This is a genomic window from Holospora curviuscula (assembly GCF_002930195.1).
Taxonomy (GTDB): Bacteria; Pseudomonadota; Alphaproteobacteria; order Holosporales; family Holosporaceae; genus Holospora; species Holospora curviuscula.
Map to the genome: position 1 here is coordinate 43,292 of NZ_PHHC01000082.1, position 49,994 is coordinate 93,285.

Annotated in this window: 39 protein-coding genes and 3 pseudogenes; 22 read left to right on the top strand and 20 right to left on the bottom strand. The window is 37.7% G+C overall.

Annotation, left to right across the window (positions count from 1 at the left end; all coding sequences use genetic code 11):
* Positions 1–206 (top strand): annotated as a pseudogene (locus HCUR_RS08540) (hypothetical protein); the annotation flags it as partial.
* Between the two features lie 1,870 nt (positions 207–2,076).
* Here HCUR_RS08540 and HCUR_RS03625 read toward each other — a convergent pair.
* The 6 genes from HCUR_RS03625 to fabG all read right to left on the bottom strand — a co-directional run bounded on the left by HCUR_RS03625 (position 2,077) and on the right by fabG (position 7,168).
* Positions 2,077–2,646 carry a DUF3501 family protein gene (locus tag HCUR_RS03625; protein WP_165780724.1) on the bottom strand — a complete coding sequence of 190 codons (570 nt, stop codon included), beginning with the start codon at positions 2,644–2,646 and terminating at the stop codon, positions 2,077–2,079.
* A gap of 81 nt (positions 2,647–2,727) precedes the next feature.
* Positions 2,728–3,495 carry a response regulator transcription factor gene (locus HCUR_RS03630; RefSeq protein WP_104206840.1) on the bottom strand — a complete coding sequence of 256 codons (768 nt, stop codon included), beginning with the start codon at positions 3,493–3,495 and terminating at the stop codon, positions 2,728–2,730.
* Between the two features lie 538 nt (positions 3,496–4,033).
* On the bottom strand, positions 4,034–5,110 hold the full coding sequence (gene ychF, locus HCUR_RS03635) for a redox-regulated ATPase YchF (RefSeq protein ID WP_104206789.1): 1,077 nt from the start codon (positions 5,108–5,110) through the stop codon (positions 4,034–4,036).
* A gap of 50 nt (positions 5,111–5,160) precedes the next feature.
* A complete protein-coding gene (rplS, locus tag HCUR_RS03640) occupies positions 5,161–5,556 on the bottom strand; it encodes a 50S ribosomal protein L19 (protein ID WP_104206790.1) in 396 nt (131 codons plus the stop codon).
* Positions 5,557–5,678: 122 nt separating this feature from the next.
* Positions 5,679–6,416 (bottom strand): MBL fold metallo-hydrolase, encoded by a 738-nt coding sequence (locus HCUR_RS03645; protein ID WP_104206791.1) that lies wholly within the window; start codon positions 6,414–6,416, stop codon positions 5,679–5,681.
* Positions 6,417–6,421: 5 nt separating this feature from the next.
* A complete protein-coding gene (gene fabG / locus HCUR_RS03650) occupies positions 6,422–7,168 on the bottom strand; it encodes a 3-oxoacyl-ACP reductase FabG (protein ID WP_104206792.1) in 747 nt (248 codons plus the stop codon).
* A 530-nt stretch (positions 7,169–7,698) separates the two neighbouring features.
* Between fabG and HCUR_RS10185 the strand changes: the two are divergent.
* The 3 genes and pseudogenes from HCUR_RS10185 to HCUR_RS03660 form a co-directional block, all read left to right on the top strand.
* Positions 7,699–7,938, top strand: a pseudogene (locus HCUR_RS10185) (IS630 family transposase); the annotation flags it as partial.
* Positions 7,939–8,575: 637 nt separating this feature from the next.
* Complete coding sequence (locus HCUR_RS03655; RefSeq protein WP_207760906.1) at positions 8,576–8,794, top strand: hypothetical protein; 219 nt, start codon at positions 8,576–8,578, stop codon at positions 8,792–8,794.
* 1,507 nt (positions 8,795–10,301) lie between these two features.
* Complete coding sequence (locus tag HCUR_RS03660) at positions 10,302–11,156, top strand: ABC transporter ATP-binding protein (RefSeq protein WP_165780725.1); 855 nt, start codon at positions 10,302–10,304, stop codon at positions 11,154–11,156.
* Positions 11,157–11,172: 16 nt separating this feature from the next.
* Here HCUR_RS03660 and HCUR_RS03665 read toward each other — a convergent pair whose 3' ends face one another.
* Entirely contained in the window at positions 11,173–11,931 is a 759-nt protein-coding gene (locus tag HCUR_RS03665) for a hypothetical protein (protein ID WP_129591894.1), read from the bottom strand.
* 910 nt (positions 11,932–12,841) lie between these two features.
* On the opposite strand from HCUR_RS03665, the gene HCUR_RS08545 reads away from it, so the two are divergent.
* Both HCUR_RS08545 and HCUR_RS03675 read left to right on the top strand, forming a co-directional pair.
* Entirely contained in the window at positions 12,842–13,003 is a 162-nt protein-coding gene (locus HCUR_RS08545) for a hypothetical protein (RefSeq protein ID WP_165780726.1), read from the top strand.
* Between the two features lie 17 nt (positions 13,004–13,020).
* Positions 13,021–13,221, top strand: a complete 201-nt coding sequence (locus tag HCUR_RS03675; protein WP_104206797.1) for a hypothetical protein — start codon at positions 13,021–13,023, stop codon at positions 13,219–13,221.
* A gap of 2,462 nt (positions 13,222–15,683) precedes the next feature.
* Here HCUR_RS03675 and HCUR_RS03690 read toward each other — a convergent pair.
* Genes HCUR_RS03690 through grxD form a run of 3 tightly spaced genes read right to left on the bottom strand, consistent with a single transcriptional unit; the run spans position 15,684 to position 17,491 of the window.
* On the bottom strand, positions 15,684–16,217 hold the full coding sequence (locus HCUR_RS03690) for a flavodoxin family protein (RefSeq protein WP_104206800.1): 534 nt from the start codon (positions 16,215–16,217) through the stop codon (positions 15,684–15,686).
* Complete coding sequence (locus HCUR_RS03695; protein ID WP_104206801.1) at positions 16,217–17,143, bottom strand: tyrosine-type recombinase/integrase; 927 nt, start codon at positions 17,141–17,143, stop codon at positions 16,217–16,219. Before HCUR_RS03695 ends, HCUR_RS03690 begins: the two co-directional genes overlap by 1 nt.
* Positions 17,144–17,149: 6 nt before the next feature.
* Entirely contained in the window at positions 17,150–17,491 is a 342-nt protein-coding gene (grxD, locus tag HCUR_RS03700) for a Grx4 family monothiol glutaredoxin (protein ID WP_104206841.1), read from the bottom strand.
* 174 nt (positions 17,492–17,665) lie between these two features.
* Between grxD and HCUR_RS03705 the strand changes: the two genes are divergently transcribed.
* The 4 genes from HCUR_RS03705 to HCUR_RS03715 all read left to right on the top strand — a co-directional run bounded on the left by HCUR_RS03705 (position 17,666) and on the right by HCUR_RS03715 (position 26,636).
* On the top strand, positions 17,666–20,086 hold the full coding sequence (locus tag HCUR_RS03705) for a phenylalanine--tRNA ligase subunit beta (RefSeq protein ID WP_104206802.1): 2,421 nt from the start codon (positions 17,666–17,668) through the stop codon (positions 20,084–20,086).
* 1,100 nt (positions 20,087–21,186) lie between these two features.
* Entirely contained in the window at positions 21,187–21,309 is a 123-nt protein-coding gene (locus HCUR_RS09820) for a hypothetical protein (protein ID WP_279337585.1), read from the top strand.
* A 395-nt stretch (positions 21,310–21,704) separates the two neighbouring features.
* Complete coding sequence (locus HCUR_RS03710) at positions 21,705–22,937, top strand: hypothetical protein (protein ID WP_104206803.1); 1,233 nt, start codon at positions 21,705–21,707, stop codon at positions 22,935–22,937.
* Positions 22,938–26,435: 3,498 nt separating this feature from the next.
* Positions 26,436–26,636 carry a hypothetical protein gene (locus HCUR_RS03715; protein WP_104206804.1) on the top strand — a complete coding sequence of 67 codons (201 nt, stop codon included), beginning with the start codon at positions 26,436–26,438 and terminating at the stop codon, positions 26,634–26,636.
* A gap of 245 nt (positions 26,637–26,881) precedes the next feature.
* Here the strand turns inward: HCUR_RS03715 and HCUR_RS03720 are convergent, their stop codons facing one another.
* Both HCUR_RS03720 and HCUR_RS03725 read right to left on the bottom strand, forming a co-directional pair.
* A complete protein-coding gene (locus HCUR_RS03720; protein WP_104206805.1) occupies positions 26,882–30,007 on the bottom strand; it encodes an efflux RND transporter permease subunit in 3,126 nt (1,041 codons plus the stop codon).
* A gap of 11 nt (positions 30,008–30,018) precedes the next feature.
* The gene (locus tag HCUR_RS03725) at positions 30,019–30,975 is read right to left on the bottom strand and encodes an efflux RND transporter periplasmic adaptor subunit (protein ID WP_207760907.1); all 957 of its coding nucleotides are present in this window, start codon (positions 30,973–30,975) and stop codon (positions 30,019–30,021) included.
* On the opposite strand from HCUR_RS03725, the gene HCUR_RS09130 reads away from it, so the two are divergent.
* Together HCUR_RS09130 and HCUR_RS03730 are read left to right on the top strand one after the other, a co-directional pair.
* Positions 30,974–31,141, top strand: coding sequence for a hypothetical protein (locus HCUR_RS09130; RefSeq protein ID WP_207760908.1), 168 nt, complete (start codon positions 30,974–30,976; stop codon positions 31,139–31,141). The two genes, HCUR_RS03725 and HCUR_RS09130, sit on opposite strands and share 2 nt — an antisense overlap.
* A gap of 882 nt (positions 31,142–32,023) precedes the next feature.
* Entirely contained in the window at positions 32,024–32,770 is a 747-nt protein-coding gene (locus HCUR_RS03730) for a pseudouridine synthase (protein ID WP_165780728.1), read from the top strand.
* A gap of 560 nt (positions 32,771–33,330) precedes the next feature.
* Here the strand turns inward: HCUR_RS03730 and HCUR_RS03735 are convergent.
* On the bottom strand, positions 33,331–33,540 hold the full coding sequence (locus tag HCUR_RS03735) for a hypothetical protein (RefSeq protein ID WP_104206808.1): 210 nt from the start codon (positions 33,538–33,540) through the stop codon (positions 33,331–33,333).
* A gap of 1,549 nt (positions 33,541–35,089) precedes the next feature.
* On the opposite strand from HCUR_RS03735, the gene HCUR_RS03740 reads away from it, so the two are divergent.
* From HCUR_RS03740 to HCUR_RS03760, 5 genes are read left to right on the top strand one after another with little or no spacing between them, the layout of a single operon-like run.
* Positions 35,090–35,836, top strand: coding sequence for a hypothetical protein (locus HCUR_RS03740; RefSeq protein WP_129591895.1), 747 nt, complete (start codon positions 35,090–35,092; stop codon positions 35,834–35,836).
* 14 nt (positions 35,837–35,850) lie between these two features.
* On the top strand, positions 35,851–37,203 hold the full coding sequence (locus HCUR_RS03745; protein WP_104206810.1) for a PQQ-binding-like beta-propeller repeat protein: 1,353 nt from the start codon (positions 35,851–35,853) through the stop codon (positions 37,201–37,203).
* Positions 37,185–37,451, top strand: coding sequence for a hypothetical protein (locus HCUR_RS03750; protein ID WP_104206811.1), 267 nt, complete (start codon positions 37,185–37,187; stop codon positions 37,449–37,451). Before HCUR_RS03745 ends, HCUR_RS03750 begins: the two co-directional genes overlap by 19 nt.
* Positions 37,448–38,857 carry a ribosome biogenesis GTPase Der gene (gene der, locus HCUR_RS03755; protein ID WP_104206812.1) on the top strand — a complete coding sequence of 470 codons (1,410 nt, stop codon included), beginning with the start codon at positions 37,448–37,450 and terminating at the stop codon, positions 38,855–38,857. Before HCUR_RS03750 ends, der begins: the two co-directional genes overlap by 4 nt.
* An 8-nt stretch (positions 38,858–38,865) precedes the next feature.
* Positions 38,866–39,486: an RlmE family RNA methyltransferase gene (locus HCUR_RS03760; RefSeq protein ID WP_104206813.1), complete on the top strand. Its 621-nt coding sequence runs from the start codon at positions 38,866–38,868 to the stop codon at positions 39,484–39,486.
* A gap of 1,281 nt (positions 39,487–40,767) precedes the next feature.
* Here the strand turns inward: HCUR_RS03760 and groL are convergent.
* The 3 genes from groL to HCUR_RS03775 all read right to left on the bottom strand — a co-directional run bounded on the left by groL (position 40,768) and on the right by HCUR_RS03775 (position 43,681).
* A complete protein-coding gene (groL, locus tag HCUR_RS03765) occupies positions 40,768–42,432 on the bottom strand; it encodes a chaperonin GroEL (protein ID WP_104206814.1) in 1,665 nt (554 codons plus the stop codon).
* A gap of 13 nt (positions 42,433–42,445) precedes the next feature.
* Positions 42,446–42,736, bottom strand: coding sequence for a co-chaperone GroES (locus tag HCUR_RS03770; protein ID WP_104206842.1), 291 nt, complete (start codon positions 42,734–42,736; stop codon positions 42,446–42,448).
* Positions 42,737–43,090: 354 nt separating this feature from the next.
* Positions 43,091–43,681, bottom strand: a complete 591-nt coding sequence (locus HCUR_RS03775; RefSeq protein WP_104206815.1) for an OmpA family protein — start codon at positions 43,679–43,681, stop codon at positions 43,091–43,093.
* 382 nt (positions 43,682–44,063) lie between these two features.
* Between HCUR_RS03775 and rpsM the strand changes: the two genes are divergently transcribed.
* From rpsM to dnaJ, 5 genes are read left to right on the top strand one after another with little or no spacing between them, the layout of a single operon-like run.
* Complete coding sequence (gene rpsM, locus HCUR_RS03780; RefSeq protein WP_104206816.1) at positions 44,064–44,432, top strand: 30S ribosomal protein S13; 369 nt, start codon at positions 44,064–44,066, stop codon at positions 44,430–44,432.
* A 20-nt stretch (positions 44,433–44,452) separates the two neighbouring features.
* Complete coding sequence (gene rpsK, locus HCUR_RS03785; RefSeq protein ID WP_104206817.1) at positions 44,453–44,830, top strand: 30S ribosomal protein S11; 378 nt, start codon at positions 44,453–44,455, stop codon at positions 44,828–44,830.
* A gap of 23 nt (positions 44,831–44,853) precedes the next feature.
* A complete protein-coding gene (locus HCUR_RS03790) occupies positions 44,854–45,903 on the top strand; it encodes a DNA-directed RNA polymerase subunit alpha (RefSeq protein ID WP_104206818.1) in 1,050 nt (349 codons plus the stop codon).
* A complete protein-coding gene (rplQ, locus tag HCUR_RS03795; RefSeq protein WP_104206819.1) occupies positions 45,881–46,240 on the top strand; it encodes a 50S ribosomal protein L17 in 360 nt (119 codons plus the stop codon). Before HCUR_RS03790 ends, rplQ begins: the two co-directional genes overlap by 23 nt.
* A gap of 42 nt (positions 46,241–46,282) precedes the next feature.
* Positions 46,283–47,404: a molecular chaperone DnaJ gene (gene dnaJ / locus HCUR_RS03800; RefSeq protein WP_104206820.1), complete on the top strand. Its 1,122-nt coding sequence runs from the start codon at positions 46,283–46,285 to the stop codon at positions 47,402–47,404.
* A 4-nt stretch (positions 47,405–47,408) separates the two neighbouring features.
* On the opposite strand, the gene HCUR_RS03805 is transcribed toward dnaJ, so the two are convergent.
* From HCUR_RS03805 to HCUR_RS03820, 4 genes and pseudogenes are all read right to left on the bottom strand, one after another.
* Positions 47,409–48,602 (bottom strand): hypothetical protein, encoded by a 1,194-nt coding sequence (locus HCUR_RS03805; protein ID WP_104206821.1) that lies wholly within the window; start codon positions 48,600–48,602, stop codon positions 47,409–47,411.
* A gap of 18 nt (positions 48,603–48,620) precedes the next feature.
* Complete coding sequence (locus HCUR_RS03810) at positions 48,621–48,926, bottom strand: DUF3035 domain-containing protein (protein ID WP_165780729.1); 306 nt, start codon at positions 48,924–48,926, stop codon at positions 48,621–48,623.
* Positions 48,923–49,399 carry a signal peptidase II gene (gene lspA, locus HCUR_RS03815; RefSeq protein ID WP_104206823.1) on the bottom strand — a complete coding sequence of 159 codons (477 nt, stop codon included), beginning with the start codon at positions 49,397–49,399 and terminating at the stop codon, positions 48,923–48,925. The genes HCUR_RS03810 and lspA overlap by 4 nt, the downstream gene beginning before the upstream one ends.
* Before the next feature lie 202 nt (positions 49,400–49,601).
* Positions 49,602–49,994 (bottom strand): annotated as a pseudogene (locus HCUR_RS03820) (transposase family protein); the annotation flags it as partial.

Consider the following 49,994-nt stretch of genomic DNA (forward strand, 5'->3'; position numbering starts at 1 on the left):
AACACTATCCGACACTCAAAGGCGTTTGCGCCAATTCCGGATATGGAAAAACCATGCTAAAGTTTGTGGAAAATGTTCTTAACAAGACAATTGAAATTTCAGAACCCCAGGATAGACGGTGTTCGCCAAAAGATGGGTTCTTGAACGAACCTTGGCTTGGCTCAATCATTATCCAAGATTGTCTACAGAGTACGAAATGGCTTTAGCAGCTGTCGAAAATAGGGTGATGATTACTCATTCTATGCGCTTATTAATGCGGATCGCCAATCCATAAATACAGGCTATTACAAAAAAACCATTATAGCTAGCTTAGTAAATAATCAATCCATAGTACCTGGGGGATTTAATAATTCTTGCAATACGAATTTTTTAATTATACTAGAGAATAGTGTTGAATTAAATCGCTCAAACTCAGACAATCAGTGATTTTTTTGGATCATGCCTCATTCTATAACTCTTATAAGACAAAAAATTGATTGAATTGCTTGGCTGCGAGCTTGTTTGCTTACCCCCATATTAGCCCACCTTAACCCCCGTTGAAAAATTTTTGGCTACTATAAAACGATGGATTGACCGTAATATTACTCAAGCTACGGAGTGATATCAGGCCTTGCTTTAATTCTTTTAAATCCTATTTTTAAGCTCAATGACTATAATTGGGAGAGGGTATAAGAGATGATTCGCATATACAAAGTTTTTTCCTGAAAACCCGCCGTATATAAGTCTACCAAACAAAGATAATCGATTGTTTTTTTGGGTTTGATATCAGTGTCGTTCAAAGATTCCTTGGAGCGAGTTTGCTGAGTGGTTTAGGCTATCAGAATGCTTCTCACAGGCCATACGCGCTAGAGTACACCAAGTGATTTTGTAAAGCGTTTTTAAAATATTGGATCAGGAGGTGGATAACAAGAGATCGGAACGATATGTCGTCGGATTAAGCATCAAAATCCAGCCCCCCCTGGGCTGCTTTTTAACAGCTTAAAAAAAGCTAAAAAAGTTTTGACGGATAAAGTGATGATAATGCGCTCATGCGACATAGGAGATGAAAAGCGCTTATTCTCTCGAAACAAAACCGAACAGATCCATGAGAATAGAATAAAGACTTGTACCCAGCGGGACTTCTTATAGAAAACTTTTGTACTAAACTCCTGCTATTGTAGCAGGGTATGACTACTCCTCAAGAAAGGTTCTGGGCCTTGTTTTTTAGGCTGGCTTCGTACTCTAACTTAATTAATAACACTCTCTAAACTTTCTGCGCAAGCTGAAATTTTAGAAAAATTTGTATAAAAGTATAGAGATCACCAATAAAAAAAGCCTCTATTCCCCTAACACATGCTAAGATTTGGAAAAATCCTAAAACCTTTCAGTATTTTTCTGGAATTTCTCTGTCACCCACATTTTCATGATACACCAGGTCTATCAGCCGTTAAATTGAACTTTCCAGAAAGAACAATTTCCCTGTATACCGCATTATCCGTTGTCTCGAGTGAATTTTAACGAATATTAATTGTTTTTTAAACGTGCAACAAATGTCTGGAATGCTTCATGATCAAGGCCTCTGAGCACTCTATAGAACGTATTAAAGTCACGAAAATCCTTATGGTTTTGGAAAAAAAATACCACACATTAAATCCTGAAATTTCTGTGAAAAAATAAAAACGTATGGTGCATATTTAAAAATCTTACTCTCGATCACGCTCCTATTGCACAGTTTTTAAGTAGGCGCTTACTCCAAAAAAGATAACCAATGCTTTATTGATTGAGTCAGACACGCATTAAAACGTCGAGTTCCCTTACAAAGCAAATCAAAATAGGCAGCTAAAAAAAGTGCACTATAGCGTTTTTCGGATTGTGGTAAAATATATTTTTGGCCAAATCATTAGAACATTAATAGCTCATTGTTCGCTTAACAAACGTAACTGGTACGGCTTGAGTATCATCTCAGTCATTGTGAAGCTCAACTATGGTTTTTCATAGATCACAAGGAATAAGCAGAAACTCTATCGGAAAAATATACAATTATTTATACAACCGATTTATTGATATTTGCTTTCTTATTGTTGTGGTATGTGAGGATTACGAGAATTCAAAAGAGCTCCAGACTGTTTCAGGAATGTGCGCATCCGCACTATAATGAGGGTGATGAATGTGGATACTGTGAGGGAGTACTTTTTTCGGCAGTACAAAGCGTAAAAAATTCACACTGGACGCTCGATCCTCTTCCGGAATCCAGCTATCTTCCGAAAGGAGTTCAGAAAAATATTTTTTATCTTCCACCTTAACGTACAAATAAGATATAAAATTCCAAAGATTTTTTAGTTTATACTTTCGTTCTTCCGGTTCTATATATTCCCACATTGCTGTAATAGTTAAAATATCTGGCTTGGGAATCAGCGGATTATAGATCTTAATTTCTTCCTCTAGTCCCTGAGTACGCCGCTCCGCCCAAAGCATTTCATGAATTTGAAACCACACCAATACCTTGTGTTCAAAGGTAATACTCAAATCTGGACCTAGCTGCACCCGACGTTTCTGCTTTAGACGCAAAATTTTTGGAATAATTACACCGCGTTCCTGAGAATATTTCTTAAAAGAAAAATCTTGAAGTGTTAACGGTGTATACAGAGACGAAAAATAAGGAATCACAAAAAACTCCTTTTCAAGAGAGTAAAACATGATTACAGAATATCATTCTTTTTTCCTAATTGCGAGATAGTAGAAATAATATTATGGAGTTTTCAAGTTTAACACCGAAGCAGATTCAGCAGAAATAAAAGTCGCTTTCCCGCCTTCTCTAAGGGGTACTTCTTGCGAGCGCTCTTCAGGTTCTCGTAATACATACCCTCTCCCCCAAATAGTCTCTACATAATTTCCACCAATGGGATGAATGTCGCTGAGTTTTTTACGAATCTTACACACAAAAACATCAATAATTTTTAGCTCTGGTTCATCCATTCCATTGTAAATAGCGTTTAAAAAGCTAGTTTTTGCCAAAGTAATCCCTTTACGTTTCATCAATAGCTCTAGAATTTTATACTCAGTACCCGTTAAGCGTACGGGATGCCCATCAAAAGTAACAGCACAATGATCAAGATTAATTTCTAATTTGCCCACCTGAATAATAGAGCATGCGTGGCCCTCTGCTCGCCGCGCTAAAGCTTTGATTCGTGCCACCAATTCTTCTGCCATAAACGGTTTAGTGACATAATCATCAGCGCCAAACCCTAGTGTTCTAACTTTCGCATCAATACCTTGCTCTCCGGATAAAATTAGGACTGGGGCATGAGAACATTCTCTCAACTTCTTCAAGAGTTCATAACCATCGATATCAGGAAGCACCAAATCTACAAGAATTACGTCGTAATGGTAAAATCGTGCAATCTGAAGCGCAGGTTCTCCCTCTTCACAAATATCCGCAAGTATAGACTGCGCATCCAAAATGTTTTTAATAAGCTCTGAAGTTTCTTCGTGATCTTCAATAACTAAAACTTTCATCTTCATCTCTCCGGTCTCTATGATGCTATCCTATAAGAAATCTTATTGAAAAAACGTTAAGAAATATATAGCTCTTTTTTTTAAATTTATCTCCTGTAATCAACATATGGCGCCCTACAATTTTATAAACTGAAGTGAAATGCTACAAAAAAAAAGTATTTAATGCAATATAAAAATTTGAATAAATTGAGAGAATATTATTAGATACATTAAATCTACTGGATAGAACAATTTTTAAAAAAATTCTTAATAAAGTAATACAGACTTAATCAAAAATTTTTTAAACATACGCACCAAAAAAGATTTTTTTGTGCTTTAATAACTTGTATTCATCAAAAATTTTTACTTTTTTTTAATCTTTTTGTGCAAGACTAAAAAAACATTGATGCATTAAATTAATATATTTAAAACACAGTCTAAAGAATAAAAATAAATCTCTCAAATAAATAAATGTGAAGAATTAGATGTTTTTTATAATTCTTGATAACCTCTGAATCTTAACATCTGTAATATGCCTGCGTTGTATAGCGTAGCATCTTTAAACATTAAAGCGAAATAATATAACATCTCCGTCTCGCACTATATAGTCTTTTCCCTCTGTAGACATACGTCCTGCACTTTTAGCACCTAACTCTCCCTTATAAGTCACATAATCTTCCCAAAAAATTACTTCGGCGCGAATAAATCCCCGCTCAAAATCACTGTGAATACAGCCCGCCGCCTCTGGTGCTTTTGCATGTTTTTTTACCGTCCAGGCCCTTGTTTCCTTTGGCCCGACGGTGAAAAAGGAGATTAACCCCATAGCATCATACACTTCACGAATAATACGCTCTAGTCCGGTACAGTGTATATTCAGGTCTTTCAAAAACAAAATGCGATCTTCTAAAGAAAGTTGAACAACTTCAGCTTCTATCTTTGTGCTCATCCATACTACGGGTCTTCCATGGGTTCGTTCTAAAATTTTTTTTTGGTAGGGAACAGTATTATTGAGCATGTCTTTTTCAGAAATATTTATCAGATAAATCACAGGTTTTGCGGTCAAAAACCCTAACTTGGAAAGTTGATAATATTCTTCTGAGCTCCAAGAAACAGTGTGTAATGGAATACCATTTTGAAGATATCTTACCCCTCGCTCTAACAGCGCTTTAGTGGTTTCTCTGTTATCACCACCTTTGTGCTTTTTAGATAATTGTCGCTCTGCGCTTTGAAGATCTGATAATAATAACTCTGTTTCGATTACATCTATGTCTAATAAAGGGTCAATAGATCCGTGAACATGCGTAATACCTTCATCAGAAAAAGCGCGTACTACATGGACAATGACATCTACTTGTCGGATGTGCGCTAAGAATTGATTTCCTAATCCTTCCCCTTCGCTAGCGCCTTTAACAAGGCCTGCAATATCAACAAACTGAATCTGAGAAGAAATAATTTCTTTAGATTGTGCAGCATTCGCTAAGGAAGACAAACGTATATCTGGAACACACACACAAGCCACGTTGGGATCAATAGTACAAAAAGGATAATTCTCCGCCTGAGCTAAGGAACTCTCCGTCAGCGCGTTAAACAAAGTAGATTTTCCTACGTTAGGAAGCCCTACAAGGCCGCACTGCATCATCGTGAATATACCTTTCTCATAACAGAATTTTCATTATCTGGATGTTTTTATAGCTTGGTTGAAAGGGAAGCCGGAGTAATAGGTCTACGGCGTTCTTTAATTCTTGAAGCTTTTCCGCTCCGCCCTTCCAGATAGTAAAGCTTCGCGCGACGCACGACACCTCTGCGCAACACTTGAATACTCTCTACCACTGGACTGTATAAAGGGAATCGTCTCTTAACGCTAAATCCCCCCACAACTCGTCGTACTACATAAGAAGAATGAAGCCCTCGATTTCTTCGGGCGATACACACGCCTTCAAATCGCTGAACACGCACGCGTCCCCCTTCATTCAAAATAACATGAACACTTAAGGTATCCCCTGGTGCAAACTCCGGAATAGGTTGCTTTCCGTCCATAAGTTGGGTGATTTTTTTTTGATTAAACTGTTCTAAAAGATTCATCGAAGCCAGCGACGTAATAAGTTATTGGATTGTATTCTATCACAAAAAATTTTATGATACCAGGTCTTTTCACAAAACATTTTTAAAAATTTACTTATTAAGAAAAACGGCTCCCTGCTTCTCTAAAGAGACAGTACCATGCCATCAAACCCAGGCTCAACACCAAAAGGAAGCTGGTCTTTAAGGGTGTTATAATCTAAGTCTGAGTTCATGTGGGTCAAAATAGTTCTCTTAGGCTTTACACGTTCCACCCAAGTCAACACGCGTTCTAAATGCGCATGCTTTTTATTGGGGAGCGTACTTAAGCACGCTAGGATCCACGTGTCAATTCCTTTTAAGAGGTCAAATGCTTCTTCTGAAAGCTCTACAAGATCTGTGGAATACGCCCACGTGGGAAAGCGGTAGCCCAGAGAATAGGAAGTTCCGTGATTTTGTATAAAAGAAACAACGGGTATGTCAAAGAGATAAAAAAGCCCCTGGATAGGATGCAATTGAATAAACTGCGTATTCCCTAAAAAAGCGTAAGGCAACATAGTTTTTAGCGCTTCACAGGTCAGTGAATCAGCGTAAAACAAAACTGGGCCTGATACGGCAAAAGCTACCAAATCCCCCACCCCACCTATATGATCCATATGAGCATGGGTACATAAAACACCATTAATTTTTTTAACACCCTGAGCTAGACACTGATATCGAAGATCCGGAGAAGCATCAATTAACCAAGAACCTTGTAAAGTTCTAAAAAAAAAGCTACTCCGTGTTCGTTGATTCTTTGGATTTTTAGGATCACACGCTCCCCATCCCCAGCGTAGGGAAGGGACCCCCACTGAGGGACCACACCCCAATACAATTCCCTGCATGAATTTTATCCCCCCATATACATTCCACCATTGACGTGCACAGTTTGACCCGTAATAAATCGTGCTTCTGGATTGGCTAGAAACTGCACCACATAAGCTACATCTTCAGGACTCCCCATAAATTTACAGGGTGTATGCTCTAAAATAGAAGCCCGAATTTTATCTGAAATTCCTGCTGTCATGGCGGTTTCAATAAAGCCGGGCGCTACTGCATTTACGGTTACACCTTTTGTCGCTACCTCAAGAGAAAGCGCTTTTGTCATACCCCATAGCCCCGCTTTAGCGGCGCTATAATTACACTGTCCAGCATTTCCTTTATGCCCCACAACAGAGGTAATATTGATAATACGACCCCATCTTTTTTTAAGCATTCCTGAAAGCACGCCTTGACTGAGTATAAAAGGGACGGCAAGATTTAAGTGGACTACACTATCCCAGTCTTGATCTGTCATACGAAGAGCTAAGTTATCTTTTGCTATTCCTCCATTATTTACCAGTATGTCAATTTCTTGCGCTCTAGTTAATACATCCTTAAGCAACGCTCGTGGAGCACCTTCAAGGCTTAGATCATAACAATAACTGTGCACTCGATCATGCAAAAGAGCGGTTAATGCTTCGAGACGTCCAGCATTACGTCCTGTAAGGTGTAAAGTCGCTCCTAGATTCCATAAACGATGGGCGATAGCTGTTCCGATACCTCCCGTAGCTCCGGTAATAAGGCAGTGTTTTTGTGCTAAAAATGCTATGTCCATAAAATTCGTCCTGTGATGAGCAGCTTAATAATGAAGGATTAGTATACAATACTAAATCAAAAATACAACTTATAGTAAATTAACTTGAAGTTTGCATATCCCATTGTAGGTTAAAAGAGATATTTCTAAATCCTAGAGCCCATACAGGAAACGTTAAAAGTAATACCCTATATAGAAAGAGACAATAATTGTGAAAAAGCCTCAATACAGTTTGAAATATTATCAAACACAGTAAGGGATGGGCATATAAGATATCAATTAGAAAGGAATGGTTGAGTAAGGAAGGTAGGCGATAAAAAAGGAAGCGTGAAGACATAGCGCAGTATGTAAAAAGTAACGCTTGTACGTTATACGGATGGAGAAGACAATGAAGAAAAACGAAAAGCTTACCAAAAAAATATAAAAGATATAGCGCCACACTTTTTTGTATATGTTGATAAAATTTACATTGAGATCAATATTTACAAATACAGAAAAAAAGAGTAAGCACTTTTATTGCTAAAAAGTAAAAACGTGGAAAGGATTGCGAGCAAACAACGATTATCGCTGGGTATTGTAATCATAAGCCAATAGCGCCAAGGGTTTTTAATGGCCTTTGTAATATGCAACTCTGTGAAATTTGGGTTGAAGCGTTTTTCATACAAGAACTCCACCCTGGACAAGGTGTAATTATGGATCATGCTTCATTTCCTAAGTCTCAAAAGATGAAGAAATGGATTGAATCTGTTGGATGTAGCGTTTTTTTTCCCACTATTATTTTCCTGATTTGAACCCAATAGAATAATTTTGGGCTAATATAAAACGTTGGATTAAGAGTAGAAATTACTCAATGTGATAGAGTATACAACTCCTTGTTTCATTTCTTTAATAAGCAAACCTCAAATTACTCTACTATAACTCTTATAGACGTTTTTAATTCTCTCATGGGGGGAGCTTAATTTAGGGTGTGTAGCAAATACCTTCCCTTAACTACATAATGTATCGTCATTAAGTAAGCGTTTTTTATTTTATTCCTTTTCTTTATGATATATAGAAAATTAACTATAGAATATTTATAATAAAAAAAATATTATTTAAAGATATCGTATTCATTAAATTTTCGTCGGAAGGGTTGAGGAATTAAGAAGAAAGAAGGATTAAGCTATGAGGACTCTGGTAAACGTTTTGGAATGGGGAAGGAAATTATAGAGGGAGTAGGCGTTTAAAACCGAACTTAGTTCGCTCTAAGCCAGACAGCACAACTGACATGGACTGTTTAGAACACGCTATCACGATATATCCTGATTCCGATCATCCAGAGCGAGCGGAGTGCGTTGGGGTTAGCACTGTTAGCATTTTGAAAGTTCTGATACATCTTGAGGTTGGCTATAAAAAAATCCAAAGGTGGATACAGAAAAAAGATCTGTATTGTGCCAAAAGTGTGATGAATTAAACAGAAAAGTTGATGAACGTGGAGTTGCGCATCATATGCCAAGAACTCACGGGTATTCTGTAAAAGGGCAGCATTGTTACGCAAAACAGGATTGGGGTTCCAAAAGTAGAACACATGGCATAGGCGCTTTAATGGGCTCTACTTTAGGGGCCATTGGATTGCTTACGGGTTCTGTAGAGGTGTTGACTTATTGAGTAGAGGAAATAGTACTCACCAACATCCTAGAAAACCGTGATAGTGTTCTGGATAATTCTGCTTTTCATAAAGATAAAGTTAGGCAGAAAATGATTAAGGATGCTGGTCATACTTTACTTTACCTGCCGCTTTATTCGCTTGGCATTAATCTCATTGAGGAATAATGGGCTCACGCTAAACAGATGCGATGTTTTCTATACATTGTTCAATTGACGCGCTATTCTATATGACCATTCTATAAGTAGTTAGCTATATTTCTATGAACAAGCTTATAGGCTAAGTGTTATTTATTGAAAACGTAAAGATTAAGCCGGGAATCATAATTTATTGTGGAAACGTGTGCTGCTTCTTTGAGCGTTACATGCAGCCCCTCCCTAGGAATCTAGGAACAAAGTACTCTTAGTCATGCTATGGTTGATAGAATGTTTATGACCTAGGCTATCGAATTGGGTGCCCTCCATTCTTCCCAGTTTTTTTAGAAGCTTTTTTCGAGCTTTTCTAAAAAGTAAGAGTAAAAATCTTTGCTTAGATTTCCTTTTATGACCAGAATTATAGCAAGTAACTTTGAATTAGGTGCACAGCCATGGTAGGATAAAAGAAAAAAATGTTCACAAGTCTATAAAGTCGTGACGTAAGAAACAAAGCAATACATTCCCTAAGCAACAAAATCTACAAAAAAAGAATTACCATCCTAGAGAACGTTTAGCGTATAACAACGTATAGATTAGACTATTCAAAAGCAGAATGATTTGTCAAAAATACTAGATTGAAAGATATTTTGGCCGAGTTTTCTATAAGAAAAAGATGTGCCGTAGCAGTATTTAAGAAGCTAGAATTTAGCAATACCCCCCTTTTTCCTCTGGGGAAGCAGAACAAGAAAAGCACAATCAGTACGCATAAGGAATAAAAGATATCCCCCCTGAAACCCTTGTATAGATTGATAAAAGTAGTGTGGATATAGCGATTTGCACAAATAGAAGATGGGTTAAAAAAAGCGAAAAACTTGTAGGTCAAAAGTGTGCTACAAAAGCACCTCTAGTATCGCTAGCCTTGAGAATAATAAATCGATAGCTCTCATGGGGTTTAATAGCTTTTGCAATACAAATTTTTTTAATCATTGAGTAGAACAGATTGTGAATCAAAGCGCTAAAGCACGGCCTAATTACAGATCATACCTCATTCCATAACACTTATAAGACAAAAGCATTAATTAAATCGGTTGGTTTCGAGCCATATTCTCTCGACCTAAACCCTATTGAAGAGATGCTGGGTCACTATGAAATGATGGATTAACCCTACTATTACTCAATGTAATGAATGATATAAGGTCTTACTTGAATTTTTTTAAATCCTATCTTCAAGATAAATCACTACATCATAAGTGTTCTTTTTCTATTGATTTATTTATGAAGCCCTATACTATTTAAGCCTTGAAAGCGTTGAGTGTATTTCTTTTTATTATGGTACTTTTGTTGTATAATTTCATCAAAAGCGTGGAGAAAATTTGTGTTTCATACTGCTTCAAAACAATATACTACAGAAAAAAGTGCTTCAGAAAGAGAAATTGTTTTTTCTGTAAAACACCTCTACAAGTCTTTTAATGCTGTTCAGGTGTTACGAGATATTTCTTTTGATATTACCGCTGGGCAGACCATCGCTTTGGTAGGACCGTCTGGAGTAGGAAAATCTGTTTTATTTCGCTGTATTTTAGGATTAAGTTCTGTGGATAGCGGAGATATAGTCTTTAAAGGAAATCCTGTGCTTTATTCAAAATACAATACTCCAGGGAGTTTTTTTAAAGAAATGGGGGTAGTATTCCAGCATTCCGCTCTTTTTGATGGAATGAGTGTTCGGGAGAATGTTGCTTTTGGGTTTCCTCCGCACCTCATGTCTTTGGTGGATCAATCCTTAGATCAAGTAGAATTTCCGTCTTGCCACAGAAACGCCTACCCCAGTACACTATCTGGAGGTATGCGACGACGGGTGAGTATTGCCCGAGCAATCGTACGAAGACCAAAAATCTTATTTTTAGACGAGCCTACCGCAGGCTTAGATCCTGTGGCTTCGCACCATATCAGTTTTTTAATTCACCAAATACAAACAGCCTTTAAGGTTACTTGTGTCACCATTACCCATGATATTCTGAGATTACCTTTATTGGCAGAGCATATTTTGTTTTTATCGGATCAACAATTGGTTTGGCAAGGAAATATCCAAAAATTTTTGTCTTCGTGTCTTGGGGAAATCCACAGCTTTGTACAGTTCGGTACTCAACAATCGCTTTCGTCTTACCCTGTGGGGACGGTGGACAATTTGAGTACAAGGCATGAAGATATGAATGTAGAAACCGCACGTGCCTAATAGAAGAGAACAATTATCATTTTTTAACTTGCTCCTTAGCAACACTACTGGCAACTTGCGAATTTGCTTGAGTTTGAATTTGGCTTTGCGCAGTTTGTTCATCCGAAAAATTAGAGTGAGGGTTAACATTCCCACTCCCTGAAATCAATTGTGGGTTTTGAACAGGATTATAGTGTTGACTCTGTTGGTTTTGGTAGTTTTGTTGGTGTTCTTGTGTTTTCACCTTCTTACTCTGAGGATATTCCTCCATAGAATAATGGGAGGCTTTTTCTGCTGCTCCAGTTGAGCGTACCTTAGAGTGTTGACTCTGTTGGTTTTGTTGGTTTTGTTGGTTTTGTTGGTTTTTTTTGTTTTGTTTGTCTTGTAGCTTTTCTTGTTTTTTCTGCTGCTTACTCTTAGAAGCTTCCTGTATATTTTTGTTTTGATTTTTGTTTTGATGTTTATTCACTATAAAGTTTCCATTTCGATCTCGCTGATCGTTTACTACCCCCATAAGCTGTCCCGCACCGACGAATCCGTGGGCTGCTGTTACTAAGTCTCGATTTCCTCTGCTGGCTCCAATGTTTCCCAGCATGTTTCCTGCAATTTGAGAAAGTCCCCCAAAAAAAGCCATTTTACCTTGCCTTTTCCCTTGCGAAACATATAGTTCAGAAGGGGTGTAGGAAACGCTAGAAGAAGGCTGAGAATTTTGATTATAATTCCTAGAGTATGGGTCATTTCTATAATGCTGAGAGTATGTCTTATTTCCAGTACCACCAGGACCGCCTTTGATCATCGAGACCGGCGCCATGGACAGGAAAAGAAAAATATATTTTATAGTTTTATTCATTTTTTAAAATGTTATGAAAATACTATATTAATTATATTTTTTTTTTATTAATATTTTACTAATTTTTTTAGTTTATTTTGGAATATGAAAAAATTTACAATAGGCTTTAATTGAAGATCATTTTAGAACGAGCAATGATGAGACAAGCCGTGAGCATAGCCCAAGACCGTTGATGAATGCCGTATTTATGCAATAAACCCGGGATACCAATACTATTTCTTGCAAAGAATACTCGCCGTGTAAAACAGTCTATAGTGTGTATAAGAACGCCAAAGCTAAAAAAGTCTGGGGGGAAAAAAGATAAGAGATTTTGTAAACCTCAGTCCTATGAAATTGTGTCGCCATACCGGCCCCACTGATAGTATCATCGATTCCTAAAGTGTACAAACAACAGACAAGGCTGAAGAATGAGGCATTGATGGGGGGGGGGGAATAAAAAGTTCTAAACATCATATTGTAACAGAAACATATATAGCTAACTAACGATAGAACGATTATAATAGAAGAAAAGAGAATAATACTTAAAGCTGTTGTATTCATGGAATTTTTGTCGTAAGGGGTTAGGAATTTAAAAAAAAGAAGGGGTGAGCTATAAGGAAGCGGTTAGACGTTTTGGAATGAGTAAGCAGACTATAGACAGAGTACGCGTTTAGAACCGAACTTAGTTCGCTATAAGCCAGCCGGAACAATTGACATGAATTGCTTAGAACACGATATATCCTGATGCTTATCAGCCAGAGCGCGCGAAGCGCTTTTGGGTTAGCACTATTGGCATTTTGAAAGCTCCCAGACGTCTTGGGGCTCGCTATAAAAAAACCTTAAATCCTCCAAAGAGGATCCAGAAAAAAGATTTGTATTGTACAAAAAGCGTGATGAATTACACAGAAAAGAAAAACAGAGTGCTTACAGTGATGAACGTGGATTTGTGCATGATATGCCAAGAACTCACGGGTATTCTGTAAAAGGGCAGCGTTGTTACGGAAAACAGGATTGGGGTGGGGTGCCAAAAATAGAATAAATGCTCTAGGTGCTTAAATGGGCTCTACTTTAGGGGAAATTAGATTACGTACGGGTTCTGTAGAGGTATTGACTTATTGGGTAGAAGAAATGCTATGCACCAATACCCCAGAAAACTGTGGTACTATCCTGGATAATGCTGTTTTTCATAAAGGCAAAGCTATACAAAAAATAATTAAAGATGCTAGTCATACTTTACCTATTACCTTATTCTCCTGACCTTAATCCCATTGAGACACAATGGGATCACACTAAACAGATAAGATGTTCTACAAATCGTTCAATTAATATGCTACTCTCTATAACCATTCTATAGTTAGTTTGCTACAGGTTGTTTTTTACACGGACACGGTAAAGCCTATATTCATGATACAGCTAGAGGCTGTGCCGTGATTTCAAAGAAGCCTTAAGCCAAGCTCCCGTGCTTAAGGGTGTTTACGCTGATGCCGGGTATCGGAAACCAAAAAGAAAGATACGGTAAAAATGTTCTGAAAAACACAAGTGAGATCTCGGTTCGCATGACTTAAGGGAAGTCTATTTTGGTAAAACGATGCGGTGTGGAGCGTACATTCTCTTGACTTAATTACTTTCCAAGACACTCCAAAGAGTATAAACGTTCTATCTTGGTGGAGGAGAATAATATTATGATTGTACACTTTATGCTATTGATTAGAAGACTTGCATCATTGTGAAGACAGATTTTTAGACAAGAGACTCTTGATTTTACGGGATGAGGGGTTTCCTGATGTATTGATCTTGAGCCAATACAACAAATATTTATACTGGGTCTCATAAATCTTTATCGCTATCAGTAAAATAGTCTTATGTACCATAGAATCATAGCGGTTCTGTCAAAAAAAGAAGATAAGAAAAGTAAAAAGTTAGTAGGCTATAATGTACTTTTGATATTTGTCTTTCAGAGTAACCTATAAAAAGAGCACGGCTGTTTCTATGTTGAAACACTCTTCGGTGTGTAATGTCAAATATGAAAAAACGCGTGGTACCAATATCCCAAAAGTGTGCTTACCTAAAAAGATTTTCTTAAACGAGCGCAATGTGTGGATATGCGTATGAGCGAAAGGATTTTTTTATGAACAAAACGTATTTATCTATGATGATTCAAGACCTTTGTGACAAAATAAACAAGGATGATTGGTTGAGGTAATGCGAGTGCGATACAGTGCCTGGTATGCGTTGCCCGCCCCAGAAGTTAACAGATGATTTTAGACCAAAGAGGCTAGACTAGTCACTAATGTGTTTAAGATACTGCTCTGAAGAAAACCTATTCAGCTCCATTATTTTTACTCTATAGTTCAATTTTTAGTGCGCTAGAATGCTTAGGGAACGTGATCTGTGCCGAGGCAAGCAATTCTGTTTTTTTTGAGACAAGTGTATCTAATATAATAAAAAACAATTATGGTTTTTATGAGGCAGCTAGTATACGGCGTCACGAGATTTTCCATCGTAAAAAGCGCACAAAAAACATTTCCAAATACCTTCATATAAATCCCAGAACGATCATGCACTAGCCCCCCCACAGAGTATAAATTCACTATTTTATCCCAAATTCGAGAAGCACCAGGAGACTTTCTTGAAATGACATCAATAAACTGTTTCTTACTGTACAATCCGAAGCTTTCATGGTTCTTTGAAAAGTCATACAGTACATTATATTGTATTAGGTTCGGAAAAGAAGCGGGGCATTGCCTCATATCATTGAGCCAATTCTGTAATTTTATCCTTAATCCGTGAGTTTATATTAGCGCAAAGCCCAAAACTTCTTTATAAAATTTAGATCTAGTGAATAAGGGAGTAAAAATATTATTTTTCAACTCACAAATTCGATGAGCGTTCTTGTCTTTTGTGATGTATGGAATGGAGCGTGATCCATAATGACCCCGGGTTTTAGCACTTTGATTCAACACTGTTTTTCCCAATAATTAAAAAGATTTTTATTACAAGAGCCCTGTTAAACATCCTAAATGTAATGCGCTAAGTAGCTAGACTAGGGGTTCGTTTGTATAATATGTACGACGCTTTTAGGAACCAGTTTCTCGTTTTTTATCCCCTTCTCTATCTTTGAAAATCGCCATGCCCATACTACTTTTATCAACCTGTACAAGGGTTGCAGGGGGCATATTTCTACTACGTATGTGTTACTGATTGCACTTTTCTTGCTCTACTTTCCCAGAGTAAAAAGAAGTTTTATCGCTAAATTTTAGCTTCTTTAGTACTACTGTGATATATCTTTTACTTATAGTAAACTCAGCTTTAATATCCTTCAATCTAGGATCTTTGACAAATATATTCTACTTTTTAATAGCTCAGTCTACGCTTACATCTTAAACATTCTTTAGCATCGTAATTCCCTTCTTTTTTATATGTTATTTGCTCAGGGAATGTATTGCTTTTTTTCTTAAATCGTTACTCTATGAGCTAGTGGATACTGTTTCTTTTTATTTTACCACGAGTGTGGCTATATCTTTAGGACAAAGCGCTCACTCTAACTTTTTATCGCTACTCGTTTCTTTTACTTAAATCGCAAGGATTATACTTATTGAATTAGTTTAGGGGAAGTCCTTAGGTGCCTGAAACTCAAGTATGATAAGTTTACATTCAGGATTAACACATAACCCTACATGCTGTATATTGAGGCGCTTATACGTGTAGATGTATCTTTTTTAACTAAACAAAGGCCGAAGTGCTTTTTCATCTACCTGCTCAACACTCATATGAATAAAGTATGATCCTATATACTGCATCTTTAAGTAGTCACAAAGATGGGAAAAAAGATCATTAATATGCCCTTCCACCATTTTTATTACATCTGCATTGCGTCCTGCAAAATTTGCAATAACAGAAATTTTTGTTCCCTCTAGCGCTTTTTTTAAATCTCTTCGTATCGTCATCAAATCGGTAATTCGATCGAGAAAAATTTTTACATAGGCACTTACTGTATACCAATAAATTGGTGTCGCAATTACAATCGTTGAATATTCACCAATACAGCGCTCCATTAAAGGAATAAAGTCGTCTTTTTGATTGCGCCCTTCGTAATCATAAGGCGTAATATTTAAGGTACATAAATCTACAATAGGCATACCGGAAACATAGGGTTCTCCAAGAGTTTTAGAAATTTTATTCAACAATGCCTTTGTGTTTCCATGGGGCCTTGAACTCCCGTTAAGTGCAATACAGTACGATTGAATACTCATCAGTGAAGCTCCTGGTTGATATAATTTAAAGGATGATAATCTTTCAGTACTTGAGATAAACGACGCTGGGTAACATGCGTGTACACTTGAGTACTAGAAATATCCCGATGTCCTAAAAAAGACTTAATACTAAACAAATCTACACCTTGCTCTAACAAATGGGTTGCAAATCCATGACGAATGCCGTGGGGAGAAATGCGTTTCGGGTCAATATGAGAACGCAACGCTAACACTTTAAGTCCACGTCCCACAGATTGTCGAGGCCAATGTCCAGATTTTCCTGGAAATACATAAGGATTCTTGGAAAAAGGCATTTTAGATCGAACGGAAAGATAAAGAATGAGGGCATCCTGAGCGTTTTGTGTTAAAAATACAATACGCTCTTTATCTCCTTTTCCTCTTAAACACAACATTCCTGCCTGTTCTTGGGTTTCCTGAAGCACCGCATTCAGCGTCACCAGGGAAATAGACAGCGCCTCTGAGATGCGTAATCCTGTAGAGTACAAGAGTTCAAGTAATGCATACATTCGAATACCTTTCGCGCTGGTATTCTGTTTTGCTGTATCAATAAGCTGACGCATCTCTTCCATAGTCAAAACCTGAGGAATAGAAGGGGCGTACTGGGGGATGGAAATATCTGCCATAGGATTAATTTTTACGTAGTCTTCCTGATACAAAAATTGATATACCTGACGCAGAGCAGAAATACGTCTTGCAACACTTCGGGGGTGTAAGCTTCCCTCAAAAGAGAGATTATGTACGTAATGAAGCATATCACAAGAGCTAGCTTGCAATATATCCAAAGTTTTTGAAGCTTCAATAATGTCGAAGGCATATGCATCACAAGTATTTTTACTGAGCCCTTTCTCTACTATTAACATTTCCAAAAATGCTTCTAACCAAGATGGATGATCAAGATGCGCCATAAAAGATCAACCGTCCTTTTTCAAAAAAAGCCTTTCTTTAAGAGCACCTTGTTCATGCAGTACTTTTACAATATCACATCCTCCAATTAAAACCCCTTGCACGTACAGTTGAGGAAAAGTGGGCCAATCGGAAAAAATTTTAATTTCTTGCCGTACTGCATCGTCGCTCAGCACATCAAAATAGCCAAAATTCACAGCATAATTTTTCAAAATTTCTACAACAGTTTTAGAAAATCCACACAAAGGATATTCAGGAGATCCCTTAATAAACAGCATAATAGGATGAGAAGCAATTAATGCCTGAATGGTATCACGTCTTGAAGTTTCGTGAGGATTCAAAGTGTTCATACTTTCTAAATTAGAATAAAATATCATTTTTTAAGCATAACAGGTTTGAAATATTATACAAGAGGATTTTTAGACTTTGTAAAATTGATTTTATTGTACTCTGGCGTTACCACTTTGAACTTGTTTTACAAAACGTACACTGATAAGATTTAAAGAAAACAAGCTAGTTTTTCGATGAAATTTACTTGGTCTTGGCTTAACGATTTTATAATACCTAAAGGCACTCCGCAAGATTTAGCTCAACGACTTACCGAAAGCGGCACCGAGACTCAAGTTTCAGACCTGTATGCGGGATTAGCGGAATTCGAGATTGGACAGATAAAAAGCATTACCCCTCACCCCAACGCCCATAGCTTAAACTTATGTACGGTCAATACCTCAAAAGGTTCTGTTACTGTGGTATGTGGGGCATCTAACCTACGCTTAGGAATGTGGGGAGTACTGATGCGCCCAGGTCAATATCTTCCTGGAGATAATATACCCTTAGCGCCCACTACAATTCGGGGTATCGAAAGTCCAGGAATGTTGTGTTCGGAAAAAGAACTGAACCTTGAAGGAATTTTTTATTCCTCTTCCAGCGAGGGAATATTAGAAATTCCTGAAAACAGTCCCATCAAAGATACGTTATATCCCCTTTTACCAAAAGATTGGCTTTTTGATAGTGAAGTAACGACAAACCGTGGAGATTTAATGAGCGTTTTTGGGATAGCAAGAGAGCTCGTTGCTTTAGAAGTGGCCCAGTGGAGAGATCCTATTTGGCCCAACCCTTTATGCCAAGCAGTGTCTCTGGACACGGTTTCAGTTCCAGAAATTCACATCACGACATCACTTTGCCTTCAATTCCATATGGCGCGGGTACAGCAAGATCCCCAACGTCCTTATCGTGCCCCTGCTTGGGTTAATCGACGCCTTAGAGATATCCATAAATCCCTTTCGCAGGATGTAGTCAATGGATTGACCTACTATACCCACAGTTTTGGCACACCGTTCCATGTATTTGATGCTCAAACACTGAGCCCACCGCTAGTCTTAGAATGCCTGAGTACTGAAACTTCTTTTTTGGCACTAACACAAGGAGAAACCCCAGGAGAACCGATCCATCTTTCTCCGGGGATGCTTGTGTTGAAGGATCAGAAGAATGTTCTTACGTTAAGCGGAATTCTTGGAGGAGAGACTTCGAAATATCAACCTTCTAGCACAACACTGTATATCGAAGCGGCAGAATTTGATGCAAAAACCATCAGTCTTGCAGGACAAAAACTTCGTCTTATGACCAGTGCTCGCAGAGTATTTGAACGGGGGATAGACGGCCGTAATTTAAAAGAACACTTAATACAAGCATTAAAGTGGATGGGGTTTTCCCAGATCAACCTTTATACAGCCCGATCTCCCAACCCTAATGTTCAAAGAGAAATCTCTTTATCTGTGAACTATTTTGTAAAATTTACAGGGTGTACTGTATTAACTGCTCGAGAAATGTCCCGAAGATTAACATGTTTAGGATTTGAAGTGCGTACAGCATTGGAACCCACAGAATCTGGGGAGCATAATGAGATTTTAACGGTTACTCCGCCTCCATGGCGTAAAGATATTGAAGGAGCTCCGGACCTCATTGAAGAAATTTTAAGATTTAAGGGATGGTATCAAGAAGTTCCCTTCACTGCCCCTCTTTTATCCTGCATCCCTCCTTTAAGTCTTCTTCAGATGCATATCCAGCAAGGGCGGACTTATTTGATGCATCAAGGACTAGGAGAAGCCGTAACTTGGTCCTTCATAAGCGCCCATAAAGCAAAAGAATTTTCTGACATAGACTCCAGTAGTCTAAAAGAGATGACTCTTATTAATCCAATTTCTCAAGATATGGCGGTAATGCGACCGTCGATTCTTCCCAATTTAGTAGATTTAGCTCTTTGGCATGCGCACAAACATCTTCAGGTGCAGGGAAGGTTTGAAGGGGGACCTGTATTTTTTACAGGCCATCCCAAAGGACAAAAAACTGTAATGAGTGGAGTACTGCCCGAACGTCTTCCCCCAGCTTGGGGACGCCAGGACTATTTTTCTTTTTTTCATCTCAAGCAATTAGTAAACGGTCTTTGTATGCTCTGGGGAGAAGCACCACGATATATAGAGGCACAACTTCCTTGGATGCATCCTGGGCAGTGTGCTCATATTTGGATTAAGGATGTCTGTATTGGATTTATGGGCAAAATTCATCCCCGCCTTACCGAGGAGTATCCTTTAATGGCCTTTGAGGTCGATCCTGCGCAGTATCCACTCCCTTTTGCTCCAAAACTGTCTATTTCACCGCTTCAGCCCATTGAGAAGGATTTATCTTTCTTTTTGGATAAAGGAAGTATTGGAGATTTTCTTTACGCGTTCAAACAACAAGATTCTGAGTTAATCGAGGTGTGCTTAGTCGATTGCTTTAAAAAAGAAGGACGAACGTCCATTTCAATCCGTTGCACCTTTCAGCCCCAACATCGCTCTTGGTCTGGAGAAGAAATTCATCACCGTTTAGAATTACTGGTAGGTTGGGCTTATAAAAACGGAGCTTCTTTACGGGGAAACGCTTTATTTTCACATCTTTTATCATGACATTGAGTTTCCTGTGTACAAATTTTAGCGTCGCCATATGAAAGGATCAACACACCTTAACGCTCCCAAGAAAATAGAAGTGTTCTTATTAAAACTGAAGAATGTTGTTTTAAAGTACTTTATTTATTGAAGAATTAAGCAATAGCAGGGCACACTTTGTGAGAAACGTACTTGCTCTGGTTGATTTGAAACTGTTTTGAGAGGGAAAAAATTGAGCTCGAGTAACTATTACTATATGAACTTTAAAGTGTTTCCAAGCGCATCGATTCAGGTGTAGATGTTTTAGAACTTATTAACGTTATGATCTAAACAGAAGATCACTCAGTATACCCTAGGGCACATCGTTACGAGATTTTAGCCCTCATTAAAAATGCCTTTAAGCATAAGCCGGAACACTATAAGTTTGTGTTTTTGGCTTACCTGGGAACTATAACACGCCATTCTTTGAATTTCTGAAATGTATTTTTAACACTATGTCTGAGCTTATAAAGATTAGTATCACTCTCTTTTTGAATGGTTCTCTTTCTTTTTCCTGGAATCACAGGATTAATGCCCGATACTAGAGCATTATAGTATTCGTATCATAATTTTTATCCGCTATTCATTCATCAGCTTGAGTCCAATAGTTTCTGGAGCCTTCTGTAACTATGATTCTAACCGGTATACCCAGAGCATTCATAGGTACTTTTGTATTGAGCTCCCTCTTGTGCGATCAGTAGAGTGACTCCCGCCTACTGACCCAAGTCCAGACTTAGAGGTCTTGAGAAAAGTAGAATTTATTATTAACCATTGAAAATCAGGATTATCTATGAAGACCCTAAGAAAATGCTTTTATCACGCCCTCTACAAAACCCCCTGTGTACATTCCAATGCCCATAATCCCGCTGGATAACTCTCGTCATGATGCACTCCTTCTAAAGATCCGTATGACTGCATTTATGAACGTTCTGTTATCCGGTGTAATCCCGCCCCAAAGTCATACTCTCATTGCTTATATCATGTCTACAATAACTTGAGCTCCATTATCTTAACTCCATTTTTCGCTGTTCTCATTCATATATAAACGATTACCATATTAACTACTATGCAATCAAAATCTTGTGACGACACACCCTAATCAAACCCTACCTTCCTGTGCAATGCTGGAACGTAAAAAGGGAATTTTTTCTGCATTAATGAGGAAGAAAAAAGTTGTAAACGGTGCGCTGAACGCTGTGTTTTAGAGCGTTTGTTTGAAGCACTAAAAGAAAATTAATTCAAAAATTTTTCTAACATGTTTTGAGTTGAACAGAAAAAGTATCAAAGTCTACCTGTGCGTGGTAGACACTTTAAAAAATACGGCTCCCAATCCATAAAAAAATTTTGTGATGGATAGACGAAAAAATTGATTTCGGTGCTGTGTCAATATTCCCTAAGGAATTTCCCACCGGGGTGCTTTTGTATTAATAAAAAGATATTATATTTAGACTCTCACTTGGTGTAATTAATTTTTAATAAAAATCATTACCTCCACAGTTTTTTCTATTGATACATTCTAAAAAACGCTAAGTCTCATTGAACTATATTTTTTTTTATGGTATAGCTTGTTCGTAATTTATTAAATAAAACAGGTTATTCGATGAAGATACTACAATTAACTTATCTAGTAATTTCTGCAGTGTTGGTACTCAACGCGAATTCTTGGGCAGGTCCAAAAACGCAGCATCAACAGGAACAGGAGCAACAGCTAACTTCAGAACAACGACGAGTATTGAAGGAGGCCCAAAACGCTTTTGAGGATGCGGTCCGTATTGATTTTTTGCTTGAACATGACTATTGTAGTGAGGATCTTATTTTTAATAAAGTACATGGTGTTAGGATTAATGAACCTTTAAGGTTGTTAGCCCACACTATGATGCTTGCGCAAGCCCTATGCCGATACAACACGTTGATTACACCACGTAAGCAAGCAGAAATAGCTCAAAATATAATAAATGCGGCCTTTGAAAAGCGTAAAAATATTTCGGCCAGTGACCCTAGAGACTATTTTTCTTCTTTTAGATTATTGACTCAAAAACGGGAAGAAGCTAAGCGCGCAGCAAGAGCGCTTATTGGTGGATTTGGTAACATCTTAGAGGAGATTGATACAAACCCTTCTATAAATTACCTCGAAAACCTTTATCGAGAGAACGTCCTTTCTGTGGATAAAGGGTTTTGTGAACTGTACTGTAAAGATCCACAGACTAAATATCCTATAATGAACTTAATAGCTTATGCTTTAAATAAGGACCGCGCACCAAAAAAACAACTTCCAAAGAAAAACACTTTTCCTAAAGTGAAACAAGATCCTAATGTTCCTAAGCGAGGTCGATTGGGAAGTCTGGTCATTAGTGCGCGAACTCGTCAAGCGCTAAACGCTCTTACAAATTTACATAACTTTGCCGCTGACAATAAATTTGAAAAGGATCCTTTGACTAATAAAGATTTTTCTAACAAACAAATAGCTGAGCAGCATAAATCATTGATTCTAACCCTTATAGGAGATACCTGGGGTGAATTGAGAGAAGGTAGTTTTACTTTTTTTAATTCTCTGCAACCCACTATTAATACTAAACTATTGGATTTGTGGTTAGACTCTGATAACATAGTGTATGAAGCGTATTCTACATTACGAAAAATATTTTGTCGTATTAAAGTTCCGCCTTTTGATCCTAATGTTTGGAAAGCAGTTCCTAGTGAGTGTCCTGATTGCAAGGCATATGCTCCTATTACGACACCTAATAATGATCTTTTTGATCAGAGGCAGATCATAGAGAGCAAAAGTAGCAAAAAAATTAAAAAACACCTAAAAAATTTGACCCAAGAGTTTTGAACAGTACAATTTTTGATCTAGATTTAGCTAAAACCTATTAATAGTATCCGCTGAAGTGAAGATATGCTGTACTAGATTCATAAAAAAATTGAAGAAAGACAGTATATCTTCATCAAGGTTTACCTTTATGTACAACGTTGGAACGTAAAAATACAGCATATATACTTACTTCATCATTCGTGAAGACAATAGTTGTGAAGGACGTGCTTTTCAAACAATTAGGAACTCGGTAGAGAATTTATGTGCCTCCAAACCATATGGCCTTAAACCGTTACGTTTTAGAGCGCTTGTTTAAAGTTCCACAAAAAAATTGATTCCAAAGTCTACCTGTGCGCGGTAGACACTTTAAAAAATACGGCTCCTAATCCATGAAAAAATTTTGTGATGGATAGACGAAACAATTGATTTGATTATCGGGAATAATGGTCTGGTTTTAACTTCAGTACTTATTAAAAAACTGGAAGCATGGTTTACTCAAAATACCCCTTCTGATAAACCCTTCTTATCGTCCTGCCCGCCAATAGGTTGAAAAATGCGGATTTAATCCTGTGGTTCATCCCAAATCAACACTCTTGAACCCACGCAATTTCTATAAAATGCTCTACAAACGATACAAAGAAATAGCGCTTTTTTTCAGAAAAATCAAAGAATTTTCCCGTATTTTGTCACGCTTTGAAAAAAGAGATATTCTACTTTCGACCTTTATACATAGTGTTGTCGTCATGGAAATACTGAAATCGTGTTAACAGAAGCTAGATGAATGCATTTTTTACTGTGTCTTAGAGCCTGATCTTCTAGACTGATGCGTTAGTATTCTTACAAATAAGGATGCGTTGACACAAGGGAGCGTTAAAAAATTTATTTTTGGATCAATTCCATAAAACGAGACCATAGCGTTGTTTGGAACGTTGGTGGACAAAGCTTTTATACCCATAATCTTCCGGAAATATCTGTTATAAAGACTGGCTGTGTGCTATAAAGTCTTTCATACATTCTATTAGAGCGAGATAATTTTTTGCAAAATGTTCAGAATATACGTTGCCTAAATAGTGGTGCATAGGAGATGTTAATGTAGTGAGATTTCTTTTTTTTAGAAAGCATTTACTTAAGTCATTTTTAATATTCTGTTTTGTACACGAAATTTACCCATGTAAATCCGTTTAATAGAACTTCACAGGCGCTCATAATATTGCTCAGAGTAGTATAGAGGAGAAAATAGTGCGGAGATACAGAACAAATTCTTAAGTATTTTTGGGAATTTCCGATGTTTATTTTAGTGATAAATACATTCCAGAAAGAAAAGCAAAAGTCGAATATCAAATGTGTCATACCTGGTTACTAAGAACCCAAAATATTTTAATTTATCGTAGAGTGTTTCTCTGAAATTTTGAAAGTATAGCAGTCTCAGATTATATAGATTTTACGGCATTTACCCTATAATGTTAGCGTGTTAGCTTTTTTTAGCGATTAATGCTGACATGGAGGGCCCTTCTATAAGATATAAAGCATTGATATTATCTGGTCTTTAACCTCCAAAAAATCTAATAGGGTTACCAAAAACATGGCATACAGGATACTGTACCACTCAAGCCTCCTTTTCCATCTTCCTAGGGAGTGTCAATATATAGAAAGAATTAAAAGTATAATCGAGGCATTGGATTATATTATATAAGTAAAATGCATTGTTTTCGGTATTTATTTTTCTCTTCTTTAAATCACTGAATCCCAGCTTTTCTAATACTACTGGAGAACATTCTTAGTGTATATTTAAATTCAGCATCTACGTCACTGAATTTAGCATCAGTATTATCATTATTCTTTAAAAATACATCTTTTTATAGTGCGTTTTATTAGTGTAACATAAATGTCGACATAGTATTTAAGCCATATTCAGATACCTGCGATAGTGACGAAAGCCAGGAAAGCGGCTTTTGTTGTGTGATGGCCCGTTGCAATACGGGTAAAATGCTTGCTTTTATTGAACCTGCGCTCTATCAAATTTCGCATTCTATAAAAGTCTTTATCAAAATCTCGTGATTTTTTTGATGAGATTTTAAAGAAATAATACCTTTACCCTCCATTTTAACACTTTCTGCACCCACATAATTCGCATCATATCCTTTGTTTACCAGAATAACTTTTGCTTTCAGACTTTCCAAAAGCCTCAAAGCGTGTGTAATCGTAAGATTCTCGGCCTGTTAAAAAAAATCCCATGAGGTTATCGAGCGCATCCAAAGCAGCATAGATTGTGTTAGAAAATTCACCACAAGCGCTCCCTAATGCTTAGGTTTGAACCCCTTTTTTACACCAGTCCCGCGCTGATGCGTACGCACAGTGGTGGAATCAATGATCCCCTATTCCATGTCCGCATCTTCCATCAAGGTGTTGAACACCATTTTCTACATTTCATTATCTACACATACTCTCTTGGGCGAGAGCGCTATAGGGCTGTTTCGGCCCACCTAAATCACGCCATCCACAGAACCTCCGAGTGTCTCAGAAAAACCAGGTATGTAACTTCTATCCTCTCAAATTAATTGTCTTCCAGGTGCTTTTTATAAGACATGAGTTATCTTTTTTACAAAGCATATAATTTTTTTCAAAATATATTGGCACTGCCTAAATAGTAATAACAAGACTGGTAAATCATAAATTCACAACACCCATAGGGTTTAACGGTTCTTGTCATAGGGAATGATTTGGGCAGAGAAGAATTTAATTAAAGAACTAAAAATCTTCTAAGGGATCATTAACGCATAATTTCATACACAATAAAGATACGAGAGGACACATGAAATTTGGTTAGATACAGCGTAATTTTCTTGCCACCCCACTAGCTGGATTTTACCTCAATAAAACAATTCTGAACGAATATGAACTCATAAATTAAAGAGAGAATTACTGCTTATTATTCTAAAAATACATTTTTTATATAGAAAAACAAACATAGAATACTTGTGGTAGAAGAAAAAAGAAAATATTTACAGATGTCGTATTCATTGGATTTTTCGTAAAGGTTGCAGAATTAAGAAGAAAGAAGGGGTGAGCTATGAGGACTCTGGTAGACGTTTTGGAATAGGTAAGCAGGTTATAGAGAGGGTACGCGTTTAGAACCGAACTTAGTTCACTATAAGCCAGCCAGCACAATTTGGCATAGACTGTTTAGAATACGATATAAGGATGGATCCTAATGCCTACCAGCCAGCGTGAGCGGAGCGCTTTGATATTAGGGCTGTTGGCATTTTGAAAGCCCTGAGAGGTCCTAGTGTTCGCTATAAAAAAAACTTAAATCATCCGAAAGCGAATCTAGAAAAAAGATCTGTATTGTGCTAAAAGCGTGATGAGTTAAAAAAAAAGAAAAATAGAGTGCTGACTATTAATGAAAGTAGATTTTCCCATGATATGCCAAAAATTCACAAGTATTCTGTAAAAGGGAAGCGTTGTTAAGAAAAACAGAATTGGGGTGAGAAAGGTAGAACAAATGTTATAGGCGCTTTAATGGGCTCCACTTTAGTAGCTATTGGATTGCTTACGGGTTCTGTGGAGGTATTAACTTGTTGGGTAAAGAAAATGTTCCTACCCAATATGCTAGAAAACCGTGGTATTCTCATGGATAATGCTGGTTTTTATCAAGGTAAAGCGATGCAGAAAATGACTAAAGAGGATAGTCATACTTTACCTCTCGCTTTATTTTCCTGACCTTAATCCGATTGAGAAAAAATGGACTCAAGCTAAACAGATAAGACGTTCTAAAAATTGTTGAATTGACGGGCTATTTTCTATAACTATTTTATAGTTATTTTGCTATATACCACATTCAATCTACTTATTATATTGCTATGTACCCCAGACTATTATGACGCTTCTTTTTTTAAACTCTATAGTCTAAAATCTTTTGAAAACTGTATCACACACTGTGTAATACAGTTTGACTGTTGAGATTTCTATACAGATTTTCCATAAAACTTTTCTTTTGCTTCCATGAAAAAAAGAAACACACAAGGAATAACAAACAGAGTAAAAAATGTTCCTACTGTCATGCCTCCTGTAATAACCCAGCCAATTTGCTGACGCGCTTCATAGCCAGGACCCTGGGCAAGGGCCAAGGGAATGGATCCTAAAACCATTGCTAAAGTAGTCATTAGGATCGGTCGTAACCGTAAACGACATCCTTCCAATATTGCTTCTTTCAAAGGAAGTCCAGAGCGTCGCGCCTGGTCTGAAAAGTCTACCAAGAGAATACCATGTTTAGTAATAAGGCCTATTAACGTAATTAACCCAATTTGTCCATAAATACTGATAATACCAAAAACTGCCGCCAAAGTTAGGACTCCACCCGCAAGTGCAAGAGGAACAGTAACCATGATGATAAAAGGAGAGAGAAAGCTTTCAAACTGAGCAGACATGACCAAGAAAATAAAGATAATTGCTAAAGCAAATATCATGTAAATGTTTCCAGATTCTTTTTGCAAGTTTTTTAGCTCTCCTTCCGCTCTTAACTCAAAGTCTGTGGGTAATTGAACTTTTTGTTCAAAGGCTTCATAAACGGTCATGGCAGAAGCGCTTTTTTGCAAGTACGCCTTGAGTGTATAAGAGCTTTTTCGATCGGTACGATAAATAATAGAATCGCCAGATTTTTGCTCAAAAGATACCAACTCTCTTAAAGGAACCATAGCTGTTTCATTTTTTACATTCCGACCTTTAATAAAAAAGTGAGGAATCTTTGCCAGATCTTTTTCGGAATCTGGAAGCTCTAGAATGACATCGTACATACGCTTATCCTTTTCAAAATGAGAGACTTTCGTTCCTCGAAGAAAAATTTTTAAAGTCTCGAAAACTTCTTCCGGAGTAAGACCTAACTGAGAAATACGCTCTCGATGAATTTTTACATTGTACCCTACTTCTTCCACGAGCTCGGTATTATCGACCCAATCTACACCAGGAATCTCTTTTAATAAATGGCGCAATCTCCGCCCTTCTTTTCTTAGTGATTCTGAAGACTTGTCACTTAATAGCACCATCTCTATTTCTCCAGAGCTGTCTGTGCGACTGCTTACCGGTGAAGAATTCACGCATCCTGCGTATACTTCTGCGCCTGCAACGTTTTTTTGGAACAGTGGATCTAATTCTTTAATAATATCTTGGCATACTTTGGTGCGACTCTCCCAAGGTTTGAGCGTTACTCGCCCTATGCTGTCTCCCATATGCATGATCAGCAATCTATTATTAACCTCTGGAATTTCTTGCAATACTTTATCGACTGGAAGTGCTAGCTTTGAAAGAAATGTTAAGTTTCGAGTGCTGGGTGGGTACATTCGAACGCGTAAAATTCCTTCATCAGAAGCAGGAATAAGTTCTTGTTTCAAGTTAGTATAAACCCATACACCCAATGCAGACAAAGCCAACAACCCCATCCACACAAATTTCATATGATTCAAAGCGTTATTTACCCACTTTACGTAAAAATATTCTAGCTTTCCAAGAAATGCATCAATTCCTTGAGAAAAACGCTCTAACGGCCTCCACTTAAATGGTGTGTGGGCTCGTACCAATACAGAACACATGGCAGGAGATAAAGTCAATGCTACAACGCCAGAAATTAATACTGCGCCCGCAAGCGTCAAAGCAAATTCTTTGAACATTTTTCCAATAGTTCCGGGAATTAATGAAATTGGCGCATAAACTGCGGCTAAAGTAAGCGTCATGGCAATGACGGAAAAACGAATCTCTTTGCATCCTAACCGTGCTGCCTGTAGGCGATTTCTTCCCTGCTCTAAATATCGATATACATTTTCTAATACTACAATGGCATCATCTACTACCAATCCAATGGCAAGTACCATAGCCAATAGTGACAAAACATTAATACTAAAGCCCAGCATCTGCATGATAAAAAAAGTACTTACTAACGAAATAGGGATAGTAATCAAAGGAATGAGTGAGGAAGAGAAAGAACGTAAAAAAACAAAAATTACCAGCAAGACTAAAAGAATAGATTCAAAAATGGCTTGGTATACTTGCTCAATGGATCGTTTAATAAAGATAGATTTATCAAGGGCCACATGAACCTTAATATCTTTTGGAAGAGTTTTTTGAATCTCTGTCAACCGCTGGTGCACCAGCTTAGAAATGGTGATGGGATTACTATTGGGCTGAGGAATAATCTGTAATGCAACTACAGCGCGTCCATTATAAAAGACTTTATGTTCTTCATCTTCTTGACCTAAGCGGACCTGAGCTAAATCTCCTAAGCGCACTTTATTCAGTACACCAGAATAATTATTTTTTCCTGCAGGAATCAATAAGTCTGAAAATTCTTCTGGTCGAGATAACATACTTTGGGCAGTGAGAGAAAATTGTCGATTTTCTTCTTTCAAATATCCTAGCGCTCGTTCTACACTGGATTCTTTTATAAGGCGGCTCAGTTCGGAAACACCCACATGATACGAGTAAAGTTTTTCACGATCCAATATAATTTCCATTCGAAGCTCACTACCGCCAATGACTTCGCCCACTGCAACACCCGGAATACTTTCCATTGATCCTTTTAATACCCGAGATGCGACCGTGTAGAGGTCGGTTAAGGGCACGTGAGGCTCTCCTTGTACTGCTAGCTCTATAATAGGTAATGCATTAGAGTTTCCTTTTGTAACGTATACTTTTGCAGACTCTGGAAGTTTGTCCTGAATACGAGATAAAATTTCTCGCACGTCAGCAGAAGCAGCATCCATAGAGCGATTTTCTTCAAAAATCAACCAGGTATTACTTTCATTTTTCTGAACTTCAGAGCGCATATTGTCCAATGACTGTAACGAAACAAAAGATTCTTCCAATAACTTGGTAACCTGCTCTTCAATAACTCGAGCCGATCCATTGAGCGTTGCACGAACTGTTAAAGACGGACGCTCAACGATAGGATATTGACGCGTGGAAAGTTGAAAAAATGCAACAATTCCAAGGAGCACCATAATAATATTGATCACCCAAGAAAATACTGGACGATCAATAAAAAAATCCGTAAAAGATGGGGTAGATTCTTTAAGGGTTAACGGAGGAGGGGGCGTGTGCATAAAAGAGCTCCTTATTCTTTTGTAAGTATAACGGGAAGTCCGTCTTTTACCATTTCCGCAGGTTCTGTAATTACTAAATCTCCTTTCTCTACACCACGTAGTTTCTCACCGATACTAATAAGCCCTTTTAGCTGGGGCCCGGGTGTCACTGAAACTGCTTTAGCAATAAAAATTTTTTCGTTATCAAATATCTCACCGGAGTCTTTTACAACGTAGACTAAATATTGACCAGAATCAGGAATGACAGCCTCTGTAGGCACTAACAAAGCTGGTGCCGCATCTTTAAGGGTTACTGCTACTTTAACAAAAGTTCCGTCCTGATAAGATGTATTCTTTTCTGAGAGATTTGCGTTGAATTTCACCATATGAGATACTGGATCAGAAAAAGGCTCTTTCGCACTGACTACTGATGCCAAAGGCAAAATTCCTTCTCCTTCCATCTGAATTAATACTTTTTGTCCTACTTTAACCTGCTCTGCATCAATTTCAGACAATTCGAATTCCACAATGGTTTCATCAGAAACAATTTTACCTACTTCTTGTCCTTGTTGTACCGAAGAACCAGGGCTGAGCTGCTTACCATTGGTTTGAAAAAATCCCACATGTCCGGTAAAGGGTGCAGTAATTCTCATATTATCATCGTTGACTTTTGCTTTTTCCACCTCCAAACTGGCGGAAGCCATTTCTGTTTGTGCTTTTTCCACCTGAGCGTAAGACCAAATTTTCTTTTCATACATTTCTTTACTACGCTGATAATCTGCTTTTTTTGCCGCTAACTGAACATTAGCCCATCGAATTTGTACTTTAGTGTGATCATCTCGAAGCTGAATTAATGGTTGATTTTTTAACACCCGACTTCCTGCCCCCACAAAAATATTCTTTACAATACCTGGAGATTGAAAGATAAGAGGAGCAGAATATTTCGCTTTGATACTTCCACTGACGGATATTACTTTGTCCACGTTCATGCGTTCTACAGACTTTACAATAACGGACAATGGACGTCGATTTTTATTAAGAACTTTTTTGGTACTGCATCCCCCCAAAAACATGCTTTCGCCCCATATGAAAACACTCCACAGAAGCATCATGCCAACACGTGAGGATGTTGTGTATCTTATTCCAGCAGAATGATATTTATTTTTAAATTTTCGCGCTTTACTGGAAAAACGAACATTTTTGTTATACTGATTTTTCATACAAAACGAACCCTAAATTTAATATTGATAATGCCTGAATTTCTTTGAAAAATCTAGAGGAAAAAAGATTATTCATAAAATTAAATAGTTAATTTTTGTTTAGAGACTGTAGTCACGAGATAGATAATCAAAAAATAAATTGTTCTGAGAAGGAGGGGTATGCAAAAATTACCTCTTCGCCATGATGTTGCGAATGATGTTTGGAGTTTTTTTTGGTCCCCCATCTTCCAGGCCGAGAGGAGCTTGAGGGTGGGCTGACCAAGGAAAACTAGAACTTTATCAACATGGTTTTTGGAGTTTGAGAACAAGCGCTCCGTGACGCGATTTTCTGCGCGATTATTGCTGGTGAAGTAATACTCCTCGCCGATTTATTGGCTGAAGAAATAAGGGAATTTGGGAAAAAACTGCTTGAAAACCTATTGTCCATCCCGATTTTGCCTGGCTTATGATGTGCCCCCCACATCAAAGCGTATCCTCACGGAGTAAAAATCAAGAAATGAAGCGTGCAAAAGCGGGCTCCATACCAAGAGACACCGTTCCGTGAATACTTTTATTAGAAACTTAAATTGAATATAGAACCCTTAATGAGTTTTTACTGTAAAAGTTAAATAAATATAGTATTATATTAATATAAATTTCTTCTCTCAATGTTACTTAAAATTTATAAAAGATTAATAAGCTGAGATTATAACTATGGTTTGGGGAGATCTTAAATAGATTCAATGAGGCAGCTGTGTGTATTAGAATCTGAGGGATGGACAAAAAACTTTCTTTTTTATAGTCTCTCATATAGTATGAAAGACTATTGAGATTTTTATTGATCATTCCATCTCAGGCACTTAAAATAAGATTAGCCAAGTATATTGCAACATCTTCTATACTTTCCCGCCGTCAAGCTGAAAAAGCGATTGAGCAGAAACGAGTAACCGTCAATAAAACTTTGGTGTCTCATATGACGTGTTTTGTCTCTTCTCACGATCAAGTACATCTTGATGGAATTCTTTTGCAGTCTCCAGAACGACCTCGCCTGTGGAAATGTTATAAGCCCAGGGGGTGTTTAGTGACCCGAGTCGATCCTTTTCAGCGTTCTACTATTTATACTGTACTTAACGCTCCATTACCCAAAACACAGCGTTTTTTATATGTGGGACGCTTAGATTTCGATTCAGAAGGATTGTTATTGATGACGAATACTCCAATACTTGCACATAATTTGGAAAATCCTCAATATGGTTGGGAACGGTACTATCGAATAGAAATGCAAGGTATTGTGCCATGGACTCTCTGTAAACTTCTGAACAATCCTATTACCTACAAAGGGATACGCTATCCTGGATGTCAAATCCAAGATTATGTCACCACTTCTTACTCTACTTGGATTACCATTATCTTGAAAGAAGGAAAAAAAAGAGAAATTCGCAATCGAGTTCAAGCGTTAGGGGTAAAGATTTTACGCTTGATCCGCACTCAGTTCGCAACGATAATGCTGGGCACGCTTCAACCTAAATTTTGGCAAGAGGTTCCAAAACATTACTGGCCTGCTCTACTTTTAAGAAATATGTGAGAAAAATATTTTCAAGTCTAAAGTCTATAGTACTTTAGCTTGAAAATAAGATTTGAAAGAATTGAAGTAAGGCCTTATATCATTACGTACATTAAGTCAGGGCAATCCATGGGTTTATAATAGCCCAGAATTTCTCAATGGAGTTTAGGTCGGGCGAATATACCAGGGCCACTTCATGAAAAATTTTGTTGCAAGATACGAAAAAGTATGTCGTCACTCCAGCCTCCCCATTTTTCTGAACCTCTTGATTGATTGTCTTGGCACCTGAGCTTGTTCAGAGCTATATTCCTGATTATTGCCTACTTTGATCTTCACCAAACGACTTATCTACTACCCAATGTAAGGCCCAATGACTTTTAATATATGAGAGCATTGTTTCAAGAGTGGCTTCTAAAAAAGATCCATACTACCGCACTTCACTAAAAAATTTGCCTTTTATCTCATGAGCCAATTCTATTCGCGTCATGCTTTTAATGGAAAGCCTATTAGAGATATTTAAGATGAGTTATTTAATATCCTGATTTACCGAGCATTTTCTAACTTCAATTCTAGCGTGCTCCTTATCGTAATTTTCTCAATAATCGCGTCATATCATCTGAAAGATTTCCCTGATTACCTTTGAGAGAGAATAGATAATCTTCTTCTCTATCCATGATTTTATCTTCAATTTTATTTTGACATCCCATGGCATTTATAGTGACAATAGATCTTCTATTATTCAGCCAATCCAATACCTTAGGTAGTGCTGTGAGCTCGTTGCTTTTATCCATTCCCTTGGCCTAGCCTTTGTAGCAAACGTGCGTATCCCCTATGTAACATCTCACCTTCGCCATCATAACTGCGCCTTGATACCTTTCCATCGATTGCTACAACATTGCCTGGCTATTTTTACTTATGCGCTTCACCCAGGTAGGAAATAGATCGTGAAACTGATCAGGATCAGGGCTTCTAAAGATTCTTTAGAGGTTTAAAATGATCTAAAACCCCTTCTTTTACTTCTTGCATTAACCTTACCTTAAATTGTTCACCATCCAAGGCATTCCCTTATTATTTCTCTTTTTTTAAGTATTTATTTTCATGAGGGGGCACTGGATCTTACACTATGAATCTTTTAATTATTGGGTATCACAGTCTTGAATCATAGCGCTAAACCCTGTCCTGATAGATAATACCGCATTCCATAACGCTTATATTAAGAAATTCTGGGCTACTATGAAACGATAGGTTAACTGTAATATTACTCAATGTATAGAATGATATAACGCCTTACTTGAATTTTTTTAACTCTCAGCTTCAAGCTAAATTTTTATAGCCCAAATCATTCCCATCCAAAAAGAGCACACCTTAAGTCAAGAGAACATTGAGCGTCTAATTAGACGCAATCCAAAAACTCGTTGAAAGTCCTTAGCGCAAACAAAACTATTCTTAGGCTTGCTGCATAAGCCTAAAACAAAAAAATTTGAGAGATTAAGGGCTAGAATAGTGTGGGTTTAATCATAATAATTTTTAGATTTGGTCGAATTAATTTTTGAGATTAACGATATCAGCGATAATTTTAGACTTATTAACTTCGTATTATATCTGTAGTGTTAGGCTGGAATTTTAAAATTTTCAGCTAAATCAACCTATGTTTCACCTTTAATCGTTTGTATTTCCGACGCTTGGTACCTTCTGTTCACATACCTTGTGGGAGCACCACTACTTTTACAAAAGGTTTAATCGTACACGAATCTTAGTGCTGTTTCCCCAGAAATAAGAGGTTTGTTTCAGACCCAAGACTTATTAATACCAAAAGCAATACTACTTGTACAATTGTATCTTCAAAGATTAATTTGAAGGTGCGCACAGGTCTTTTGTAGCGGTTCAAAGTCTGACTTTTCTAAAAAGGATAGGGTACCGAGCTTGTGACTTTGGCAATGTCACACAAATAATCTTAAAAAAATTTTTGGACGTTTTACAATATATTTGTGTACTTTATCCTCATCAGCACTTCTTTTCAGGGTGTTTCTATACTTTTCCCACCTTTGTACCTAACGTTTGCTTTTTTATCTTAAACGCGATCGGTCTATTATGGAAAGCCGAAAATCATCATTTCCAAAGCGATCTATTAAAAACTTCCTCTATTAAAGTGCAGTAAAGATTTTCATCCCCTAAAAAAAATGCAGTGTATAAAATCGTATCATATGCAAAAACTGCTGGAGAAAAAAATGCACAACTTCTAAACATTTCGAATACAATGATTAAATAAGATTACTCCCATTCTTAAACCGGAGCCTCTTTACGATGAATAGATAGTTTGATACACTGAAAGGAATTTTTTTGATTGATAGTCTAGTGTCATTTCGTCACGCAGTTCAAAATATTGTACAGTATTTTCGTACAAGGTCTGAGAATAAATATGAGGAGGAAATGCGTCGGGAAGATATGATGGAAGCGGCAAAACGACTTATTCCAGTGGTCTCTTTAGGAATGATAGGACTTTTATGCGTTGTGGGAGGATATTCATATTGGGAATATCAAAAAGATCGTAAACTTTTCCGTGCCGAGCTCTTATACGATGAATATTTAAAAGATATTGGTCAAGAACGCTTCGAATCAGCAAAAAAAAAAGAAGCTCAGCTTAAAAATACTAAAGAGATGAGAAAGCTTTTAGAAATCGAGCGTTGCGGTCTAACAGTTTCAGCCTTTACCCGTACCCAAGACAGTAAAGAAAAAGAAAAGCTTTGGAGTTTGGTGTATGATGCGTACAATATTCTGGATTCTCATTTGTTTGCAAAATCTCGCGCACAAAGTTCAATGTATCATTTAACGCGTTTTATATTGGCTATCCTTGCTAACGATGTATCGCTTAAAGATTCTCGAGTTTCTCTGATTAAAAATTACACTCAAGGTTCAGGTAGCTTTTTAGGCCTAGGATATGCAATGAAGGCACTTCAACAGTTAGCACAAGGTACATTAGATCAAAAATTCATCGAGCAGTGGGAGCGTTACAGTCAAAGCTGGATTCCCAACGCCTGCGCTATTGGCGCAGGTATCTCTCGTCCTATGATTTATTCCAACCGTTGAGGTGGGATAGAAAAATGATACGACGACTTATCCTGGGATTTCTTTATGGTACACTTTTATGGAGTTGTACCTCAGAAGTAGAACTGCCCCCGCTTATGGGAAAACGAGAAAATCTCGTGGTAGAAGAGGTATTTTCTATGACGAATCAACAATCTAAGAACGCAGAGACAGAAAAATTTGTTCCATGCTCTGGAAAAACTCCTGTGCAATGGCTTCAGTATTATTGTGATTCTACACATCAACTGCCTGCTTTGGGAGACTCTTTTACCTTTCAGAAGAAAAGAGAAATACCCAAACTTCATCAGATTCATGTGTCTACTTTTTCTACTCAAGGCGCCGCTCCAAGTCCAGTATGTTGGAGAGGCCAAGTTTATGTGTTAAAAGGTCTGAAACTTTATGAAGGAGTGGTTAAGGAAGGTATATTTACGCTTCTGCGTGAATTAGATTTATCTGGGGATGTAAATGCCATCGATATGGATGGCATGGGAGGTATTGCGATACACCCTAAAGGACTCGCATTCATTACCTTGGGGTCTTCAGAACTTGTGTGTGTATGTTTAAAAAATCAGCGCATAATGTGGAGAAGATCGCTGGAATGCCCCGCGGAAGGACCACCTGTATTGGGTAATGGAAAAGTAATTTGTGTAACCCGAAGAAATCAAACTGTTGCTTTTCGTCAAAAAGATGGAGAAATTCTCTGGTCTCATCAGGGAGCAGTAGAAGATCTGTCTTTATGGGGCGGGAGCAGTGCCGCTATTTCTAGAGGAATTGTGATTAGTAACTATAGCTCTAATCAAGTGGCTGCTCTAAACGAGAAGACAGGCACACCAATATGGACTCAAAATTTTGCTGTGAGTAAGAGTAATCGAGGAAAAGTTCCCCATCAGAAAGCTTCTCCAGTCTATGTGGACGAACTAGTCTATGTTCTCACTCACAGTAATTTGGCATGTTTGGTAGCAAGCAGTGGCCAGACATTATGGCAATGGCCCATTGGAGGATATTATACGCCCCTGATTTTAGGAAATTTTCTTTTCGTTGTAGACCAAAACGGTGTATTGAGTCGGCTTGATCGGTATACCGGTAAAGTATGTTGGACCCATACTTTACCCTCTCATAAAGAAGATCGCTGGAACGTTTGGATTGGCCCCTGGTATGTCAATCATCAACTCTTACTTTGGAGATATGATGGATTAATGGTGGCAGTTGATCCTTTTTCTCCAGGAACTTGCGGCTCAGAATCATCTTTGAAGTCAAACATAGGAGTATTTTTGGGTCATCCATTAAGTGCTTCTGGAGTATTGTTAAAGGATGCTATGGTTTTACATAGCGATGATGGGGGGATTTTGTCATGGAAGATAGCACCGTAGTTTCTCAGAAACAGGAAGTCAATCTTCCTTTTTTCTATATTTTCAGCGCAGAAATTTTGAAGTCAAATTTTACATATCATCTGCGATATTTTGATCATTCTAATCTGAAAATAGCTTTCTTAACCAGCATTGAATACAACAAACAAAAAATTTTAAATTGCAATAATCAGAAAAAAAACTTAGAAAATAATGTAGAAATCTCTTTAACCTTAGATGCCAATCGTTATGTTTGGAGTGCAAAAAAATGAGTCGAGGCAGTGAAAGAAATCGACGTGAACGAAACGCAAAAGAACGCTCTACTATAAATTCTGAACAGAATTTACGCTGCATAGGAATTGTTGGAAAGCCCAACGTAGGAAAATCTACTCTTTTTAATCGTATAGCAGGAAAGCGTTTGGCTATTGTTGAAGACTATGAAGGCGTTACACGAGATTGGCAGGCTTATGAAGGAACCCTCTTTGGTTTTAAATTTACAATTTTAGATACTCCTGGACTGGGGTTAAAAGATAATCCTTACGAGTCTAGCATCAAAATCACCTTAGAGAGTCTATTTTCCCACTGTCAGGGAATTATTTTTTTGGTGGATGGTCGTCACGGAATCAGTGCTGTTGATGCACAAATTATGAAGTGGTTGAGAAAACAACCTTGTCCTATTTTACTGGTAGCCAATAAGTGTGAACGATTTGAAGATGAAGTTCAAGCTCTAGATTTTTCTCAATGGGGATTAGGTGCACCTATTTCTATTTCTGCTTTGCATGGCCAAGGGTTGTGGGAACTAAAAGAAGCAATTGCAAAACTACCGCTCCCAAAAGATAGAGCGTTTACAGAAAAATTTTTGCTTCCTGAAGATGGAATTCGAGTGGCTGTTATGGGAAGACCCAACGCAGGAAAATCCACTTTTATTAATACCTGTTTGGGAAATGAACGGTTATTAACGGGACCTAACGCCGGGGTTACCCGAGATGCCATTGAAGTATCTATAATAATGGATGGTACATCATTTATTTTTGTTGATACGGCAGGAGCGCGAAAACAAGCTCGAGCGCAAAATCTTTTAGAAAAATTATCTAGAGCTTCTGGTCAACGCGCGCTGATATTCTCCCACATTACTTTGCTTTGTATTGATGGAACACGAGGGTTAGAAAAGCAAGACTTAACTTTACTAGCTTCCATAATCAAAGAAGGAAGAGCAGTGGTAGTAGGGCTAACAAAATGGGATCAAGTAAAAGATAAAAATTCTTATCTAAAAGGATTAAGACGATGTTTAGATGAAAGTATAGCATCAGGGAATTGGATTCCCCTATTTCCTTTTTCTTCTGTGAAGGGGCAAGGGATCGTTGCGTTGTGTAAGGGGTTAAAAGAATTATATGTTCGATGGAATCATCGTATTGCTACGGGACCTTTGAATCGCTGGATGGCCCAATGTATCCAAGATATCCCGCCACCACTTTCCAATGGTATTATCATTAAGCCTAAATATATTACTCAAATTAAAACGCGCCCTCCACGCTTTATAGTTTTTGGGAATCAAATAGAAGTGCTACCTGCCCATTATCAGCGTTATTTTTTAAATCGTTTAGTAGAAACATTTAATTTAGAAGGGGTCAATCCTCGAATAGAGTACAAGAATGCAGTAAATCCCTATGAGGTTTAAAAAATTTTGTGAAAGGTATTAAAAAAAAAACAAGCGTTTCTTCTAAGCGATGGCTTCTTCGGCAGCTCAACGATCCCTATGTAAAAGACGCGAAACTATCTGGCTATCGCACTCGTTCAGCGTTTAAATTACAAGAAATTCAAGAAAAAGAGCGTATTATTCGCCCAGGAAATCGAATTTTAGATTTAGGATGTGCACCAGGAGGATGGAGTCAAGTCATGACAGAACTTCCTGGAGTGTTTGTTTGGGGAGTAGACCTTGTAAATATTCAACCAATTCCCCAAGTGCATTTTTTTCAAGGAGATTTTTCTACACCGGAAACAAGGCTTTGGATTCAAGATCACGGGCCCTTTTCCGGAGTTGTAAGTGATGCTGCACCTACCAGTACTGGGCATCATACTACAGATTTGATACGAATTGAACATATGGTAGAGGTAGTATGGAATATTGCCCATCCCGTATTATGTTTAGATGGATTTTTTCTTGTAAAAGCTTTTCATACTCAACGTGTTCAAGAATTGTATAGCCATTGGAGAAGAATATTTAAGGAAGTAAAATACATAAAACCCAAAGCAAGTCGCAAAGAATCTAAAGAAATTTATATTTTAGCACGAGGATATACCGTCTGAGTATAGTTTATTAGTTATTAGAGGACTGGTTTTTTCTACAAAACCTAAAGAGGCGATACCTAATAAATTGCATTTATACTTTCAGCAGCCTAAGTTAATTTTTTTGAAAATTTTATTTTATTGAATCCAAAAAATTTTTAATGCTTTGTCTTATTTTGCATAAAAGAGGCACTCCTGTTTCTTTTTTTAGCACATAAAGCCGTTCAAATCTAAAATCTGTTCTATGTTTTTCTGATGAAATACCAAAATTGGTCGATTTCAAAAACAGAAATATTGGAATATATCATATTATCTATTTTCGTCGTATTTTAAACATGAGAATTCAATAAAGAACATTAATAGTGCTGGTTCGCCGTAGATAAAACAGTTTAAATGATTGCTCAGCAGCTTATATGTTGCGTTTATTTTACCAATAAAACCGCACCCAAAACCTATTCAGTACTTGTGTTACGTACGATTAAATACATTTTTTTACGCCCGCGGTGCATTAATATGCACAGATAACTGTAAAATTCGTCATATTCAATTGAAAGTCTGTACCTTTCAACCAACGTATTGTAAATTATTTGCCATATACGAGTATTTTATCCCCTTCTAAATCGTTTATGAACACTTGTTACCCAGTATAAAAATTTAGTTTAAAGATGGAATTTAAAGAATTGAAGTAAGGCCTTACTTGGATACTTGGATTCTTTTAAATCCTATCTCCAAGCTATATATTGCGATAGACACTAGAGAAACTCTAAACGAAAGTATAAAGTACCATGTGTTTTATAGATTCAACCCGTAAAATAAAAGGAACTGTCTCAAGAGAAATAAGATATTACATCTTTTCGCTTGTACAAAATTTGGACAAAGCACTAGGATTAGAAGTCATTGGGCCAAAAAAAGTTTTTTCTATTGAGTATTGAATATGTTTTTTGACGAGGATCAATCCAGGATTGGGACAGAAAACGCTTTCCGAAAGATGGCTGTAATATGACGTATAGGTTTTAATTTAGCTTAGCTTTCTAGGACACAAAATGAAACGATACTCAGATGGGTTAATTCAATACTCTCTTTTCAAAAAAAGTTTTAATGAAGTGTCTTTAGGATATACGTACCTATGTAGTCAACATCACAATATCAAGAAAGGAAGGGTTATGCCTTCCTTTCTTTTTTTCTTTTCAATAGAAGTAAAAATTTTAAGTTTTTTTGGAATCCTAAAAAAATACTCATTATTCTGAGTTTTTTATCTTAGTTTTCTTACTAAACTAGCGTAAGTGTCTGGAATGAATTTCTTTAGAAATCCATACCGCCGCCCATACCGCCACCCATACCGCCACCCATACCAGGTTTTTCCTTCTCGGGAACTTGTGCGATAATTACTTCTGTAGTATTTAACAATCCTGAAACAGAGCCTGCATTCTGAAGCGCAGTACGAGTCACTTTTGTAGGATCAATAATTCCTGCCTCAATCATATCTACATAGCGATCATGGCGAGCGTCGTATCCAATATTCATATTGGACGCTTTCAAAACTTCTGCCACAACGACACCCCCTTCTTTACCCGCATTATGAGCAATTTGACGACACGGCGCAGACAAAGCTTCTTTTACTGCATTAATACCACAAACAAAATCACGACCCCTTTCCTGAACTGCAGGGGTTTTAATGGCGTCTTCCAATCCTTTCACACAGCGCAAAAATCCTGTACCTCCACCAGGGATAATTCCTTCCTCTACTGCTGCTTTTGTCGCATGCATGGCATCTTCAACGCGATCTTTACGTTCTTTGAGTTCGACCTCTGTAGCGCCTCCTACCCGAATTACCGCTACGCCACCTGCCAATTTCGCCAAGCGCTCTTGTAGCTTTTCTCGGTCATAATCAGAAGTCGCGTCTTCAATTTCTAATCTAATCTTATCGCAGCGCTCTTTTACAGAAGAACTCGTGGGACCATTAATAATGATCGTAGTGTTATCTTTTTCAATAATTACGCTGTCTGCGCGTCCTAGATCTTCCATACGAACATCTTCTAGCCGCATACCCACTTCTGCACTAATAACATATCCATTAGTTAGAACTGCAATATCACCCAACATTGCTTTTCTTCGATCTCCAAACCCAGGAGACTTCACCGCTGCTACTTTAAGAACCCCACGCAGCTTGTTCACTACCAACATAGCCAGCGCTTCTCCTTCTATGTCTTCTGCAATAATCAAAAGGGTTGCAGCGTCTTTAGAGCTTTTTTCTAGTACTGGCAACAAAGACTGAGCACTGCTGATTTTTCCATCGTACAATAAGATGTAGCATCGCTCCAGCTCTGCAATTCCTTTATCTTGTCTCGTAATAAAATAAGGAGAAATATATCCCCGATCAAACTGCATGCCTGGAACCACATCCAGCTCTGTTTTAAAAGATTTCGCTTCTTCTACGGTAATCACACCATCCGAACCGACTTTTTCCATAGCCTGAGCAATCATATCTCCAATTTCTACATCACCATTAGCAGAAACCGTTGCAACCTGTGCAATTTTTTCATAATCCCCCTTAACAGAAGTAGAAAGTTCTTTTAGTTTTTCCACCACGACCTCAACAGCATAATCAATACCAGAGCGAAGCTCCATAGAATTCATTCCTGCAGAAGTTCCCTTAAAAGCCTCACTATAAATACTTCGAGCAAGCACGGTAGCTGTGGTTGTTCCATCTCCCACCATGTCTGCGGTTTTTGAAGCTACACTTTTAACCAACTGAGCAGCCAAATTTTCGTAACGATCTTCTAGTTCTACATGCTTTGCTACTGTTACACCGTCTTTAGTAACCCGTGGATCTCCAAAAGACTGCTCAATCAATACATTACGTCCGTTAGGTCCAAGAGTGACCTGAACACAGTTGGCAAGCTTCACAACTCCGTTAAGTAAAGACTCTCCAACCTTTGATCCAAATGCGATTTGCTTTACTGACATATACTCTCTCCTTTTACGCTACAATACCAAATACATCGGATTCTTTCATCACGATATGGTCTTCGCCAGCTAATTTCACTTCTGTACCAGACCATTTTCCAAATAGAATTCGGTCTCCCACTTTTATTTCTAAAGACACAAGATTGCCATGAGCATCTCGGGCACCTGGTCCCACTGCGATGACAGTTCCCTCAATAGGCTTTTCTTTTGCGGTATCAGGAATAACTATACCTCCTGCAGTTTTTTCTTCCGCTTCTGCACGCTTTACAAGGACACGGTCTCCTAAAGGTCTAAATTTAGTCATGAGTTCCTCCATAATAATAGTGTTAATAGAGTAAAATTAGCAGTCGTTTTCTGAGAGTGCTAATTACGAAATAATCGTAACACATCCTTTCTCTCAACACAAGAGGAAAAATAAAAAAAGTATAAAATTTTCTTCTGCCGTTATTTTATAAATTATTTCTTAGCACCCCAGAGCATAGTTAATTTTTTTTAGATAAGTGTAAAATATTCTTCAGTACAGCAACGAAAAAACTCTTAAAAGAATAATAGTTTAGTTTTTACTTTATGATTATTTTGGTAAATAAATAAAAAAAAGAGGAAAGAACTTCTTTCCTCTTAAAGAGTTTACAACCTGTAAACAATTTTATTGTACATCTTAAGGCGCTACTGTGGCATCATCTCCAGAGTCTTCGTCAGACGCGTCGTTTACTTTTGGAGAATTCATCACAGGTCCTGAATTCATTCCAGAAACATTAACAACACCATTATTTTCCGGTGCATCAGAAAGTACGAAAATACTCGTTCTGTTTAAAGCATGACATTGTTCACTTTCACCCATTACTAAAGGTCGTTCCTTTCCTACACTGTAGACACCAGAAATAGAACTGGCAGGAAGCCCATGATTTTTCAACGCTTTACTCAAAGCGTTGGCACGACGTTGTCCCAGAGCTAAGTTGTACTCGGAGGATCCACGAATATCACAGTGCCCTACAATAGCTCCTTTTTTGTTGTATTTGCACAAAAATTCTTTCATGGCTGGAACTTTTTGTCCTTCATCCAAAATATTAGACTTGTCAAAATCGAAAAAGACCTGATCTTTTTTACCTTGTTTAAAATCAGCAACAGATCCTTCGATATTACAAGATCCTTTGTCTTGGTAAACAACTTCCGCAGTTTGGGGAGCTTCATCACTACAAGCAGCCAATAAGGCGCCTAAGGCGAACACACCTAAAAGTCTTAAATTCATAACGTCCTCTTTTCTGTCTACGTCTAGAACCTAACCTAAAAGTTCTTAAAAAAACTTCTAATTTCAAATAGTTCTTCGCGTTTTAAACCATCTACGGATTCATCGTACAACGCTTTTTTTCCAAATAAAAGAGGGTGTACAAAGAATTTTTGACTTTTTTCATAAAGTTTCACTATTAACTTTTCATCTAAAGACAGAGTTTCTTTTAGGAGCGTTAAAAAATCTTCAGGGTATATTTCAAAATAAAATTACTGTACAAGTAAAAATTTAAGTTTTTTTTTCATATTTATGATTATCAAGCCCTTCCTGAGTGCGTTTAGGCCGTTGACTTTTTTTTGGGAAGATTTATAATAAGGCCCAGTAAGTGTTAGCAGTTAAAAATATGGCGCGTATTTCTGGTGTAAATATCTCAGAAAAAAAGAATTTATTTTCTGGGTTGTTATGCATTCATGGGATTGGAAGATTTAAGGCCCTAGAGGTGTGTCGTTCTTTGGGGATTGATCATCATACAAGAGTTTCTGCTTTGTCAGAGAGAGATATTGTGAGAATTCGAGAAATGATAGACAAAGAATATATAGTCGAAGGAGAGCTTCGTAATAATACCTTGATGAGTAAAAAGCGCTTGATGGATTTAGGATGTTATCGCGGGCTGCGTCATCGTAAAAATCTTCCAGCCCGGGGACAACGAACGCATACGAATGCCAGAACCCGTCGCGGTCGTGCGGTGGCTATAGCTGGTAAGAAAAAATAACGGAGGATAAGTAACTAAGCATGGTTTCCAATAAAAAAGTTAAAAGAAAAAACATAGTTTCTGGTGTAGCACATATTTACTCTACATTTAACAACATAATGATTACCATTACGGACATGCAAGGCGCTACTATTGCTTGGTCCTCTGCGGGAGTCGTTGGATATTCTGGATCCAAGCAGTCTACTCCCTTTGCAGCTCAGATGGCAGCGGAAGATGTGGCAAAAAAAGTTCAGCTTCATGGTGTAAAGAGGTTGGATGTTTCTTTATGTGGTATAGGATCAGGAAGAGAAGCAGCGGTGCGAGGACTAAGTAGTGCTGGCCTTGAGATTTGTTCTATTCGAGATGATACGCGTTTACCTCATAACGGATGTAAGCCTTCAAAGCGTCGTCGTGTATAGTGAATGTATAGAGGAATGATTCGATGGTAGAAGCAGAAAAAAAATGGAATGAACTTATTGAGCCTTACAAAAAATCGTTTCAGAGAGATGAAGATACCCGTTACGTGAATTCGATCTTAGTAGAACCGTTGGCTAAAGGATTTGGGGTTACTATCGGTAATGCTATGCGTCGTGTCCTGTTATCTTCTTTGTCTGGATGGGCTATTACACGCATCAAACTTCGGGGTACGGATATGGAATTTTCTACAATTCCAGGAATGGCTCAAGATGTTACGGATCTGGTGCTAAACTTAAAATCTGTAGACTTAAAGGGATATTTTGAGCACAAAAAAACCTTTTCTTTTTATGCTAAGGGTCCTTGTGTGGTCACTGCAGGGATGTTAGCTGAAGAAGACAGCTTGGAAGTCAACAATCCAGAGTATGTTTTGTGTGTGTTAGACGATGGAGGAGAGCTTGATTTAGAGTTCACGGTAGAAAAAGGTCGTGGCTATGTAAGTGCGGAACGCTTTCCGAGAAAAAATGAGCCCGAAATCTTTCTTGATGCTTGGTTTAGTCCCATTCGAAAAGTATCGTTCCAAGTAGAAAATGCTCGAGTAGGACAAAACACAGATTATGAAAAACTTATTCTTCGGGTAGAAACGAATGGGGCAGTGAGCCCAAATGCCGCAGTCAGTGAGGCGGCAGAAATTCTGAAAAATCAGTTTAGTGTTTTTATTACACCTCCTACTAGTGAAGACGTGTCCCGAAAAATTGGGGAAGCGCAATTTACGGAAGATATAGACCATAAAGACCACTTTCCAGTGGATTTTTATAAGCCTGTCTCTGAACTGGATTTATCTATTCGATGCTTAAATTGTTTAAAAATGGAAAATGTAACCTATGTAGGAGATCTGGTGCGGTTGAAAGAACAAGATTTGATGAAAACGCCAAATTTTGGTCGTAAATCTTTCCAAGATATTCAGCGAATTTTGGCCAGTATGGGGCTAACTCTTGGAATGAACGTTCCTAACTGGCCTCCTAAGAAAGGTTCAAAGGAAGAGGAGAAAAATGATGCGCCACAAAATAGCCCATAAAAAATTCAGTCGTACCACCAATCAGCGAAAAGCGCTGTTGGTAGGATTGTGTAATCAAATTGTTCAAAATGGAAGAATTATGACTACATTGCCGAAAGCTAAAGCGGTACGTCCTATGTTGGAACGTTTGGTCACCTATGGAAAAAACGAGGTTTCTCTTCATCGTTTTAGAGTGTTAATGGCAACTTTACGATCTAAACAGTCCTGCGAAAAAATTATTTCTCAATGGGGTCCTAGATACAAAGAACGACCTGGGGGATATCTTCGAATTATTAAAGCAGGGTTTCGTAAAGGAGATGCTGCTCCTATGGCATTAATTGAATTTGTGGAAGCCTAGGCGTATTTTAAAGGTAAATTCGTTACTAAGGAAAGCAAACTTATGGCAGACTATTACAAAGTTCTTGGTGTTCCCTCCAATGCCTCTCTTCAGGATATAAAAAAGGCTTACAGAAAGCTAGCCTTGAAGTACCATCCTGATCAACATCAAAGTAGTTCTAATACAGAAAAAGAAAAAGCGGAGAAAATCTTTAAAGAAGCTACTGAAGCCTACGAAGTGTTGGGGGATGAAAAAAAGCGTAAGATGTATGATCAAATGGGCCCCGAAGGATTTCGACAAAGTTCTTCGGGAGGAAGCGGCTTTGAAGGGTTTTCCGAAGGAGGGTTTGACTTCTCATCCATCTTTGAAGATTTTTTTTCAAATTTTGGTTCTACAGGGCAACCAACCGTTTCTAAAGGACGTGATGTTTTTATTAAGGTGTCTATTAGCTTAGAAGAAGCATTTCAGGGGGTGAATCAGTCTCTTGAGTTTTCCACCATTGTTCGCTGTGATACGTGCTCTGGCAGTGGCGCAGAAAAAGGCGCAAAAGTGACCCAATGTACCGCTTGCAACGGGAGAGGAGAGGTAGCAGTATCCCAAGGATTTTTTATGGTACGTCAGCCATGTAAACGGTGTCAGGGTACAGGAACCTATATTGCGGCGTTGTGTAAAAAATGTCGAGGATCTGGGTGTATGAGACATCATCGGACTCTTGAATTTCGCATCCCTCCGGGTATTGAGCATGAAAGTCAGCTCCGTCTTCAGGGTGAAGGAGAAGTGGGAGAACGTAACGGTCCTTGCGGTGATGCTATTGTTCAGGTTAATATTCAATCTCACCCCTTATTTCGCAAAAAAGGAGCAAACTTATTCATGAACTATCCCCTTTCTATTGCTCAGGCAGCTTTAGGATGTACTGTTCAAGTGCCTACTATTGAAGGGGAAAGCATTTCGGTTACCTTTAAAGAGGGCATTCAATACAGAGAAAAAACTGTAGTTCATCGTAAAGGAATGCCACATCCTTCTGGGAGAGGAGATTTGATTATCGAAGCGGATATTTATGTCCCGTTAAAATTAACCCCAAGGCAACGGGAACTACTACAAAATTTTGCAGAGGAAGAAGAAAATAAAACTCCAGAAGCTACTGGTTTTTTCACAAAACTCAAGAATTTTTTTAAAACTTTATAAATTTTCAAGGGGGATTAGGAAAAGTAATTTCTTTTTCCATTAAAAAAAGCAGGGTAGTTTCTAGTAAGAAATGCGCCATTAACCCTCCTAGTATTTCTTCGCTAAATTGTTTAATGTAAAAGACACGCACTGCATGAGTATGCTTCGTTAATATCTTACATGTTGTTCTAAATTCTTGCTCTAAAAGTTGTTTTAGATGGATCTGAGTGAATTGTGGGTCTACGCTAGAGAAGTAATTTGGAAAAACAACGTCTGTAATACTCTTTTTTTCCCAAAATGTTGTAGTAAATCCCAAATAAAAAGGAGGCGGGTGAAAAATATGCTTTGGAAAAGAAGAGGTGTAACGATGTGTAAGCATATCTTGCCACATCCACTGGATCCACTGGGCTAAAGGATGAAAGTTTTTGGTATTGTTCCATATCCAATGCGCTAAATTTGGGTACTGTTGTTTTAATGTAGTATATAAAGCCGCACCTTCTAACGGAGATTTTAGAATATGATGAAAGTACTGTTGGCAAGTTTTTTTCGCTCCACCTAAAAAAAGATTAAAATGAAATCCAATCATGTTACCAATACTAAAACTAATCTCGTTAAAACAAGAGCTACTCTTGGGTGTAATCTCAGAATAATATTGCACATTAAGTTTAAAAGTCTGTACAACGGGGTGGATGTGAGGCAATTCAGCTCCTTTAGGAATCCAGATCATAATGTGGTGTTGTACACTACACTCTGTACTTTTCCAAGATTCCAAGCATCTTAACAAAATAATATAAGGAAACAAATCATTAGGGTTAGAGCCTATAATTATAACCCCGGTGTGCTTTAAATCCAATGTTCCCATCATTTCCCAAAAAAGTTCTGGATCTGGGTGCACAATGAAGTGTACTACAGGAAACGATTGATGATGTTTACCTGTAAAGCTTTGCACCCAATCTACGATACACTGAGTTCCTGCTAAATCTTCCATTCTTCCCGCCACTAAAATTGTACGAAATTCTCGAAAATGCTTTGAGTGATCTTCAAACTCATGGGAACGAGACCAAAGATATGAGAAACAAGAAAATTGTTCTTTTTGGGTAACCAACGCTTTTAAGGCCTGTGCTGCTTTTGCATGATTTCTGAGAAACAGTGACCAATCTAATATATGCGCGTCCAATACAAGTCGCATATCTTGTCGAAAAAGTGGATTGTTTCTCATGAAACGTCTGTATGTACGCTATTTTTTTAAAAAAGGCTGTACATGTTCCAGTAAAGATTGCTCTGCATCATTTGAAGAGCAATTCTTTTCTTTCTTTTCTCCGGGATTCTGTGGTGTTGAAGGTAAGATTTTTTTAGAAATAGGATGATCAGAGGGCATATCCTGAAACCCTGGAGGAATTTCTAGTTCTCGTAAAGGTTGCACAGACCAAGCATCCGGAGCGACTTTTTTTATTCCCGTTGCTTTTTGTACACTTTGACATTGAGTCAAAATCAATACACTCAATAAAGCACTCGCTTTACCATAAAAATTTTTATACGTCAATAATTCCATTTATAATAGTCTCTTAGCAATATCATAAACCCTACACTGATTAGCATATCAGCAAGATTGAATACAGGGAAGTAAAAATTTTTCCAATGCACACTTAAAAAATCAAACACAGCGCCCAACCAAACTCTATCAAGTATATTTCCGAAGGCACCCGCGATAATAAGTGCTATGGCCCACTGGGTTGAGGGACGCTTTTCATTGTAAAACATGTATAAAAACATGCCTACTAGTGTCATGGACAATCCTACAAATCCCCACCTCAACATGCTTCCTGTTTTAGAAAATAATCCCCAGCTAATTCCTGTATTATAAGTTGAAACGATACTAAACACTGTACAGAGACGAATACGTTTGGTTGTAGAAAGAAGCTCTTTTACATAAGATTTAGTTGCTTGGTCTCCCGTAACTCCCACCAGCACTACTCCAAAAAGCCATAGGTACTTCCTGAAAATTATGTTGTGCATAAAAAAATCATTTTTGTATATAATACATAGATTTTATTGCAAAGTCGATATGAAAAATAGGTATTATTTGATTCTATCTTGTAATAAATGCACGCTTGAACCTGAAAATTATCTAAGAACCTGTCTTTACAATGATACAAGTCTTCTAATCAATAAAATACAGTGTGCAATCATAATATTAGACCGCCTGCATAACGAGATGTCAGGATAACTTCATGGTGTAAATAGCTTCTATTAGATTGAATCTGAGTCCAAATCGTTTACGTCTATTTCTGTATTGATCAGATATGATTTTGAACCGTTTAATCATACCTATGACCTTTTCATGGGCTACTCTTTCGCGAGCCAGATCTTGAGTTTTTTTTATCTTCTTTTTTGGCAATTCGGATTTGATATGCAGCTTTTGTATTCCTTGGTATCCAGTGTCAGTAATCCCGTGCACTTGTAGGATGTATTTTGGTTCCAGATTTTTTAAGCAGCCTAAAATCATGACGTTTTCCGTTTGTACAAGCTGTACAAACAACTTGTTTCGTCTTCTTATCCACAACGAGTTGACTGTTTAAAGTATGTCTTCTCTTCTTTCCAGAATAAAAGG

Bases quoted from the DNA above. Each gene is read 5' to 3' on its own strand.
- fabG (WP_104206792.1), bottom strand. From the start codon at position 7,168: ATGGACATAGCATTTTTAGCACAAAAACACTGCCTTATTACCGGAGCT.
- ychF (WP_104206789.1), bottom strand. From the start codon at position 5,110: ATGCAGTGCGGCCTTGTAGGGCTTCCTAACGTAGGAAAATCTACTTTG.
- HCUR_RS03665 (WP_129591894.1), bottom strand. From the start codon at position 11,931: ATGATCAAAGGCGGTCCTGGTGGTACTGGAAATAAGACATACTCTCAG.
- HCUR_RS03750 (WP_104206811.1), top strand. From the start codon at position 37,185: ATGGAAGATAGCACCGTAGTTTCTCAGAAACAGGAAGTCAATCTTCCT.
- HCUR_RS03695 (WP_104206801.1), bottom strand. From the start codon at position 17,143: ATGGCGCATCTTGATCATCCATCTTGGTTAGAAGCATTTTTGGAAATG.
- rplS (WP_104206790.1), bottom strand. From the start codon at position 5,556: ATGAATCTTTTAGAACAGTTTAATCAAAAAAAAATCACCCAACTTATG.
- HCUR_RS03720 (WP_104206805.1), bottom strand. From the start codon at position 30,007: ATGCACACGCCCCCTCCTCCGTTAACCCTTAAAGAATCTACCCCATCT.
- HCUR_RS03775 (WP_104206815.1), bottom strand. From the start codon at position 43,681: ATGAATTTAAGACTTTTAGGTGTGTTCGCCTTAGGCGCCTTATTGGCT.
- rpsM (WP_104206816.1), top strand. From the start codon at position 44,064: ATGGCGCGTATTTCTGGTGTAAATATCTCAGAAAAAAAGAATTTATTT.
- HCUR_RS03710 (WP_104206803.1), top strand. From the start codon at position 21,705: ATGAAGATACTACAATTAACTTATCTAGTAATTTCTGCAGTGTTGGTA.
- HCUR_RS03735 (WP_104206808.1), bottom strand. From the start codon at position 33,540: ATGGATAAAAGCAACGAGCTCACAGCACTACCTAAGGTATTGGATTGG.
- der (WP_104206812.1), top strand. From the start codon at position 37,448: ATGAGTCGAGGCAGTGAAAGAAATCGACGTGAACGAAACGCAAAAGAA.
- HCUR_RS03745 (WP_104206810.1), top strand. From the start codon at position 35,851: ATGATACGACGACTTATCCTGGGATTTCTTTATGGTACACTTTTATGG.
- grxD (WP_104206841.1), bottom strand. From the start codon at position 17,491: ATGAACACTTTGAATCCTCACGAAACTTCAAGACGTGATACCATTCAG.
- HCUR_RS03675 (WP_104206797.1), top strand. From the start codon at position 13,021: ATGGGCTCTACTTTAGGGGAAATTAGATTACGTACGGGTTCTGTAGAG.
- HCUR_RS03715 (WP_104206804.1), top strand. From the start codon at position 26,436: ATGGGCTCCACTTTAGTAGCTATTGGATTGCTTACGGGTTCTGTGGAG.
- HCUR_RS03805 (WP_104206821.1), bottom strand. From the start codon at position 48,602: ATGAGAAACAATCCACTTTTTCGACAAGATATGCGACTTGTATTGGAC.
- HCUR_RS03630 (WP_104206840.1), bottom strand. From the start codon at position 3,495: ATGAAAGTTTTAGTTATTGAAGATCACGAAGAAACTTCAGAGCTTATT.
- HCUR_RS03790 (WP_104206818.1), top strand. From the start codon at position 44,854: ATGGTAGAAGCAGAAAAAAAATGGAATGAACTTATTGAGCCTTACAAA.
- HCUR_RS03705 (WP_104206802.1), top strand. From the start codon at position 17,666: ATGAAATTTACTTGGTCTTGGCTTAACGATTTTATAATACCTAAAGGC.
- rplQ (WP_104206819.1), top strand. From the start codon at position 45,881: ATGCGCCACAAAATAGCCCATAAAAAATTCAGTCGTACCACCAATCAG.
- dnaJ (WP_104206820.1), top strand. From the start codon at position 46,283: ATGGCAGACTATTACAAAGTTCTTGGTGTTCCCTCCAATGCCTCTCTT.
- HCUR_RS03690 (WP_104206800.1), bottom strand. From the start codon at position 16,217: ATGAGTATTCAATCGTACTGTATTGCACTTAACGGGAGTTCAAGGCCC.
- HCUR_RS03770 (WP_104206842.1), bottom strand. From the start codon at position 42,736: ATGACTAAATTTAGACCTTTAGGAGACCGTGTCCTTGTAAAGCGTGCA.
- HCUR_RS03725 (WP_207760907.1), bottom strand. From the start codon at position 30,975: ATGAACGTGGACAAAGTAATATCCGTCAGTGGAAGTATCAAAGCGAAA.
- rpsK (WP_104206817.1), top strand. From the start codon at position 44,453: ATGGTTTCCAATAAAAAAGTTAAAAGAAAAAACATAGTTTCTGGTGTA.
- lspA (WP_104206823.1), bottom strand. From the start codon at position 49,399: ATGCACAACATAATTTTCAGGAAGTACCTATGGCTTTTTGGAGTAGTG.
- groL (WP_104206814.1), bottom strand. From the start codon at position 42,432: ATGTCAGTAAAGCAAATCGCATTTGGATCAAAGGTTGGAGAGTCTTTA.
- HCUR_RS03645 (WP_104206791.1), bottom strand. From the start codon at position 6,416: ATGCAGGGAATTGTATTGGGGTGTGGTCCCTCAGTGGGGGTCCCTTCC.
- HCUR_RS09130 (WP_207760908.1), top strand. From the start codon at position 30,974: ATGCGTTCTACAGACTTTACAATAACGGACAATGGACGTCGATTTTTA.